The following is a 53,842-nucleotide window of genomic DNA, read 5'->3' on the forward strand; positions in this document are numbered from 1 at the left end:
TGGTGCTTGTTCTGGTGATCATGGCGAGCCTGTTTTTCTTGCTTGCCGACCAGGTTATCTCCTGGGTCGTTGGGCTGATGCTCTCGATCCGCTAGAGCGGGTTACGAACACTAGATACTAGGAGCGGCGACGCGGCATGGCCAAGCGCTGGTACATCGTTCAGGCTTACTCGAACTTCGAGCGCAAGGTGGCGGAAGATATTCGTCAGAAGGTTGCGCAGAAGAAGCTCGAGCATCTGTTTGAAGACGTAATCGTGCCGACCGAAAAGGTCGTCGAGATCCGTCGCGGCCGCAAGGTCGACGCCGAACGCAAGTTTTTCCCGGGTTATGTCCTGGTGAAGATGGATATGACCGATGAGGCATTCCATCTGATCAAGAATACCCCAAAGGTCACTGGTTTCCTCGGTTCGGACAACAAGCCGATGCCGATTTCCGAAAAGGAAGCCATGGGCATTCTGCAGCAGGTGCAGGAAGGCGTGGATCATCCCAAGCCATCCGTCTCGTTCGAAGTGGGCGAGAATGTGCGCGTGTCGGACGGTCCTTTTGCCAGCTTCAACGGCGTGGTGGAAGAGGTCGACGAAGAACGCAGCCGCCTCAAGGTGGAAGTTTCGATTTTTGGGCGTCCCACTCCGGTGGAGCTCGAATACGGTCAGGTCGAAAAGGTCTGACCAAACCATCCGGCTTTGGTCGGGTGAAAATCTGTGGGAGAGGGCGGTGGCTGCCAGCCTCCGGCAAACCCTTGCACCACAGCGTCAAATGGCCGGATGACACCGGCCGAATTTTGTAAGGACGATTATGGCAAAGAAAATCGTTGGCTACGTAAAGCTGCAGGTGCCCGCTGGCTCCGCAACGCCATCCCCACCAATCGGGCCGGCTCTCGGTCAGCGCGGTCTGAACATCATGGAATTCTGCAAGGCGTTCAATGCCGCCACGCAGGAAATGGAAAAGGGTTCGCCCATTCCAGTCGTGATCACCGCCTATGCCGACAAGAGCTTCACTTTCGAGATGAAGCAGCCGCCGGTTACCTACTTCATCAAGAAGGCCGTGAACCTGAAGTCGGGCAGCAAGCTGCCAGGCAAGGAATCGGCTGGTACGATCACTGTGGCTCAGCTGCGTGATATCGCCGAAAAGAAGATGAAGGATCTCAACGCCGACAATATCGACGCCGCTGTGTCGATGATCGCCGGCTCTGCCCGTTCCATGGGCATTCAGGTCGAGGGCTGATTGAATGGCACACGTCGGTAAGAAGATCACGAAGGCCCGCGAGGGCATCGACCGCAACAAGCTCTACAAGCTCGATGAAGCCGTGAAGATGGTCCGGGCTCGCGCCTCTGCCAAGTTCGACGAAACCATCGAGATCGCGATCAACCTCGGCGTTGATCCGCGTCACGCTGACCAGATGGTCCGTGGCGTTGTGAACCTGCCAAACGGCACCGGCAAGACCGTGCGCGTTGCAGTGTTCGCCAAGGATGCCAAGGCAGACGAGGCCCGCAAGGCTGGTGCCGACATCGTTGGTGCAGAAGACCTGATGGAACAGATCCTGGCTGGCAAGATCGATTTCGATCGTTGCATTGCTACTCCGGACATGATGCCTCTAGTTGGTCGCCTGGGTAAGATCCTGGGCCCACGTAACCTGATGCCAAACCCTAAGGTTGGTACGGTTACGCCAGACGTCGCCGGTGCCGTTAAGTCGGCTAAGGGCGGCGCTGTTGAATACCGCGTCGAAAAGGCCGGTATCCTGCACGCAGGCGTTGGCAAGGTTTCTTTCTCGGAAGAAGCGCTGCTCCAGAACATCAAGGCGTTCACCGACGCCGTTCTGAAGTCCAAGCCAGCTGGCGCCAAGGGCACCTATGTCAAGCGCGTTGCTGTTTCCTCGACTATGGGCCCTGGCGTCCATGTTGAGCCAGCTTCGGCTCTCTAATTTCAGGATTTGAGTGTGGGCGTGTCCCGCCACTTATTTGCTGACGGAGTGAAGACGCTCTAACAAGAATTCCGGACGGTTTCGGCCGCCCGGGTATTCAATAAAGCGGTGCTTTCGCATTGGTTTGTTGAATTAAGTCCTGTCCGAGACTGCCGGTGCTGATCAATCTGGGTCAGCTTAATGTCCACCGACGCCAGCATAGATGGGGTGAGACCACAATTTTCCTGCCTTGAATGGGGCAGGGTGATCGCGGTTCGAACCAGGCCAGTTGCCCTCGCGGGCAGCACGGTTGACAGGCATGTAACCGTTGCTCCTCTCCTTTCTTCGGAGAGTAGGGGGCAGCAATTGGCAATGGCCCGGCTGACTTGCGCCGGGCTTAATGTGGAGACTAGCAGTGGAAAGAGCGGAAAAGCGTGAGCTTGTCGCATCGCTTCAGTCAGCCCTTGGTGGCGCTGGATCGATCGTCCTCGCGCAGAATTCCGGTCTGACCGTAGCCAATCTGGAATCGCTTCGCCGTGAGGTGAAGGGTGCCGGTGGTTATGTGAAGATCGCAAAAAACCGTCTTGCCAAGCTTGCTCTTAAAGACACCGACCACGCGGACATCTCGGACCTGTTTATCGGTCCGATCGTCATCGCTTATGCGGCCGACCCCATGACTGCGCCGAAGATCGCGCAGAAGTTCGCTGACAAGAACGCAAAGTATGTCGTTCTTGGTGGCGTGATGGGCAAGACCGCTCTTGACGCGAATAGCGTCAAGGCGTTGTCGACCATGCCTTCGCTGGATGAACTGCGCGCAACGCTCGCCGGGATGCTCAAGCAGCCCGCAACGCGTATCGCGTCGGTCATCGTGGCGCCGGCTGGTGGTATTGCGCGCGTGTTGGCCGCTCATGCGGAAAAGAGCAACGAAGCAGCGTAACCCCATGGTCCCCATTGGGGGCCGGTTTGAACTGAACACCTTAAAAGAGAGATTTATCAAATGGCCGATCTCGCCAAAATTGTTGACGACCTGTCTGCCCTGACCGTTCTGGAAGCTTCCGAGCTGTCGAAGCTGCTGGAAGAAAAGTGGGGCGTTTCCGCCGCCGCTCCAGTTGCTGTTGCTGCCGCTGCTGGTGCTCCAGCTGCTGCCGCTGAAGAAAAGACTGAATTTGACGTGATCCTCGCCTCGTTCGGCGACAACAAGATCAACGTCATCAAGGAAGTCCGTGCGATCACCGGTCTGGGCCTGGGCGAAGCCAAGGCACTGGTCGAAGCTGCACCAAAGGCAATCAAAGAAGGCGCGTCGAAGGCTGAAGCCGAAGACATCCAGAAGAAGCTTGAAGCTGCTGGCGCCAAGGTCGAACTCAAGTAATTTCGACTTCTGTCTTGAAATTTGCGAGATGGCGCTTTATGTGCCATCTCGCATCCTCGTTTTTGCGGGATGATTCGCCGGACCGATTGGATGGGTCCCTGGCGCCAATTTGCGGAATATATGACGAATTTGATGTCTGAGGCACGCTGACGTCCACGGAACCTCATGGTTGTTGACCATGGGGGTTTTGACGTTTTCGCGCCGATCTCTCCTTGGCTTGGAGGGTGTGCAGGCATTGTTGAGCTGAGACTAACCGCCTTTAACAGGGCGCATTTTCTGATACCCGACGGCTGATTGTCGGGTCTTTGGAGATGTGCCTCCGAGACAATCGCTAGACAAAGGAGCCCTCATGGCTACCACGTTCAACGGCCGCCGCAAGGTACGCAAGTCCTTCGGATCCATTCGCGAAGTCACGGAGATGCCCAACCTGATCGAGGTCCAGAAGGCCTCCTATGATCAGTTTCTCCTCGTAGACGAGCCCAAGGGTGGCCGTCCCGATGAAGGGCTTCAATCCGTATTCCGTTCGGTTTTCCCGATCACCGATTTTTCGAACACTGCTTCGCTTGAATTCGTGAAGTACGAGTTCGAACAGCCGAAGTATGACATCGACGAGTGCCGTGCGCGCGACATCACGTTCGCTGCCCCACTCAAGGTGACGCTTCGCCTGATCGTGTTCGAAGTGGACGAAGAAACCGGTGCCCGCTCCGTCAAGGACATCAAGGAGCAGGACGTCTATATGGGCGACATGCCCTTCATGACGATGAACGGCACCTTTATCGTCAACGGCACCGAGCGCGTTATCGTCTCGCAGATGCACCGTTCGCCCGGCGTGTTCTTCGATCACGACAAGGGCAAGACCCACTCGTCCGGCAAGCTGCTGTTTGCTGGCCGTATCATTCCGTACCGCGGTAGCTGGCTCGATATCGAATTCGACGCCAAGGACGTGGTGTTCGCGCGTATCGACCGTCGTCGCAAGATCCCGGTCACGTCGCTGCTCAAGGCTCTCGGTATGGATACCGAAGAGATCCTGAGCACGTATTACAATACGCTGACCTACGAAAAGACGGCGACCGGTTGGCAGAAGCCATACGACGCCGAGAAGATGAAGAATGCCAAGCCATCGACGGACCTGATCGACGCCAAGACTGGCGACGTCGTCCACGAAGCTGGCAAGAAGCTCTCGGCCCGTCAGGCCAAGAAGCTGGCCGAAAACGGCCTGACGCACCTGCTGGCGGTCGATGAAGACCTCTATGGCATGTATGTCGCCGAAGACCTGATCAACATGAAGACTGGTGAAGTCTACATGGAAGCAGGCGACGAGCTCGACGAAAAGACCCTGACCAAGATGGTCGAGCTGGGCTTTGACGAGCTGCCTCTGCTCGACATCGATCACATCTCGATCGGGGGCTACATCCGCAACACGCTCGCCGTGGACAAGAACGAAACGCGTGAAGACGCGCTGTTCGACATCTACCGCGTGATGCGTCCTGGTGAGCCACCAACCGTCGACACTGCCGAAGCCATGTTCCAGTCGCTGTTCTTTGACAGCGAGCGCTATGACCTGTCTGCCGTTGGTCGCGTGAAGATGAACATGCGTCTCGAGCTCGACGCTCCAGACACCATGCGCACGCTGCGCAAGGAAGACATCGTTGAAGTCGTCCGCACGCTGGTCGATCTGCGCGATGGCCGTGGCGAAATCGACGACATCGACAACCTCGGCAACCGTCGCGTTCGCTCGGTTGGTGAGCTGATGGAAAACTCGTACCGCCTTGGCCTGCTCCGCATGGAACGCGCCATCAAGGAACGTATGAGCTCGGTCGAAATCGACACCGTGATGCCGCAGGACCTGATCAACGCAAAGCCGGCTGCTGCCGCTGTGCGCGAGTTCTTTGGTTCGTCGCAGCTGTCCCAGTTCATGGATCAGACGAATCCGCTGTCAGAAATCACCCACAAGCGTCGTCTTTCGGCGCTTGGGCCTGGTGGTCTGACACGCGAGCGTGCTGGCTTTGAAGTTCGTGACGTTCACCCAACCCACTACGGCCGTATCTGCCCGATTGAGACCCCAGAAGGTCCAAACATTGGTCTGATCAACTCGCTGTCGACATTCGCCCGCGTCAACAAGTACGGTTTCATCGAGACCCCGTACCGCAAGATCGTGGACGGCGTTCTGACCGAAGACGTCGTGTACCTCTCCGCTATGGAAGAGGCCAAGCACTACGTCGCTCAGGCTAACGTGCAGTTCAACAAGGACGGCACTCTGCAGGACGATCTGGTTGTTGCCCGCCACGCCGGCGACAACGGCCTGACGCCTAAGGAAAACGTCGACCTTATGGACGTTTCGCCAAAGCAGATGGTGTCGGTTGCGGCATCGCTGATCCCGTTCCTTGAGAACGACGACGCCAACCGTGCTCTGATGGGCTCGAACATGCAGCGTCAGGCTGTGCCGCTGCTGCGCGCTCATGCGCCGTTCGTTGGTACCGGCATGGAAGCTGTTGTGGCTCGCGACTCTGGCGCTGCTATCGTCGCCAAGCGCAAGGGCATCGTCGATCAGGTGGATGCGACCCGTATCGTTATTCGCGCAACGGAAGAAACCGATGCGTCGAAGTCGGGCGTCGACATCTACAACCTGATGAAGTTCCAGCGTTCGAACCAGTCGACCTGCATCAACCAGCGTCCGCTGGTGGTTGTTGGTGATCACGTCAACCAGGGCGACATCATCGCCGACGGTCCATCGACCGAACTGGGTGATCTGGCTCTGGGCCGTAACGTGCTCGTCGCGTTCATGCCCTGGAACGGTTACAACTTCGAAGACTCCATTCTGCTGAGCGAAAAGATCGCGATGCAGGACGTCTTCACCTCGATCCATATCGAGGAATATGAAGTGATGGCCCGCGACACCAAGCTTGGTCCAGAAGAAATCACGCGCGACATTCCGAACGTCTCGGAAGAAGCGCTGAAGAACCTCGACGAAGCCGGTATCGTGCACATCGGTGCTGAAGTGATGCCAGGCGACATTCTGGTCGGCAAGATCACCCCCAAGGGTGAATCGCCAATGACGCCAGAAGAAAAGCTGCTCCGCGCCATCTTCGGCGAGAAGGCATCTGACGTTCGCGATACCTCGCTCCGTGTTCCACCGGGCGATGCTGGTACTGTTGTTGAAGTGCGCGTGTTCAATCGCCACGGCATCGACAAGGACGAGCGCGCCATGGCTATCGAGCGCGAAGAAATCGAACGCCTCGCCAAGGACCGTGACGACGAACAGTCGATCCTCGACCGTAACGTCTATGCGCGTCTCAAGGAAATGCTGTTCGGCAAGGCTGCTACGGCGGGTCCAAAGGGCTATGTCGTCGGCACCAAGCTCAATGACCAGATGTTCGAGGCTCAGCCTCGTTCGAAGTGGTGGCAGTTCGCGGTTGATGACGACAAGGTCATGACCGAGATGGAAGCGCTTCATGCTCAGTATGAAGAGAGCCGCCGTCTGCTCGAACAGCGCTTCATCGACAAGGTGGACAAGCTGCAGCGTGGCGACGAATTGCCTCCTGGCGTGATGAAGATGGTCAAGGTCTTCATCGCTACCAAGCGCAAGATCCAGCCAGGCGACAAGATGGCCGGTCGTCACGGTAACAAGGGTGTGGTTTCCCGCATCGTTCCCGTCGAAGACATGCCTTACCTTGAAGACGGTACGTCCGTTGACATCGTGCTGAACCCGCTGGGCGTGCCTTCGCGCATGAACGTCGGCCAGATCCTCGAAACTCACCTGGGCTGGGCTTGCGCCGGCATGGGCAAGAAGATTGACGAGATGGTCCGTGCGTATCAGCGCAATGGCGATCTGAAGCCGCTGCGTCTTGAAGTTCAGGACCTGTTTGCTGGTGATGAATCCATCACCGACCTCGACGATGACGGTCTCGTGCGTCTCGGCGAACACCTCTCCAAGGGCGTGTCGATCGCGACCCCGGTGTTCGACGGTGCCAAGGAAGCCGATATCGTGGTGATGCTGGAACGGGCAGGGCTTAAGGCCTCCGGTCAGTCCACCGTGTTCGACGGTCGTTCCGGTGAGCAGTTTGATCGTCAGGTGACGGTTGGGTATATCTATATGCTCAAGCTCGACCACCTCGTGGACAACAAGATCCACGCCCGTTCGATCGGTCCTTACTCGCTGGTCACCCAGCAGCCACTCGGTGGTAAGGCCCAGTTCGGTGGTCAGCGCTTCGGCGAGATGGAAGTGTGGGCTCTCGAGGCCTATGGCGCGGCTTATACGCTCCAGGAAATGCTTACCATCAAGTCGGACGACGTTGCTGGCCGTACCAAGGTCTACGAGTCCATCGTGCGCGGCGACGATACGTTCGAGCCGGGCATCCCCGAGAGCTTCAACGTTCTGGTCAAGGAAATCCGTTCGCTCGGTCTCAATGTCGAACTCGACATGCGTGAGATCGAGGGTGACGGCTCCCAGGCCGAAGCGGAGCTCGCACCTCCTCAGGAAGCGGCGGAATAATCCGGCACTTCCTACCCCCATTCACTTCCTGAGGGAGCAGGGCGCAAGCCCGCTCCCGACGGAAAGAGGAGAGAATTGATGAACCATCATTCCCACGTCATGGACCCGTTCAACCCGGCTGTCCCGGTGCAGACCTTCGATCAGATGAAAATCTCGATCGCTTCGCCCGAGAAGATCCTCAGCTGGTCCTATGGCGAGATCAAAAAGCCAGAAACCATCAACTATCGTACGTTCAAGCCCGAACGCGATGGTCTGTTCTGCGCGCGTATCTTTGGCCCCGTAAAGGACTATGAGTGCCTGTGCGGCAAGTACAAGCGCATGAAGTTCAAGGGCGTCATCTGCGAGAAGTGCGGTGTTGAAGTCACCCTGAGCCGCGTTCGTCGCGAGCGCATGGGCCACATCGAATTGGCCGCTCCAGTTGCTCACATCTGGTTCCTGAAGTCGCTTCCATCGCGTATCGCGCTGCTGCTCGATATGACGCTGAAGGACATCGAACGCATCCTGTACTTCGAAAACTACGTTGTTCTCGATGCAGGCCTGACGCCCTTCACCCAGCACGAGCTGCTGACCGAAGAGCAGTTCCTCGATGCACAGGACGAATACGGTGCCGACAGCTTCACCGCCAAGATTGGCGCCGAGGCTATCCGTGACATCCTGCTGGCTCTCGATCTCGAAAAGATCGCGGCCGACCTGCGCGTGGAAATCGCCGAGTCGACCACCGAACTGAAGCCAAAGAAGCTGGCCAAGCGCCTCAAGATCGTCGAGCAGTTCATCGTTTCGGGCAACAAGCCTGAATGGATGATCATGACCGTCATTCCGGTTATCCCACCCGAGCTGCGCCCCCTGGTGCCGCTGGATGGTGGCCGCTTTGCCACGTCCGATCTGAACGACCTCTATCGTCGCGTGATCAACCGCAACAACCGCCTGAAGCGCCTGATCGAACTGCGCGCTCCAGACATCATCATCCGCAACGAAAAGCGCATGCTGCAGGAAGCTGTGGACGCGCTGTTCGACAACGGTCGCCGTGGCCGCACCATCACCGGTGCCAACAAGCGTCCGCTCAAGTCGCTGTCCGACATGCTCAAGGGCAAACAGGGCCGCTTCCGTCAGAACTTGCTCGGCAAGCGCGTCGACTATTCGGGTCGTTCGGTTATTACCGTGGGTCCGAACCTCAAGCTGCATCAGTGCGGTCTTCCAAAGAAGATGGCTCTCGAGCTGTTCAAGCCGTTCATCTACTCGCGCCTCGAAGCCAAGGGCTTCAGCTCGACGGTGAAGCAGGCCAAGAAGCTGGTCGAGAAGGAAAAGCCAGAAGTCTGGGATATCCTTGATGAAGTGATCCGCGAGCACCCGGTTCTACTGAACCGCGCTCCGACCCTTCACCGTCTGGGGATCCAGGCGTTCGAGCCAATCCTGATCGAAGGCAAGGCAATCCGTCTGCATCCGCTCGTCTGTTCGGCTTTCAACGCCGACTTCGACGGTGACCAGATGGCGGTGCACGTTCCACTGTCGCTTGAAGCGCAGCTGGAAGCCCGCGTTCTGATGATGTCGACCAACAACATTCTGCACCCAGCCAATGGTCAGCCGATCATTGTGCCGTCGCAGGATATTGTTCTGGGCCTCTACTATCTGTCGTTGATGAACGACAAGGAGCCCGGTGAAGGCATGGCGTTCAGTTCCTACGCGGAACTCGAGCACGCGCTCGACAACAAGATCGTCACGCTCCACACCAAGATCAAAGGCCGCGTCACGTCCTGGGACGAAAACGGCAAGGAAATCACCGAGATCGTTGAGACCACTCCAGGTCGCATGCTGATCGGTCAGATCCTGCCGAAGAACCCGGCTGTGCCATTTGCTACGGCAAACCAGCTGATGACCAAGAAGATGATCTCGAAGATGATCGACACGGTTTACCGTGGCTGCGGTCAGAAAGAGACCGTCATTTTCTGTGACCGCGTCATGCAGCTTGGCTTCAAGAATGCGTGCGATGCCGGCATCTCGTTCGGCAAGGACGACATGGTTATCCCAGCGTCCAAGTACACGATCGTGGAAGCTGCCCGTAAGCAGGTCGAAGAGTTCGAACAGCAGTACAATGACGGCCTGATCACTCAGGGCGAAAAGTACAACAAGGTTGTCGACGCCTGGGCCAAGTGTGGTGACAAGGTCGCCGAAGAGATGATGGACGCGATCCGCACCGTGCAGATCGACAAGGAGACCGGTCGTCAGAAGCCGATCAACTCCGTCTACATGATGTCTCACTCGGGTGCCCGTGGTTCGCCAGCCCAGATGAAGCAGCTTGCCGGTATGCGCGGCCTGATGGCTCGTCCGGATGGTTCGATCATCGAGACCCCGATTACGGCTAACTTCAAGGAAGGCCTCAACGTTCTCGAGTACTTCAACTCCACCCACGGTGCCCGTAAGGGTCTCGCGGATACGGCGCTGAAGACCGCGAACTCGGGTTACCTGACGCGCCGTCTCGTGGACGTGGCACAGGACGCGATCATCGTGTCGACCGACTGCGGCACCGAACGCGGCCTGACGATGGAACCCATCGTCGATGCCGGCCAGATCGTTGCTTCGATTGGTCAGCGCGTGCTCGGCCGTACCGCTGCGGATGACATTTTCCATCCGCTGACGGGCGACCTTATTGCTGCCAAGAACACGCTGCTGGAAGAAAAGCATATCGACGTCATCGAGGACGCCCGGATCCAGTCGATCCGTATCCGTTCGCCGCTGACCTGCGACATGCGCCAGGGCACCTGCGCGGCCTGCTATGGTCGTGACCTTGCTCGCGGTACTCCCGTGAACATGGGTGAAGCTGTGGGCGTTATCGCCGCACAGTCGATCGGTGAACCCGGTACCCAGTTGACCATGCGTACGTTCCACATTGGTGGCACGGCTCAGGTGGTTGACAGCTCGTTCCTCGAATCCGGTGCTGAAGGCAAGATCGCCATCCGCAACCCGAACGTGGTGGCTGTTGAAGGCGGCAAGCTGGTCGTCATGGCCCGTAACGTGTCGCTCGCAATTCTGGACGCTGAAGGCAAGGAACGCGCCACCCACAAGGTGACGTATGGCTCCAAGCTGCTGGTCAAGGAAGGTGAAAGCGTTCGTCGCGGTCAGCGTCTGGCTGAATGGGACCCCTACACCCGTCCAGTTCTGGCCGAGGTCGAGGGCGAGGTCGTGTTCGAAGATCTGGTCGATGGTGTCTCCGTTGCGGAAAACACCGACGAAGCGACCGGCTTCACCAAGCGCGTTATCATCGACTGGCGCACCAACCAGCGTGGCGAGGGCCTCAAGCCGGCTCTGGCGATCGCACGTGGCGGTGCAGTTCAGAAGGTGGAACGTGGTGGCGACGCCCGTTACCTGCTGTCTGTGGACGCCGTTATTGCGGTTGAGCCAGGCGAGAAAGTATCGCCCGGTGACGTGCTGGCGCGTATTCCTCTGGAAAGCGCCAAGACCAAGGACATCACGGGCGGTCTGCCGCGCGTGGCGGAACTGTTCGAAGCCCGTCGTCCGAAGGATCACGCCATCATCGCCGAGATCGATGGTACCATTCGCTTTGGTCGCGACTACAAGAACAAGCGCCGCGTCATCATCGAGCCACACGAAGAAGGTGCCGACCCAGTCGAGTATCTGATCCCCAAGGGCAAGCCATTCCACCTCCAGGAAGGCGATGCTATTGAAAAGGGTGAATATATCCTCGACGGCAACCCAGCGCCGCACGACATTCTGGCAATCAAGGGCGTGGAAGAGCTTGCTCGTTACCTCGTCAACGAAATCCAGGAAGTCTATCGTCTGCAGGGCGTGTTGATTAACGACAAGCACATCGAGGTGATCGTTCGCCAGATGCTGCAGAAGGTCGAGATCGTGGATCCAGGTGAAACCGGCCTGCTCAAGGATGAGCAGCTCGACAAGCTGGACTTTGACGAACTCAACGACGCGCTGATTGCCGATGGCAAGAAGCCCGCGACGGCTAACCCCGTTCTGCTCGGTATCACCAAGGCATCGCTGCAGACCCGTTCGTTCATCTCGGCTGCTTCGTTCCAGGAAACCACCCGCGTCCTCACGGAAGCGGCGATTTCCGGCAAGGCCGATCTGCTCGAAGGCCTGAAGGAAAACGTGATCGTCGGTCGTCTGATCCCAGCCGGAACTGGCGCAGGCATCTCCTCGGCCAAGCTGATCGCGACCAAGCGCGACGACCTGATCCTGGACGAACGTCGCCGTCAGGCGAACACGGTCCAGATCGCAGCACCTGCTGCCGAGTAAGGCTCGTTACAATATTGAATGATGGAAGGGGGCCGAAAGGCTCCCTTTCTTTTTGGTCTGTGCGCTTGGTTTGATCCCAATCATTGCTCGCTTGTGCAGGGCGATGTTAGTCAGACTTGGACCCCACCCAGCGAGAGATCAAGCGATGACATATAAGACAATCCTGGTTGCAAGTGACGGATCGGAACTGGCCAAGCGTGCTGTCGTTCAGGCAGGCGCCATCGCTAAGGCGCTGGGTGCATCGCTTTCGGTTGTCACGGTGTCATCGCCGCCACCGACTTTTGCTGCGGCCGAAATTGGCTGGAGTGTTCCTCCCAATGTGTTTGACCAGATCCACGCCGCCAATGATGCGGCCGCGTCCAAGATCTTCGCGCAGGCCAAGGTGGCATCCGGTATAGCGATCAGCAAAAGTGTGCATTTCCAAAACGCATCGCCGGCCGACGGCATTATCGAAACTGCCAAGCAGCTCGGGGCCGACCTGATCGTCATGGGATCGCATGGCCACTCCGGTCTCAACCGTTTGTTGCTGGGTAGCCAGGCTACCAAGGTGCTGGCGCATTCGACGGTTCCAGTTCTCATCGTCAAATAGGTGGACGTTCCGAGTACTGGTGCAAACAAGAAAGGGGCCGATATGGCCCCTTTGCAAATACGGCGATAAGTTTGGCGCTTAGTAGCCAATGTGTTCGGAAAACTGGTGCACGATCTGTTCCCAAAGGTCGAACTGGGACTCCAGATACTTGGCACTGACACCCTGGACGAGGTCCAGATCCATCTCGACGCACGCATCATCATCGCTATCAAGATAGGCTCGGCTGAAACGCTTGTTCCTGTTCCAGTCGTTTATATCTTCAAGGGAGGGCTTGTTGTCGAGGAAGCCGATATAGAAGTTGATATCTTCGCATCGTTTGTTCTTGGTGCAGTTCTGGAAGAAAATATGGTAGTCGAGGCCGTCCATATTTCCCGAAATCTGCGGGTCGCCGTTGCTTTGCTTGGTGAGTTCTGCCTTGCCATAGCCGCGCGCGATGCTGAGAATTTCGCCGGTATCGGAGCCGGTGAGCATCGTTTGGGCCTGCGAGGGAGCCGAGAGGGTCGCGGCAAGGGCGGCGCCTGCGATCATCGTGCTGAATTTCATTCTATTCTCCTTCCCGACGGGAGGTCGGCTGGTCATTGGTTGAGTGCCCCTCGGGTGTGATCCTACACATATAGAGAGTCGCGACCAGCGCTCACGTGCCAAATTGAAACAGGAGGGTAGGGGATAAGTTACTCCTCGCCCATGCATCAGCGTAAAGCTATTGCAAGCCTCTGCATGGCTACCTCGCGGCTTTTTCACGAAAGAATCCTTGACGCCCGGGCGAGTCGGTTCTAAACAGCGCCTACCTAAGCGGTCGGTCGTGAATGTCACACCGGGTCCCTGCCATCTTGTGCGGGAATCCAGGACACTCAAACACACTGTCGGGTAACTAGACGAAGCAAATCCTTGTGCGCATGACTGCCCGCGTTAAGCAGGTGGTCCGCTGCAATTAAGGCGCCGCCGTACTCTCTTGTAGAGGTCGGATGAGCGCCGTTTTGGTTTGCTTAGCTAGACCGCAATGAATTTTGGACGATGGAAAGAGCGAAATGCCCACCATTAATCAGCTGATCCGCAAACCACGCGCCAGCAAGCCAAAGCGGAACAAGGTTCCGGCCATGGAAGCTAACCCGCAGAAGCGCGGCGTATGCTCTCGTGTGTACACGACTACCCCTAAGAAGCCGAACTCGGCTCTGCGTAAGGTTGCCAAGGTTCGCCTGACCAACCAGCGCGAAGTGATTTCGTACATTCCAGGTGAAGGTCACAACCTGCAGGAGCACTCCGTGGTCCTGATCCGTGGCGGCCGCGTTCGCGACTTGCCGGGCGTTCGTTACCACGTGCTCCGCGGCGTTCTCGACACGCAGAGCGTCAAGGACCGCAAGCAACGCCGTTCGAAGTACGGCGCGAAGCGTCCGAAGTAAGGAGATCGAAATATGTCCCGTCGTCACCGCGCTGAAAAACGCGACGTTATTCCGGACGCTAAGTTCGGCGATCTGGTCCTTACCAAGTTCATGAACTCGCTCATGAAGGACGGCAAGAAGTCGGCTGCTGAAAACATCGTTTACGGTGCTTTCGACATCGTCGAAGCCAAGTCCAAGCAGGACCCAATCACGGTGTTCCACACCGCGCTCGACAACATCCGCCCAGCGGTTGAAGTTCGTTCGCGTCGTGTTGGCGGCGCCACCTACCAGGTTCCGGTTGAAGTCCGTGCTGATCGTCAGCAGGCTCTGGCCATTCGCTGGCTCATCGAGTCTGCCCGCAAGCGCGGCGAGAACACCATGCGTGAGCGCCTTTCGGGCGAGCTCATGGATGCTCTCAATGGCCGTGGCCAGGCTGTCAAGAAGCGCGAAGATACGCACCGTATGGCTGATGCCAACCGTGCCTTCTCGCACTACCGCTGGTAGTAGGAGCACCTCATGGCACGCGAAACAGCCATTAATCTCTATCGTAACTTCGGCATCATGGCTCACATCGATGCTGGCAAGACGACCACGACCGAGCGCATCCTGTACTATACGGGCAAGAACCATAAGATGGGCGAGACCCATGATGGTGCTTCGACCATGGACTGGATGGAGCAGGAGCAGGAACGCGGCATCACCATTACTTCGGCTGCTACGACGACGTCGTGGAAGTCGCGTGATGGCGTGCAGCACCGCTTCAACATCATCGACACCCCCGGCCACGTGGACTTCACTATTGAAGTTGAGCGTTCGCTGCGCGTGCTTGACGGTGCCGTTGCTCTGCTCGATGCCAACGCCGGCGTTGAGCCTCAGACGGAAACCGTCTGGCGCCAGGCTGACAAGTACCATGTTCCTCGTCTGATCTTCGTCAACAAGATGGACAAGATCGGTGCTGACTTCTACCGGTGCGTCGAAATGATCGGCTCGCGTCTGGGTGCCAAGGGCGTTCCAGTGCAGCTGCCAATCGGTGCCGAAACGGAATTCAAGGGCGTTGTCGATCTGATCGAAATGAACGCGCTGATCTGGCATAACGAAGAGCTGGGCGCTGCCTGGGACGTCGTTGAGATCCCTGAAGACCTCAAGGAAAAAGCAGCCAAGTACCGCGAAGCCATGATCGAAGCAGCCGTCGAGCTCGACGATGCAGCGATGGAAGCTTACCTCGGTGGCGAACTGCCAAACAACGACACCATTCGTCGTCTTCTGCGCCAGGGCGTGATCGACGCTAAGTTCTTCCTGGTCTATGCAGGCTCGGCGTTCAAGAACAAGGGCGTGCAGCCCCTGCTGGACGGCGTGATCGACTTCCTGCCGTCGCCAGTCGATGTTCCTGCTATCCAGGGTATCGATGCCAAGACCGAACAGCCAATCGAGCGTCATGCTGACGATAGCGAGCCGCTCTCGATGCTTGCGTTCAAGATCGCCAACGACCCGCACATGGGTTCGCTGACGTTCTGCCGCATCTACTCGGGTCACCTCGAGCAGGGCGCGATGCTGGAAAACACTGTGAAGGGCAAGCGCGAACGCGTTGGCCGCATGTTCCAGATGCACGCAAACAGCCGCGAGCAGATCACGGAAGCCTTTGCTGGCGACATCGTGGCTATCGTTGGTCTCAAGGACACCACCACCGGTGACACCCTGACGCCACAGAACTCGCAGGTTATCCTTGAGCGGATGATCTTCCCTGAGCCAGTTATCGATATTTCGGTTGAGCCGAAGTCGAAGGCTGACCAGGAAAAGATGGGTCTCGCTCTGAACCGTCTCGCTGCTGAAGATCCATCCTTCCGCGTCAAGACCGATGAAGAATCCGGCCAGACCATTATTTCGGGCATGGGCGAACTTCACCTCGACATTCTCGTCGACCGTATGCGTCGCGAGTTCAAGGTCGAGGCAAACATCGGTCAGCCGCAGGTGGCTTATCGTGAGACGATCACCAAGAAGGCCGATGTGGACTATACCCACAAGAAGCAGTCGGGTGGTTCGGGCCAGTTTGCTCGCGTCAAGCTCTCGGTTGAGCCGGGCGAATTGGGCAAGGGTCTCGAGTTCGTGAACGCCGTCGTCGGTGGTTCGGTGCCAAAGGAATATATCCCAGGCGTCGAAAAGGGCGTGAAGTCGGTCATGTCGGCCGGTCCGCTGATCGGGTTCCCGATCGTGGACGTTAAGGTGACGCTGACTGAAGGCGCTTACCACGATGTTGACTCGTCCGTGCTGGCATTCGAAATCGCTGGTCGTGCTGGTTTCAACGAAGCCCTCCGCAAGGCGGCTCCGAAGATCCTCGAGCCGATCATGAAGGTTGAAGTTGTCACCCCGGAAGACTACATGGGCGATGTCATCGGCGACCTCAATTCTCGGCGCGGGCAGATCCAGGGCACAGAAAGCCGTGGCATCCTCCAGGTCGTGAATGCCTTCGTACCTCTGGCGAACATGTTCGGCTACGTGAACTCCCTCCGCTCGATGAGCCAGGGCCGTGCACAGTACTCGATGTCGTTCGATCACTACGAGCAGGTCCCACAGGCCGTTGCCGACGAAGTCCAGGCCAAGTACGCCTAAACAAGAAACTGAAACTCAAGGTTGGCCGCAGGGCTAACGAATACGGAGAGAAGCGATGGGCAAGGAAAAGTTTTCCCGCAATAAGCCTCACTGCAACATCGGCACCATCGGTCACGTTGACCATGGCAAGACCTCGCTGACTGCAGCGATCACCAAGATCCTGGCCGAGACCGGCGGCGCGCAGTTCAAGGACTACGCATCGATCGACAGCGCGCCAGAAGAGAAGGCTCGCGGCATCACCATCAACACTTCGCACGTTGAGTACGAGACGGCTAACCGTCACTACGCACACGTCGATTGCCCAGGCCACGCCGACTATGTGAAGAACATGATCACCGGCGCTGCCCAGATGGACGGCGCGATCCTGGTCGTTTCGGCTGCTGACGGCCCAATGCCACAGACCCGTGAGCACATCCTGCTTGCTCGTCAGGTTGGCGTGCCAGCACTGGTCGTGTTCCTGAACAAGTGCGACATGGTTGACGATCCAGAGCTGCTGGAACTCGTTGAGCTGGAAGTTCGTGAACTTCTGTCCTCGTACGAATTCCCAGGCGACGACATCCCAATCATCAAGGGTTCGGCTCTCGCTGCTCTTGAAGATTCCGACAAGAAGCTCGGCCACGACGCCGTTCTGGAACTGATGGCCGCTGTTGATGCGTACATCCCACAGCCAGAGCGTCCAGTTGACCTGCCATTCCTGCTGCCAATCGAAGACGTGTTCTCGATCTCTGGCCGCGGTACTGTGGTCACCGGCCGCGTTGAGCGTGGTATCGTCAAGGTTGGCGAAGAAGTCGAAATCGTCGGCATCAAGGCAACTCAGAAGACCACCGTTACCGGTGTTGAAATGTTCCGCAAGCTGCTCGACTCGGGCCAGGCTGGCGACAACGTTGGCGCACTGATCCGCGGTATCGATCGTACTCAGGTTGAGCGCGGTCAGGTTCTCTGCAAGCCAGGCTCCGTGACTCCACACACCGACTTCGTTGCTGAGGCTTATATCCTCACCAAGGAAGAAGGCGGTCGTCACACTCCGTTCTTCGGCAACTACCGTCCGCAGTTCTACTTCCGTACCACGGACGTGACCGGCATCGTGACCCTGCCAGAAGGCACGGAAATGGTTATGCCTGGTGACAACATCAACATGAACGTTCAGCTCATTGTTCCGATCGCAATGGAAGAGAAGCTCCGCTTCGCTATCCGTGAAGGTGGCCGCACCGTCGGCGCCGGCGTCGTTGCGAAGATCCTGAAGTAAGCCTTATTGAGACATTCGCGGCGCGCGGATTTACGCGCGCCGCGATCCATTTTCGTCAGGATTTACAAGATGAACGGTCAGAATATTCGCATTCGCCTCAAGGCGTTTGACCATCGCGTTCTCGACGCTTCCACGCGTGAGATCGTGTCGACGGCCAAGCGTACGGGCGCGCAGGTTCGCGGTCCTATCCCGCTTCCGACGCGAATCGACAAATTTACCGTGAACCGCTCGCCACATATCGATAAGAAGGCGCGTGAGCAGTTCGAGATTCGCACCCACAAGCGTCTGTTGGACATCGTTGATCCAACCCCGCAGACCGTGGATGCACTGATGAAGCTTGATCTCGCAGCCGGCGTCGACGTCGAAATCAAGCTCTAAATATTGAGTTTTCCGCGCTTACCGCAAAAAGGGTCCTCTGAAACCATGACCCGGTACAGCGCCAAATAGAAGGTAATAACCGATGCGTTCTGGATTGATCGCACAGAAGCTGGGCATGACCCGCATTTTCGCTGAGGACGGCTCGCACGTTCCAGTGACAGTGCTGGGCCTGCAGAACTGCCAGGTGGTAGGCCAGCGGACCGCTGATAAGGACGGCTACGTCGCACTGCAGCTTGGCGCAGGCCAGGCCAAAGTGAAGAACACAACCAAGGCAGAGCGCGGCCAGTTCGCCGTTGCCAAGGTTGAGCCAAAGCGTCACGTCGCGGAATTCCGCGTTGATGAAGCCAACCTCATTGAGGTCGGCGCTACGCTTCAGGCTGACCACTTCCTCGAAGGCCAGCTGGTAGACGTTACCGGCACTTCGATTGGTAAGGGCTTTGCCGGCGGCATGAAGCGCTGGAACTTTGGCGGCCTGCGTGCATCGCACGGCGTGTCGGTTTCGCACCGTTCGATCGGTTCTACCGGTGGTCGTCAGGACCCAGGTAAGACCTTCAAGAATAAAAAGATGCCGGGCCACATGGGCGATCGTCGCATCACCACGCAGAACGTCAAGGTCGTTAAGACCGACGTGGAACGTGGTCTGATCCTGATCCAGGGTTCGGTTCCCGGCGCCAAGGGCGCTTGGATCATGATCAAGGATGCTGTGAAGAAGCCAGCCCCACAGGGCGCTGCTTTCCCAGGCTCGTTCAAGGCCGCCGCAGATGTCGCGGGGGAAGGTAAGTAAATGGAACTCAAGGTCACAACCCTCGACGGCAAGGCCGCTGGTACGATCCAGCTCGCCGATGACGTCTTCGGTCTGGAAGTCCGCCAGGACATCCTGCACCGCATGGTTCGTTATCAGCAGCTCAAGGCGATGGCTGGCACGCATGACGTGAAGCATCGTTCGGAAGGCTCGCGCACCGGCAAGAAGTTCGTGAAGCAGAAGGGCTCGGGCGGCGCTCGCCATGGCGATCGCAAGGCTCCACAGTTCCGTGGTGGTGGTCGTGCATTCGGCCCAACGCCTCGCAGCCACGCCATCGACCTTCCAAAGAAGGTTCGCGCACTGGCGCTGAAGCATGCTCTGTCGTCCAAGGCCAAGTCCGGCTCGCTGATCGTCATCGACAGCGTTGCCCAGAAGGAAGCCAAGACCGCTGGTCTGCTGGCAACTTTCGGCAAGCTGGAATGGACCAACGCGCTGATCATCGACGGTGCTGCAGTGGATCAGAACTTTGCTCTGTCCGCTCGTAACATCCCGCACATCGACGTGCTGCCTGTGCAGGGGATCAACGTTGTTTCGATCCTCAAGCGTGACAAGCTCGTCCTGACCAAGGCAGCGCTCGAAGCGCTGGAAGCGAGGTTCGCATGAACAAGCTCAGCGCTTACGACATCATCCGTAACCCCGTCGTGACTGAAAAGTCGACGATGGCTTCGGAAAATAACCAGGTCGTTTTCGACGTGGCGATTGATGCCAACAAGACCGATATCAAGGCCGCCGTCGAGCAGCTGTTTTCGGTTAAGGTCAAGGCAGTGAACACCCTGGTCCGCAAGGGCAAGGTGAAGCGCTTCCGCGGCAAGATTGGCACGCGCAACGACGTCAAGAAGGCTGTTGTGACCCTCGTCGACGGCCAGTCGATCGATATTTCGACCGGCCTCTAAGGGATAGAGACAAAAAATGGCTCTTAAAACTTACAATCCAACGTCCGAAGGCCGTCGTCAGCTCGTGACGACCGACCGTTCGGAACTCTGGAAGGGCAAGCCGGTCAAGACTTTGACCGAAGGCCTCTCCAAGTCGGGCGGTCGTAACAACCGCGGTCGTATTACTGTTTTCCATCGTGGTGGCGGTCATAAGCGCACCTATCGTTTGGTTGACTTCAAGCGCGTCAAGTTTGATGCGGTCGGTACTGTCGAACGGCTGGAATACGATCCCAACCGTACGGCCTGGATCGCCCTGATCAAGTACGAAGACGGCGAGCTGGCGTACATCGTCGCTCCACAGCGTCTGTCGGCTGGTGACAAGGTCATCTCGTCGATGAACACCGTCGACGTGAAGCCAGGCAACGCGATGCCGCTGGAACGCATGCCGGTCGGTACGATCGTGCATAACATCGAACTGAAGCCCCGCAAGGGTGGCCAGGTCGCTCGTTCGGCTGGTGCTTACGCCCAGTACGTCGGTCGCGACCAGGGTTGGGCGATCCTTCGCCTGAACTCGGGTGAGCAGCGTCGTGTGCATGGCACTTGCCTTGCAACCGTCGGTGCCGTGTCGAACCAGGATCACTCCAACACCTCGCTCGGCAAGGCCGGTCGTAGCCGTTGGTTGGGTCGCAAGCCCGTTAACCGCGGCGTGACCATGAACCCGATCGATCACCCACATGGTGGTGGTGAAGGCCGTACGTCTGGTGGCCGTCATCCGGTTACCCCATGGGGTAAGCCGACCAAGGGCAAGAAGACACGCAGCAACAAGGCAACGGACAAGTTCATCGTTCGCAGCCGTCACGTGAAGAAGGGCAGGTAAGCGATGACCCGTTCAATCTGGAAGGGGCCGTTTGTCGACGGCTACATGCTCAAGAAGGCCGAAAAGGCCCTCTCGTCTGGCCGCAACGATGTGGTCAAGATCTGGAGCCGCCGCTCGACCGTCCTGCCACAGTTCGTTGGTATCACCTTCGGCGTGCATAACGGCCACAAGCACATTCCGGTCAGCGTCACCGAAGACATGATCGGCCACAAGTTTGGCGAGTTCGCACCGACCCGTACCTACTACGGTCATGCGGCCGACAAGAAGGCCAAGAGGAAGTAAGATGGGCAAGCCAAAAACCCAGCGCGCGCTTGCGGACAACGAGGCCAAGGCTGTGCTGCGCATGCTGCGCATCAGCCCACAGAAGCTTAACCTTCTGGCTCAGTTGATCCGTGGCAAGAAGGTCGAGAAGGCTTTGGCCGAACTCGAATTCAGCCACAAGCGCATCTCCGGCCAGGTCAAGAAGGTGCTTGAGAGCGCCATCGCCAACGCCGAAAACAACCACGGTCTTGACACCGACGCTCTCGTCGTTGCTGAAGCCTTTGTTGGCAATTCGCTTGTTATGAAGCGCTTCATGGCTCGCGGTCGTGGTAAGTCGTCGCGCATCGAGAAGCCATTCTCGCATCTGACGATCATCGTCCGGCAAGTTGAGGAGGCCGCATAATGGGCCAGAAGATCAATCCAATCGGCTTCCGCCTCGGCATCAACCGTACGTGGGATAGCCGCTGGTACGCCAATAAGGGCGAGTATGGCACGCTGCTTCAGGAAGACCTGAAGATCCGCACCATGCTGCTTGAAGACCTCAAGGCCGCTGCGGTGTCCAAGATCGTCATCGAGCGTCCGCACCGCAAGTGCCGCGTGTCGATCCACACTGCCCGTCCAGGCATCGTGATCGGCAAGAAGGGCGCAGACATCGACAAGATCCGCGCCAAGGTGAAGAAGTTCACCGACAGCGAAGTGCACATCAACATCGTTGAAGTGCGCAAGCCGGAAACCGACGCGACGCTGGTTGCCCAGGGCATTGCCCAGCAGCTGGAACGCCGTGTGGCATTCCGTCGCGCCATGAAGCGTGCTGTGCAGACTGCGATCCGTATGGGCGCAGGCGGCATCCGCGTGAACGTTGGTGGTCGTCTTGGTGGTGCCGATATCGCCCGTACCGAATGGTACCGCGAAGGTCGCGTTCCGCTGCACACCCTGCGTGCAGACATCGACTACGGTACAGCTGAAGCCGCGACGACCTACGGCATCATCGGTATCAAGGTCTGGGTGTTCAAGGGCGAAGTGCTCGAGCACGATCCCACTGCACACGAGCGCCGCGCTACCGAAGGTAACGAAGGTGGTCAGCGCCAGGAACGCAGTGAACGTGGTCCCCGCCCAGATCGCGGCGATCGCGATCGCGAACGCGCATAAGAAGGTTAGTTCATTATGCTGCAACCAAAAAAGACTAAGTTCCGCAAGGCTCACAAGGGCCGTATCCATGGCGTTGCCAAGGGCGGTACCGAGCTGGCTTTCGGCCAGTATGCTTTGAAGGCGACTGAACCTGAGCGCGTCACCGCTCGCCAGATCGAAGCGGCTCGCCGCGCGATCACCCGCGAGATGAAGCGTCAGGGCCGTGTCTGGATCCGTATTTTCCCAGACGTGCCGGTTTCCAAGAAGCCAACTGAAGTGCGTATGGGTAAGGGTAAGGGCTCGGTTGAATACTGGGCAGCCCGCGTTAAGCCAGGCCGCATCGTATTCGAGATCGACGGCGTCCCCGAGGACGTTGCCAAGGAAGCTCTGCGTCTCGGCGCCATGAAGCTCCCGATCATGACGCGGGTTGTTACCCGCATTGCCGACTAAGGACGATGAGCATGAAAGCCAGTGATGTGCGGAGCAAGACCGCAGACGAACTGAAAGATCAGCTCGTCGACCTCAAGAAAGAACAGTTCAATCTGCGTTTCCAGCGCGCTACCCAGCAGTTGGAAAAGCCCGCTCAGGTGAAGCAGGTCCGCCGCGATATCGCGCGGATCAAGACGATCCTCGGCGAAAAGAACGCAGCGAAGTAAGGAGCCGCGACCATGCCAAAGCGCGTTTTGCAGGGGACTGTAGTCTCCGACGCCAATGATAAGACGGTCGTGGTGCGCGTTGAGCGCCGCTTCACGCATCCTGTGATGAAGAAGACTGTTCGCCGTTCCAAGAAGTACCATGCCCACGACGAAGCCAATCTGGCTAAGGTCGGGCAGGTGGTCTGGATCGAAGAATGTGCGCCAATCTCCAAGAACAAGCGTTGGACGCTCGTTCAGGGTGCGGCCCAGCAGGAAAGTGCAGCATCATGATCCAGATGCAGTCCAACCTCGACGTGGCGGACAATTCCGGCGCGAAGCGTGTCATGTGCATCAAGGTACTTGGCGGTTCGCACCGCAAGTACGCTTCGGTCGGTGACATCATCGTCGTCTCCGTGAAGGATGCTATTCCTCGCGGTCGCGTGAAGAAGGGCCAGGTCATGAAGGCCGTGGTCGTTCGTACCGCATTCGACATCCGTCGTCCCGATGGCACCGTCATCCGCTTCGACAAGAACGCCGCGGTTCTGATCAATAATCAGAAAGAACCAATCGGCACCCGTATCTTCGGACCAGTTCCACGCGAGCTTCGCGCCAAGAACCACATGAAGATCATTTCGCTCGCACCAGAGGTGCTGTAATGGCTGCCAAGATTAAGAAGGGCGACAAAGTTGTCGTCCTGGCTGGCAAGGACAAGGGCAAGACCGGTCAGGTTCTCTCTGTCATTCCGACCGAAACCAAGGCGCTCGTCCAGGGTATCAATCTGGTCCGTCGTCACACCAAGCAGACCGCGTCGACCGATGCTGGCATCTTCACTAAGGAAGCGCCAATTCACCTGTCGAACCTCGCGATCGCCGACAAGGATGGCAAGCCATCGCGCGTCGGTTTCCAGATCAAGGACGGCGTGAAGACGCGCGTCGCCAAGTCGACCGGAGATTCGATCGATGGCTGAGACAGCTTACGTTCCACGTCTTCGTACTGAGTACGAAGACAACATCCGCAAGGTTCTGCGGGAGCAGTTCTCCTACAAGAACGTCATGCAGCTGCCTAAGCTCGACAAGATCGTGCTGAACATGGGCGTTGGCGAAGCCGTCAACGACACCAAGAAGGTCAAGTCGGCTGCTGCAGAGCTGGAAAAGATCGCCGGCCAGAAGCCAGTGATCACCTATGCTCGCAAGTCGATTGCAGGCTTCAAGGTTCGTGAAGACATGCCGCTTGGCGTGAAGGTCACTCTGCGCAAGACTCGTATGTATGAGTTTCTTGACCGCCTGGTGAACATCGCACTGCCACGCGTTCGTGACTTCCGTGGGCTGAACCCCAATTCCTTCGACGGTCGTGGCAACTATGCCATGGGCATCAAGGAACACATCATTTTCCCCGAAATCAACTACGATCAGATCGATCAGGTTTGGGGCATGGACATCGTGATCGCTACGACCGCGCAGTCTGATGATGAAGCTCGCGCGTTGCTCAAGGCATTCAACTTCCCCTTCCGCACGTAAGCGGATAGGGAAGGGAAAAAGGATCAGGATATGGCAAAGACCAGCTCCATCGTTAAGAACAACAAGCGCGCTGCGCTCGCTAAGCAGTTTGCTGCCAAGCGCGCCGCTTTGAAGGCACAGACCAAGGATCAGTCGATCCCAATGGATGAGCGTTTCGCCGCCCAGCTTAAGCTGGCCGAGCTGCCACGCAATTCCGCCAAGGTTCGCGTGCGCAACCGTTGCGAAGTCTCGGGTCGTCCTCGTGGCTACTATCGCAAGCTGAAGCTGAGCCGTATCGCTCTGCGTCAGCTGGGTAACCTGGGTCTGATCCCAGGCCTCGTGAAGTCGAGCTGGTAAGGAGAACCGAAGATGAGCTTTTCCGATCCAATCGGCGACATGCTGACCCGTATCCGCAACGCCCAGATGCGTCGCAAGAATTCCGTCTCCACGCCAGCTTCGACCCTTCGTGGTCGCGTGCTGGACGTGCTCCAGTCCGAGGGTTTTATCCGCGGCTATTCGGAGACCAAGTTCGAGAACGGCGCCTCTGAATACGAAATCGAACTGAAGTATTCGGACAATGAAGGCGTAATTCGTACGATTGAGCGCGTTTCGCGTCCTGGTCGTCGTGTTTATGCTTCCGTAAAGAACATTCCTCAGGTAGCTAACGGCCTCGGTGTTTCGATCCTCTCCACCCCAAAGGGTGTGATGGCCGATCACGAAGCCAAAGCTGCTAATGTTGGTGGTGAGGTACTCTGCCGCGTATTCTAAGGCTTTTCAGCCTTAGAGTCTGGGGTAAGACGATTACTCAAGGATTATAGAATGTCACGTACTGGCAAGAAACCGGTTGCACCGGTGAGCGGCGTTACGGTTACGATCAATGGTCGTACCGTTTCCGCCAAGGGCCCGAAGGGCGAGTTGAGCATCGACTTGATGGATGTCATCAATGTCGAGCAGACCGACGACGGCCTGGTGGTTTCGCCCACCAACGACACTAAGTTTGCCCGCGCTGCATGGGGTACGACCCGTGCGCTGCTCCAGAACATCGTTACTGGTGTTTCGGCCGGCTTCGAAAAGAAGCTCGCCATCCAGGGCGTTGGTTATCGTGCAGCACTGCAGGGCAAGGACGTCAAGCTGTCGCTTGGTTTCAGCCATGAAGTGATCTATCAGGCCCCTCAGGGCATTACGCTGGCTGTCCCGGTTCCGACGGAAATCGTCATTACCGGTATCGACAAGCAGCAGGTTGGCCAGGTTGCGGCCGATATTCGCGCGTGGCGCAAGCCAGAGCCCTACAAGGGCAAGGGCGTTCGCTATGCTGGCGAGTACGTCTTCCGCAAAGAAGGCAAGAAGAAGTAAGGAGCGCCTGCAATGGCTATCAGTGCAAAAGGTGCGGAGCGCCGCAAGGCTCGTGTCCGCAAGGCGCTCAAGGCTCGTGCCTTCGGTCGTCCACGTCTGTCGGTTTTCCGTTCGGACAAGAATATCTACGCCCAAATCATCGACGACGCGACGGGTCGCACCATCGCTGCCGCTTCGACACTCGACAAGGACGTCAAGTCCGAGGTCAAGAATGGCGCAACCGCAGAAGCTGCAGCTACGATCGGCAAGCTGATCGCAGAGCGTGGTTCTAAGGCCGGCGTTGCCGAAGTGATCTTCGACCGTGGCGCATACATCTATCACGGCCGTGTGAAGGCCCTTGCAGACGCTGCCCGTGAGGGCGGCCTGCAGTTCTAGAACACGGCAAGGAAAGAGAATTATGAGCAGAGACGTTCAAGATCGCGATAGCGAATTCGTCGATCGCCTGGTCCACATCAACCGTGTGGCCAAGGTGGTCAAGGGCGGCCGTCGCTTCGGCTTCGCCGCACTCGTTGTTGTTGGCGACCAGAAGGGCCGCGTTGGCTTTGGTCACGGTAAGGCCCGTGAAGTTCCAGAAGCAATCCGCAAGGCTACCGAGGCAGCCAAGCGCACCATGATCCGTGTGCCACTGCGCGATGCGCGTACGTTGCACCATGACGTTGCTGGCCGCCACGGCGCCGGCAAGGTGATCCTGCGTGCAGCTGTCCCCGGTACCGGCATCATTGCTGGTGGCCCAATGCGTGCTGTGTTCGAGACCCTTGGCATCAACGATATCGTTGCCAAGTCTCAGGGCACTGCCAACCCATACAACATGGTGCGGGCAACTTTTGATGCGCTCAAGCGCGTCGATAGCCCTCGCTCGGTTGCGGCCCGCCGTGGTCTCAAGGTTTCGGAACTTCAGGCTCGCCGCGGCGAGACTGCGGTCGAAGCTTGATCCGGCTGAGGACGGAGAAACAAAATGGCTGAGAAGAAAACCCTGATCGTCGAGCAGTATGGTTCGCCCATTCGCCGCGATAAAGTGCAGCGCGCGACCCTTATCGGTCTCGGGCTCAACAAGATGAACAAGCAGCGCGAGCTGATCGATACGCCAGAAGTTCGTGGCATGATCAACAAGCTTCCGCACCTCGTCCGCGTTATCGGCGAGTAAGAGGGAGCACGTCATGACTCGTTTGAATGAACTTCGCGACAATCCCGGCGCCAACAAGGTCCGCATTCGTGTCGGCCGTGGTATTGGTTCGGGCAAGGGCAAGACCGGTGGTCGCGGCGGCAAGGGCCAGACTGCGCGCTCCGGCGTTGCAATCAACGGCTTTGAAGGCGGCCAGATGCCCCTTCACATGCGTATGCCAAAGCGCGGCTTCAATGCCCTGAACCCAGGCAACTGGAATGAAGTTCGCATTGACCGTCTTCAGGCCTACATCGATGCCGGCAAGCTCGACGCTAAGGCTGTGATCGACGCTGCTGCGCTGATCGCTGCCCGCGTGATCCGTCGTCCTAAGGACGGCGTGCGCCTGATCGGTTCGACCGGCTTCACCGCCAAGAATGTGACGTTCAACGTCAATTACGCTACGGCTGGTGCGACTGCTGCTATTGAAGCTGCAGGCGGCAAGCTCGATCTTATCCAGGCTAAGGCGCCTTGGAAGAAGACCCCATACGCCGGTTAATTCATTCGGCAAGGCGCACCCGGCTGTTGGCCGGGTGCGCTTTTTTGGTTTGTTGCGTTAGGGAAATAGATGCCTATGCTCCCGAAGCGCTCCGAGCGCACCTGGCATTGAAGCCATAGGGAGCGATACATGGCGTCCGCAGCCGAACAGCTGGCACGTAATCTTAATTTTTCGACCTTTTCCAAGGCGAAGGCTCTGCAGCAGCGCATCTGGTTCACACTGGGCGCGCTGCTCGTCTATCGTCTGGGCACGTTCATTCCGGTGCCGGGTATCGACCCGGATGCGTTCCGTGCGACTTTCGAACAGTCGCAGCAGGGCATTATCGGCATGTTCAACATGTTTGCCGGTGGCGCCGTCGAGCGCATGGCAATTTTTGCCCTCAACCTGATCCCGTACATTACCGCATCCATCGTGGTGCAGGTGGTGTCGACCGCGTCGCCGCGCCTCGAAGCCCTCAAGAAAGAGGGTGGGGAAGCCGGTCGTCGCAAGATGAACCAGTACACCCGCTATCTCGCCGTGGTGTTCTGCGCCGTCCAGGCTTACGGCATTGCCGTTGGCCTTGAGGCAAGCCAGGGTGTCGTTCTGAACCCAGGCTGGTTCTTCCGTATCTCGACCGTGATTACGCTGGTTGGCGGCACCATGTTCCTGATGTGGCTCGGTGAGCAGATCACCGCACGCGGCGTTGGCAACGGTATCTCGCTGATCATTTTCGCCGGTATCGTGGCGAACCTGCCGACCACTATCGCGCAGACCCTGGAACTGAGCCGTACTGGCGCAATCCCAGGTATTGCCGGTATCGGTATGCTGGTTCTGGCTCTGATCGTTATCGCCGTGATCGTGTTCTTCGAACGCGCTCAGCGACGCCTTTTGATCCAGTATCCAAAGCGTCAGGTTGGCAACAAGATGTTCCAGGGCGACAGCTCGCATCTGCCGCTCAAGCTGAACACCGCCGGCGTTATCCCGGTGATCTTTGGCTCGTCGCTGCTGCTGCTGCCAGCTACCATTGCGTCATTCGCGGCGCAGGGTAACGCTCCGGTTTGGCTGTCGACCATCACGGCCCTGTTGGGTCGCGGTCAGCCGCTCTATCTGGCGCTGTTTGCGTTCTTCATCATCTTCTTCGCCTTCTTCTATACGGCGATCGTGTTCAATCCGCAGGAAACTGCTGACAACCTGAAGCGCTCCGGCGGCTTTATTCCGGGCATTCGTCCGGGTGAGCGCACGGCGGCACATATCGACTATGTGTTGACGCGTATCACGGTTATCGGCGCCATCTACCTTGCGGTTGTCGCGTTGATCCCTGAAGTGCTGTTCAGCCAGTTGGCGATCAGTCAGTTCATCGGCGGTACATCACTGCTGATCATGGTGACGGTGACATTGGATACGGTTAGCCAGATCCAGAGCCATCTGATCGCCCAGCAATATGAGGGGCTCGTGAAGAAGTCCCGTCTTGGAGGAGGCAAGCGTCGATGAGGTTGATACTGCTCGGGCCGCCAGGTGCGGGGAAGGGGACCCAGGCCAAGATTCTAGTCGAAGCCTTCGGTATCCCTCAACTGTCCACTGGTGACATTCTGCGCTCTGCCATTGCGGCAAAGACCCCACTGGGTCTGGAAGCCAAGGCAATCGTGGATCGTGGCGACCTGGTATCTGATGCCATCGTCAACGGAATTGTCTCTGAACGTCTTGATGCTGAGGATTGCCAGCCTGGCTTTATCCTCGACGGCTTTCCGCGCACCATTGCGCAGGCCGAGGCACTGGACCAGATGCTGATCGAAAAGGGCGTCAAGCTCAACGCGGTCATCGAGATCAAGGCAAATGCCGACGAGCTGGTGCGCCGGGTTATCCAGCGCGCCAAGGAATCGGGCGGCGCTCGCGCCGATGACAATGAGGAAGTGCTGCGCAAGCGCCTCGGCGTCTACCAGGAGCAAACCGCTCCACTGGTCGCTTACTATTCCGAAGAGGGCCTGCTGAAGGCCGTCGACGGAATGGATCCAGTCGATCAGGTGACTGCGGCCATCAAGGCAGCAATCGCACACTGATTACGGATTGGGTTTCGCAGTTGACTCTGCGGCGCCGAATCCTTAAAGAACCGCGTCAGTCTCATGGATTATTGGGCTGGATTCGGTTTTCCACAAAGGTGGGGTCGAATTCCGGTCCCTTGTTGTTTTAGGGCGCCAGCCGTGATGGTTCGCGCTGAATGAAGGAGAGCAGACGTGGCTCGTATTGCTGGCGTCAATATCCCGACGAACAAGCGCGTAATCATCGCGCTTCAGTACATCCACGGGATCGGCGAAAAGTTCGCCAAGGATATCACTGAAAAGGTCGGTATTCCGGCCGAGCGTCGGGTCAACGAGCTGACCGACGCGGAAGTCATCCAGATCCGTGAAGCTATCGACCGCGATTACATCGTGGAAGGTGATCTTCGTCGTAACGTAGCGATGAACATCAAGCGTCTTATGGACCTGGGCAACTACCGTGGTCTGCGTCATCGTCGTGGCCTTCCGGTCCGCGGTCAGCGCACCCACACCAACGCCCGTACCCGTAAGGGGCCCGCTAAGCCAATCGCTGGCAAGAAGAAGTAAGAACCCGTTCTTTCGGGTTCTTCGATGTAGCTGCCGGGGCACTCTGCTAACGGCAGCGCTGATATCGTTTAGAGGAATTACATGGCTAAGACTGAAACGGCGCGCGTTAAGCGCAAGGAACGCAAGAACATCACTTCGGGCGTTGCCCACGTGAACGCTTCGTTCAACAACACCATGATCACCATTGCTGACATGCAGGGCAACACCATCTCGTGGTCCTCGTCGGGTGTCATGGGCTTCAAGGGCTCGCGTAAGTCGACCCCATATGCGGCTCAGGTCGCTGCTGAAGATGCTGCCAAGAAGGCGCAGGAACACGGCATGAAGACCCTTGAGGTCGAAGTTCGTGGCCCAGGTTCGGGTCGTGAATCTGCTCTCCGCGCTCTGCAGGCTGCTGGCTTCAACGTCACTTCGATCCGTGACGTGACCTCGATCCCGCACAATGGCTGCCGCCCACGCAAGCGGCGCCGCGTCTAATCTAGACCGATTGAAGAGCTCCCGGCCGATTGAATGGGCCGGGAGTCTTATTGCGTTTGCGGCGGAGCGGCTCGGGCTGGGGCCGCAATTTTGAAAGGACATAACCGTGACGATCCAGAGGAACTGGCAAGAACTGATCAAGCCGACCAAGCTGGAGATTGTTTCGGGCAGCGACAACGCGCGCGTGGCCTCGGTAGTTGCCGAGCCGCTTGAGCGCGGTTACGGGCTTACCCTTGGTAATGCTCTTCGTCGCGTGCTGCTGTCGTCGCTTCAGGGCGCGGCAGTTACCGCAATCCAGATTGACGGCATCCTGCATGAATTCTCGTCGCTTCCGGGCGTGCGGGAAGACATCACCGACCTCGTCCTCAACGTGAAAGAAATCGCGTTGAAGATGGGTGGCGAAGGTCCGAAGCGTCTGGCCCTCTCCAAGCAGGGCCCAGGTGCCGTTACTGCCGGCGACATCAAGGTCACCGGTGACATCGAAGTGCTGAACCCCGAGCTGGTGATCTGCCATCTCGACGACGGCGCCGAGATCAACATCGAATTCACCGTCGACACCGGCAAGGGTTACGTTCCTGCCGACAAGAACCGCCCCGAAGACGCGCCAATCGGTTTCATTCCGGTTGACTCCCTGTTTTCGCCAGTTCGTCGCGTTAGCTACAAGGTCGATGCTACCCGTGCAGGTGAAAGCCTGGACAAGGACAAGCTGACCCTGCAGGTCGAGACCAACGGCGCGCTGTCGCCTGAAGATGCCGTGGCGTTCGCTGCGCGTATTCTGCAGGATCAGCTGTCGGTGTTCGTGAACTTCGAAGAGCCCAGCAAGGAAAAGGCACAGGATGCCGTTCCAGAACTGGCCTTCAACCCGGCTCTGCTCAAGAAGGTCGACGAGCTCGAACTTTCCGTGCGCTCGGCCAACTGCCTCAAGAACGACAATATCGTCTACATCGGCGACCTTATCCAGAAGACGGAAGCCGAGATGCTGCGGACCCCGAACTTCGGCCGCAAGTCGCTCAATGAAATCAAGGAAGTCCTGGCACAAATGGGGCTTCATCTCGGGATGGACGTGGCCAATTGGCCGCCCGAGAACATCGATGACCTCGCAAAGCGCTACGAAGATCACTACTGATCCCGCGCTGCCAAGCTTTTAGGAGACTCCCATGCGCCACGGTAATTCCGGCCGCAAGCTCAACCGAACCGCCAGCCACCGTAAGGCTATGTTCGCCAATATGTCCGCCGCGCTGATCAAGCACGAGCAGATTGTTACCACGCTTCCAAAGGCGAAGGACCTGCGTCCGATCGTCGAGAAGCTGATCACCCTCGGCAAGCGCGGCGACCTGCATGCTCGTCGCCAGGCAATCGCTCAGATGCGCGATGAAGGCCAGGTGCAGAAGCTGTTTGCCGTTCTCGGCCCACGCTACAAGGAACGCCAGGGCGGTTACATCCGCATTATGAAGGCTGGTTTCCGCTATGGCGACAACGCGCCTATGGCTGTGATCGAATTCGTCGATCGCGACGTCAATGCAAAGGGCCTCGATAGCGGTCCAGTGCAGGTTCGTGAGGACGACGAGTACGAAGCAGCGTAAGCTTCAAACTCTTCGACCAATAATTTTGGGCAGCTGCGTTCACCGCAGCTGCCCTTTTCTTTGCGCGTAATTTGGCTGGGGTGAGTGACTCTTGTTTAACGCTGGTGGCTGGTTGTTAGTCACTGGTCGGCCTCGTTAAGCGACTTCGAAAAGTCCTCGCCCTATATCTGTGACGGCGTGCGGGGACAGGGTTTTGATCTATCTTTGGTACAATCGGGATGAGCCGTTGTTGTCAGGGCACCAGGTCACCTTGATTGCAGCATTCATCGCCTTCCTGATCGCTGGGTACTTTTTGCACAGTGGGCTGGAGAAGAGCCGCTGGCCGGTTGCGACGGCGCAGGTGCTGTCTGTCGACATACGTTGCGAGATGACCAGTACCGGATATTCCCGTCGTGCCAGCTCGAGGTCGGTGTTTGTGGGTTGTGATCAGGTCGCTCAGTTCAGGCGCGATAATGCTGACCGCAGGTGGACCATGCGCCGGATTTACCAGGGTGATGTGCGGGTCACGCGGGCGGGGCAATCGGTAACGATTTCGTTGCCCTTGTCCGAGAGCGATATCGGCTCGGTGCCAAAGGTAGGCATGACGTTTGAGATGATCCAGAACCCGGCCTCCAGCAGCGAGGTGTCATTTACTGACCGAGACCTCACAGAGGTACTTGTGGGTATGTTCGTCGGTGGATTTGGGGTGTTCATGTTGCTGCTGGCGTTCTTCTGGTTCTGATAGACAACTCGCCTGCGCTGGGCTTCATTCTGGTGCAAATCACTCTTGGATTCTTCCGATGCAGTCAGGTCTTGTTCTGGTCACCGGCGCAAATGGCTTTGTCGGTAAGTGGACCGTTCTGGAGTTGCTGCGGGCCGGTTTCAGCGTGCGGGGCACCGTGCGTTCGGAGAGCCGTGCCGAGGCCGTTCGAGCCGCGGTCAGGGCGCATGTGGGGGAGGAGGCTCTATCCCGGCTGACCTTCATCCGGCTCGACCTGATGCGCGACGACCGTTGGGCCGAGGCCATGGCGGGGATCGACGCCATCGTTCATGTTGCTGCGCATCTCGTGGACGAAGAACCCAAGGACATGCAGGTCGTCGTTGGTCCGGCTCTCGAGGGCACTGAGCGGGTTTTGCGCTTCGCTGTGACATCAGGTGTAAAGCGGATCGTCATGACCTCCTCTGTCGCCACAGTGGGCTATGGGCATGGTCTGGTGGCCGGTCGGCAGACCTACGCCGAGAATGACTTCACTGATCTCGATGGTATGTATTTCAGCTGGGCCTATTGCATCGGAAAGACCATGGCCGAGCAGACCGCTTGGGCCTATGCGCGCAATGAGGATCTGGCGCTGACGACGATCCATCCAGGCGCGATCCTCGGTCCAGCACTGGACGCCGATGTCAGCACATCGCTGCAGATGGTTTCGGGGGTGCTGGATGGCTCAGCACCAGTAATGCCCAGCAACGGGTTTTCTGTGGTCGATGTGCGCGATGTGGCCGCGATGCATGTCGCGGCGCTGCAGCAGCCGGAAACTGTCGGCCAGCGCTATCTGGCGGCCTCGGACTATATCCCATTCCCCCAGGTAGGCCGGATATTGGCCGAGGCCTATCCCGAGCGAAACATCACCCAGAAGACATTGCCTGACTGGATCATCAAGCTGCTCGCGCGCTTCGGCGGTCCTATGCGGCAGATCATCAACGATATCGGCAATGAAAAGCACTATTCGCGCGACAAGGGCGAGGCGTTGTTGGGGCGTCGCTTCATATCCGGCAAGGATGCCGTTCTGGCCACTGCAGCGAGTCTGATCCGGCTAGGGCTGTTGAAGCCGAAGGTCTAGTCCTGCCGCGTCAGTCCCCACGCCTCATAGAGCCCTTCTAGTTCGCTCTGGTTGTGGCAAAAGACATGCGGCACGCCTCTGCTGCGGGCGAAGTTTCTGATGCCTTCCGCGCGGTCGCGTGTTTTCCAGAGCCAGCCGAGCATGTGGAGGCGGATCGAGTCCTGATTGCCCTCCAGCCCGCCCGCGCGTCGTCGCTGAACTACCGAGCGCAACAGATAGCGTCGCAGCCGCACGGCAAGGCTTTCATCGAGCACGATCATGCCGGTGACGCGTTCCAGACGTGGAGCCATGACCTTGGAATAGCTTCCGTCCATGATCCACGCGTCGGTCGCGACGGCGGCGTCATGCAGCTCCTTGAACGCCTCGTCGCTGCGTTCTTCCCAATTGGTATTGGGCAGATGGCGAAATTGATCGAGATGGACGACGGGGATGCCAGTGCGCCGACCAATGGCTTCCGCCAGTGTGGATTTGCCGGAGTTGGTGAGGCCAAGCACCATGATGCGTTCGCCGAGATCGGCGAGAGGCGGGATAGTGTGCATTTCAGTTCCGATATGGTTTTGAGGATCGGGGTGGAAAAGCGGTAGGGTCAGACGAAAATCCCCGCCGGAGCGGGGATCGTTGTTTGGTAGAAAACCGAGTTATTCCGGCTGCTGGTCCTTGCCGGTGTAGACTTCATCGACCCAGAACTGGTCGCGGCGGTCGAAGCCGTTGAACGGGGTCAGCGAGGCCTGGGTGTATGCACCCATCAGGCCGAACTCGATCCAGTCGTCTTCATCGATATCGGCCGGCAGGGTGAACACCTGTGGCAGCACGTCATAGCTGTCGCAGGTTGGGCCCCAGATGGTGAATTCGGAGAACTCGGCATCATTGTCATGCACGCGTGGGCCGCGCCAGACGCGGACCGGCGGGGTGAAGTGCATGAACTTGACTTCCATCAGGCTGCCATAGGCGCCGTCATTAACATAGACCGACTGGCCGCCGCGCTGATGCTTTACGCGCAGCAGGAGCGAGGTCGAGGACGTGACGAGCGCACGGCCTGGCTCGATGATGAGTTCTGGCTTGCGCTTCTCGCCGAAGTGGTCGTTCACAGCGGTCGAGATGGTCTCGAAATAATAGTCCATCGGCGGCGCTTCGCTGGTCGGGTAGGGGGCTGGATAGCCGCCGCCGATATTGAGGCGCTTCAGTTCGATGCCGGCTTCATCGACGATGCGGGCTGCCGCAGCGATATGGCGCTCATAGGCATAAGCGTCTTCGCACTGGCTGCCGACGTGGAAGCAGAGGCTTGGTGTGTAGCCCATCCGCTCGACAGCGTTGACGATTTCAGCCGCGCCCTGTTCCATGACGCCGAACTTGATGCCGAAGTCATAGGACTTGAGCGCCTTGCCGGCCTTGAAACGGGTGGTTACTTCCACGTCGCGCGATGGCGACACGACAGCGGCCAGCTGGTCGAGCTGCTGGGGATGGTCGATGGTGAAGGAGCGAACGCCGAACTCTTCGTAAGCACGGGCGATTTCGCGCTTGTTCTTGATCGGGTTGTTGTAGTGCATGACGGCACCCGGTGCGTAATCACGCACAAGTTCCATTTCGGTATTGGAGGCCACGTCGAACGCCTTGAGGCCTTCCTTGTGCAGCTGAGCGATGATGTGGGGCGATGGGTTGCACTTGACCGCGTAGGTCAGCAGCCCGTCAAAGCCCTTCTTGAACACCTTTGTGGCCTTATGCAGCTCGCGTTCGGAGAACAGGAAAGCCGGAAAATCCGGCGATTCCGCCGCAATCAGGGCAGAGGTGTTCGGGTAAACGTGCTTCGGCTCGGTGGTCATCGACGACTGGCCTTTCGGGGCTGGGAAAGCGTGAAAACGAGCGCTGCATATAGGGCCGTGTGACCCCTGGCGCAAATGATTATTTGGCCTGCAAATACGACGGGGGCGTGACGCCTTTATCGTGACAGATTCCGGGCGTTTTGGTGGGGTTGGTCGTGGGCCCCGCAGTAGGTCTAACGCAGATGCCGGAGGTTGGTTCGATGTCGACACGCTCGCTGATCATTGCTGCCGCGGTCATTGCTACTCTGGCTATTGGCGGCACGCTGGCTTTTGCGCCGTTCAACGGGCCCAGTATCGCTCAGGTCGCAGCGCCCGCACCAGCAGCTGCACCGGACACAACCCGACAGGTGCCGACCAGCGAACAGCAAACCAAACTGAGCTTTGCGCCGGTGGTGAAAGCCGTGGCACCATCGGTGGTCAATGTCTACGCCACGCGCATCGAAGCGCAGTCCACGTCGCCCTTCGCCAATGATCCGTTCTTCCAGCGCTTTTTTGGGCAGGGGCAGTTTCAGTCGAGGCCGCGCGAATCCCAGTCGCTAGGGTCCGGCGTCATCACCGAGGCGAGCGGGGTTATCCTCACCAATCGCCACGTCATCGATGGCGCCACCGATGTTCGCATCGCCCTGTCGGACGGGCGCGAGTTTCCCGTCGATATCGTGCTTGAGGACGAGCAGACCGATCTCGCCGTGCTTCGGGTTCGCGATCCGGGCAAGGTGACGTTTCCGGCGATCACTTTCGCCGATTCCGATAGCCTTGAAGTGGGCGACCTCGTCTTGGCCATCGGTAATCCGTTTGGTGTCGGCCAAACCGTCACCAGTGGCATCGTGTCCGCATTGGCGCGGACCGGCGTAGAAAGCTCCAATTACGAGTTTTTCATCCAGACCGATGCGGCGATCAATCCAGGCAATTCGGGCGGCGCGCTCGTCGATCTCGACGGACACCTTGTTGGCATCAATACCGCGATCTATTCGCAGACCGGTGGATCGGTCGGCATCGGCTTTGCCATCCCGGCCAATATGGCCCGCCTGGTGGCAGATGCCGGCGTCACCGGCACGGCGATCATCCGTCCATGGTTCGGCGCCAAGATGCAGCCGGTAACGTCCGACATTGCCGCAGGCCTCGGGATGGATGCGCCGCATGGTGCGCTGATCACCGAGACAGCGCCAAACGGTCCGGCCGCTCGCGCGGGCTTTGCCGCTGGCGACGTGATCCTCTCGGTCGATGGGATTGCGGTCGATGATCCAAGCTCGTTCAATTTCCGCCTCGCCACCAAGCCTGTGGGGCAGGTAACCCAGCTCGTCCGTCTGCGCAGCGGGGCGTCTGAGACGGTCAATTTCACCGTTGAAGCTGCCCCTGTGCCCGCCGACGACGCGATCGCCACGATTTCCGGCAATTCAGCATTCGCCGGGACCAGCGTGCGCCAGATCGATCCAGCGCTCGCTGAGGCCAAGGGGCTGTCCTACGACGCCAAGGGCGTCATCGTCACCGATGTGGCACAGGGCTCGCCGGCAGCCCAGATGGGCCTCCGGGTGGACGACGTCATCATGTCGCTCAACAACACGGCGATGGATACGGCCAAGGTCTTTTCCGCTACCGCGTCGACCCGCACGCGCACATGGCAGGTCGTGCTGCAGCGCGGCGGACAGGTTATTCGCAGCATTGTCGGTGGATAGCGGCGCGGGGCAGAGCTGGAAGGCCGGCGTGAATGGGATAAGGTCCGGCTATGGGGATGGTCATCTACATTTTTTGCGCCGTTTTTGTGCTGATGGCGGCGGCATGGGCCATCTACGTACTGCCGACGCCCGGGCCGCTTTCGGCATGGGAACTGTCGGGGGCGATCTATCCGGCCATGCTGATGTTTGCAGGCGTGCTCGGCGTGCTGCTATCCTTCTGGCTGACTGCCAAAGTCACGCTGCTGGGTTTTCGTGTCGTTCGCCGCTGGAGACGGCGATAGCAATCGGCTAGAACTCGCTCCATGTCCGATCTATTCGCCGCCGACCCCTCCGAAACCGACCGCGCGCGACCGCTGGCCGATCAGTTGCGCCCACAGACGCTCGATGACGTGATCGGGCAAACCCATTTGCTCGGCCCGGATGGCACGCTGCGCCGCATGATCGCCTCTGGCCGTCTGGGGTCCCTCATCCTCTGGGGCCCACCTGGCACCGGCAAAACCACCGTTGCGCGGCTTCTTGCCGATCAGATCGGCTATCGCTTTGAGCAGATTTCCGCGGTGTTCTCCGGGGTGGCTGACCTCAAGAAGGTCTTCGACAAAGCGCGCTTCGAGCGCCTGTCTGGCCACAAGACGCTGCTGTTCGTCGACGAGATCCACCGCTTCAACCGCGCGCAGCAGGATGGCTTTCTCCCGGTGATGGAAGACGGCACGGTCGTGCTGGTCGGCGCGACCACTGAAAATCCGTCGTTCGAGCTCAATGCCGCTTTGCTGTCGCGCAGTCAGGTGCTGCGCTTTGAATCGCTTGGGCTGGAAGATCTCGAAAATCTGGTCACGCGTGCCGAGGCGCTGACGGGTGCTGCGCTGCCATTGGAGCCCGAGGCGCGGCAGACGCTGCTGACGCTGGCTGATGGCGACGGGCGGGCACTGCTGGGCCTCGTGGAGGAGGTTCTGGCGTCTGCCAAGCCGGGCGAGACCATGGACGCCGCCACCATGCTGACGGTGATCCAGCGCCGCGCGCCGATTTACGACAAGGCGCAGGACGGCCACTACAACCTGATTTCAGCGCTGCACAAGACGATCCGGGGCTCCGACCCGGATGCCGCGCTCTACTATTTCGCGCGTATGCTCGATGCCGGTGAAGATCCGCTGTTCTTGGCGCGCCGCTTGATCCGAATGGCGTCTGAAGATATCGGGCTAGCCGATCCGCAGGCCCTGCAGATGGCAGTGGCGGCCCGCGATTCCTATCAGATGCTCGGTTCGCCCGAGGGCGAACTGGCACTAGCGCAGGTGGTGGTCTATCTGGCGCTCGCGCCGAAATCTAACGCCGTCTACACGGCGTTCAAGGCGGCGATGAGCCTTGCGAAGGCGACTGGCTCGCCGATGCCGCCCATGGTCATCCTCAACGCCCCAACCAAGCTCATGAAGGGCTCGGGTTATGGCGATGGCTATATCTATGACCACGACACCCCCGAGGCCTTTTCGGGGCAGGAGTACTTTCCCGAAAAGCTGGGACGGCAAAAATTCTACGAGCCGGTCGAGCGTGGTTTCGAACGCGATCTCAAGAAGCGCGTCGAGTACTTCGAGCGGTTGCGCGCCGCCAAGCGCGAGCAGGACTAGCTAGAGCGACTGGTGCCAGACACCTGCCTTGCCCTCGCCAAAACCGTAGTCGTAGAGTTGCTGCAGCCATAGCTTGTCGCCCAACAGGCTCTCGGCTTCCGGATAGTCGCCGGGAATAGCAGTGAGCTGGAACGTCATGTCGCTGCGGCGCGCGATATTGGCCAGTTGTTCGAGATTGGCGCGGCCGAGATATTTCAACATGGTCGGCACGGCGCGCTGCAGCAGGTCGAGGCTGGCAAGCTTGGTGCTCGTGGCCGGTTGCGGATCGACCACGCCGTTGAAGATCACAAAGAGCTTGCGGTTGCCGTAGCTGGACCGCGGGCCGGCCGGCATGAGCAGGACCTGCTGGGTCACGCCGCCATCGACATGCAGCTCGCTGATCTGCTGCCCACCGGCTTGAGCGTCGATCAGGATGGGCGGAAACACGCCTGGCACTGCCGTCGACGCCAGAATGATCCGGTGCACGAGATCGAGCTTGTTGGGAATGTTGCTGATGGCGATGGCGCCAATGTCCCAGATCACCGGGCGCTGCGCATCCATATTGGTGGTGCCGACATAGAGGCGGCGGCCATCGCGGTGCCCGGCAGCAATCGCGTCAAGCGCCTGCTGGTCGATCAGCGAGCGGATCGCGGACAGCACGATTTTGTTGTCGAGGATCGACGGCGCGCCAAACAGTGCCGACACGAAATTGACGTTGAGACCCTTTTGCTGGGTAATGCTGGAGAACACCGTCCTGAGACGCTCGTCATATTGCGGGCCGATGAAGGCGAGGGGCGCGATCATGGCGCCAACGCTGATGCCGGTGACGACTTCAAATTCGGGGCGGGTGCCCTTGGCCGTCCAGCCTACGAGGAAGCCTGCGCCATAGGCGCCGTTGATGCCGCCGCCCGAAAGGGTCAGGTAGTCGACAACGCCGTCGTGGCCCGGCTTTACCTTGGCGTGAAGGGCGAGGAACGCATCGTCATCACCCCAGTAACGGATGGTTTGGTCTGCGGGGATAATCGCCTCAACTGCCAAGTTAGAGGCATGAGGAGCGCGTTTGAGCGTGGGGACACAGGCTATCAGAGCAAGTGACAATGCGACAACCGCACCAAAGCGGAACATGGTATTGGCCTGCACGACGACTCCCCTGAAATTTCGCCGCAACATATGGTAACTGAGGGTAACGCAAGCCTACCGCTCTAGGAATGTTGTCCGCATGGTTGATGAACTGTTGAAATGCAAACCCTCCTGATCGTCGGAATCGGCGGCGGCCTTGGCGCCGTGGCGCGTTATGGGGCAGGGCTGCTGGTTGGCCGTTTGTGGCCGATGGGATTTCCGCTGGCGACATTGCTGATCAATATCGTCGGCTCGGTGCTGATGGGCCTATTTATGGGCGCAATAGCGCGCCAGACCGGGCCGGGCGCCGAGAATCTTCGTTTGTTTGCAGCGGTCGGTATTTTGGGCGGCTTTACGACGTTTTCGGCCTTTTCGCTGGATGCTATTCGGCTGATTGAGCGTGGCGAACTGCTGCAGGCTGGCTTCTATGTGCTGTTGTCGGTTGTGGTTTGTCTCATTGGGCTTTATCTCGGGCTTTTGGTGACCCGAGGCGTGGCATGAGTGGCGTTCAACAGCGATTGGTGAAAGACGACGAAGACGGCATGCGTGTCGATCGCTGGTTTGCCACCCATTTCCCGCAATTGGGTTTTGGGCGGCTGCAAAAGCTGATCCGCAATGGCGAAGTGAAGGTCGACAAGGCCAAGGTGACGACGAGCACGCGCTTGTCGCCCGGCCAGACCGTACGCATCCCGCCGGTAGATGATCCCGGCACGCCCAAGCCCGTTCGTGTCAACGACGAAGACGCCGATTTCCTGCGTAGCCTCATTCTTTATGAGGATGACGACATCTACGTTTTCAACAAGCCGCATGGCCTTGCCGTGCAGGGCGGTAGCGGCACCAAGCGCCATCTCGACGGCATGCTGAAAAGCCTGCCCAACAGCAAGGGCGAGGCGCCACGTCTGGTGCACCGTCTCGATCGCGACACGTCGGGCTGTCTCGTCGTCGCCAAGACGCGTCAGGCCGCCAGCCATTTCGGCACGGTGTTCCGCTCGCGTTCGGCGCGCAAAATCTACTGGGCGATCGTCGCCGGAAACCCGCATCCACAGCAGGGCGAAATCTCTTGCTTTCTCGCGCGGCAGTCCACCGCCGATGGCGAACAGATGGTTGTCGTTAAGAACGGCACGCCCGGCGCGCAGCATTCGATGAGCTATTATTCGACCACGGACACGGCCAGCCGCCGCTTTGCCTGGGTGACGCTGAAGCCGGTGACCGGCCGCACGCACCAGCTGCGCGTGCATATGGCCCAGCTTGGCACGCCGATCATTGGCGATCCGCGCTACTTCAATATCGAGAATTGGCAGGGCGCACCGGGCCTGAGCGAGGGCCTGCACTTGCATGCGCGCCGTCTGGCGATCCCGCTGCGTAACGGCAAGCGTCTCGACATTTCGGCGCCATTGCCACCGCATATGCGGGCGAGCTTTGAAACGCTGGGCTTTGACGCGGACCGTTACGATGTGACGAACGATCCGGAGGACGGCGTATGAAACTTGTCGTCTTCGACATGGATGGCACGCTGATCGATACGCACGCGCTGATATCGGAACATATGGCTGCGACCTTTGCCGGGCGCGGCCTGCCGGTGCCAACGTCGACCGAATCGCGGCGCGTCATTGGCCTGTCGCTGCCCATGGCGATGGCCACGTTGGCCAAGACCGACGATCAGGTGCTGATCGACCAATTGGTCGATGACTACCGTGCTCATTATCGCGCCGCGCTTTTGACAGATGGCAATCGCGAAGGCCTGTTTCCGGGCGCGCTGGATGCCTTGAACGAACTGCGGGCCTTGCCGGATGTGATCCTGGGGATCGCGACGGGCAAGGGGCTGACCGGTGTGAACCGGATTTTGGGCCTCTATGGGCTGACCAAGGATTTCGTCACGCTGCAGACGCCTGACCACAATCCATCCAAGCCACATCCGGGCATGCTGGAGCGCGCGATGCGCGAGACCGGTGCTACGCCCGAGCAGACCGTGATGATCGGCGACACGACCTTCGATATCGAAATGGGCGTGGCCGCCGGGTGCAAAACCATCGGCGTGACCTGGGGCTATCATGAGCCGCGCGAGCTGATCGCGGTGGGTGCCGACACAATGATCGACCGCTACGACCAGCTCGTCGACGCGATCAACAAACTTCTGGACTAAAAGCCATGCGCGACCAGCTCGACGACATTCAGAAAAACCTCGACGCCGGCTATGGCCGCGCGCAGCACCTCAACAAGGTCGAACTGCCCAAGCGGTTCTACAAGGATGTGGGCGTGGCGCCGGTCGATGGCGGATTCGTCGTGACGCTGGATGGTCGTCAGGTTCGCACGCCCGGCCACAAGATCCCGGTGATCGTCCCGGCCGCCACGATTGCCACGGCGATGGCTGAGGAATGGGCGGCGCAGGAAGAGTTCATCAACCCTGCGACTATGCCGACCGTTCGTCTTGTCAATTCCGCCGTCGAGAGCGGCGAAGACATGGTGCCCGCCTTCCGCGAGGAGATTATAAAGTTCGCCAGTGGCGATCTGATGCTCTATCGCGCCGAGACGCCGCAGGAGCTGGTGTCCGAGCAGGAACTGGCCTGGGACAAGGCGTTGGTGACGCTGGCACGTCATTTTGGCGTGAGCTTCCAGCCGACCGTGGGGATTATCCACCAGTCGCAACCAAAGCCGACCCTGGATCGCCTGGCCGAAGTGCTCGAGACCGAAGGCCTGCTGACGCTCACCGCGCTTGTGTCCATCACCGGCCTGACGGGTTCGGGGCTTCTGGCAATCGGCCTGTGGCACAAACTGTTTTCGCCCGACCAGGTGTGGCACGCTGCCCATGTGGACGAGGACTATCAGATTGCCCAGTGGGGGCAGGACGAGGAAGCCGCTGATCGTCGCGCCATGCGTCGGGTTGAGTTCGACACCGCCGTCGCCGTGCTGGATGCACTGCGCAGCTAGGCCGGTTTGGCCGCCGTGGCGATAACCCAGGCGGCCGTCTCCGGCGAAATCTCCTGCAGCGGATCGAGCACGAAGGCGCGCTCATGCGCATAGGGGTGTGGCAGGTTCAGGCGCGGTGACCGGAGTTCGACCCGCTCATAGGCGATGATGTCGATATCGATCAGCCGCGGCCCCCAGACTTCGTCGCGCACGCGGCCCATGGCCAATTCTATACCAAGCACCACATCGAGCAGTTCCTGCGGTCCGAGACTGGTTTGCACCGCTATTGCCATATTGGCGAAGTCGGGTTGATCGGTCTTGCCCCAAGCCTTGGTGGTGAGCACTGTGGATTGCGCCTCCACCGAAATCTCAGGATGCGCGCCGATGCGGCGCACGGCTTCAGCCAATTGTTCCGACGGGCTGCCGATATTGGCGCCAAGGCTCAGCCAGGCACTGGCCATCAGGCAGTCGGGCGCTGGCGATGCAGCTCGATAGCGGCTTCGCCGCGGACCATGGCGATTGGTGCCTCTGGCTTACGGACGCGAATGATGATCCAGTTCACGTCCTGAAACGACTGGAAGATCGCGTCGACGATGTTCTGGGCCACCGCCTCGATGAGGTGCATGCGGCGCGTGTCGAACGCGGCCTTCACCACATCGTAGATGTCGGCATACGACACAGTGCGGCCGATGCTGTCGGTAAGGGCCGGGCCGGATAGATCGACACCACATTCGAGGTCGATGAAGAATCGCTGGCCCAGCGCTTTCTCCTCAAGCATCAGGCCATGATAGCCGTAAAAGCCTAGATCTTTCAGGATGATACGGTCGCCCGTGAATGGCATGGCCATGTGTTACCTCAGCTCAGGTGGTGGACCATACAGCGTCGCCTGCGCAACGCGAAGGGCATCGCGATTGGCGCGAACGTCATGGACCCGGAAGATATGACCGCCGTTAATATAGCCCAGAACGGTGGTGGCGATGGTGCCGGCAAGGCGTTCCTCGGCGGGTACATCAAGCAGCTTGCCGATCATCGACTTGCGAGACGTGCCGACCAGCAGTGGAAAATTCGGAGGCAAGGCGGCATGCATGTTGGATAACAGATGGTAGTTCTCCTGCAGTGTTTTGCCAAACCCGAAACCGGGGTCGAGAATGAGGCGATCCAGGCTAGTGCCAGCAGCCTGCGCGATGGCTACGCTACGCTCAAAATAGGCGAGCATGTCATCAGCCAGAGGCACGCTGTGATCGCGGTCGGCCTGCCAGTGCATAGCGATCACCGGAACGTCATGCAGGGCCGCTACCTCAGCCATTTCGGGCGCGCGTTGCAGGCCATGCACGTCGTTGATGATCACCGCGCCAGCCTGGATCGCCTGATCGGCCACTAGCGGTTTGTAGGTGTCGATCGAGATCGGCGTGGTGATGCCAGCGGCGATCAGCGCATCGATCACCGGCATGACGCGGTCGAGTTCCTGCTGCACGCCAACCACTTCAGCGCCCGGGCGGGTGCTTTCGCCCCCGATATCGATGATGTCAGTGCCCTCTGCGATCATCTGGTGGGCATGGGCCACGGCGGCGGCGACGAGATTGTGTTGCCCGCCATCCGAAAAGCTATCGGGCGTGACATTGAGAATCCCCATGACGAGCGGCCTCGGGCCGAGGATCAGCGGCGGCCGATTGGGCAGGGGGATCGAATGGCTGGTGTGCATGGTCAACTCGTGAGGCACGCGCTCGTCCTTGGACGAGCTCAGCCTGTGGTCTAGCGCCTTACGGTTTTCGCGCAAGTGCGAACTTGGCCGCCATGCCCAACAACGCGGGGAAGGAATTTCCTGTCGGCCTACATTATACGCAATTGCTGGCGTTGGCGCGGCCCGATGGGGCTGCTACATCCCCGCCAATGTCTCGCGTCATCCCTTTCATCAAACGCTTCGTTCCTGCGCTGGCTCCGGTCAGCTGGGGAGAGCGATTGCGCGCGTCGGTTGGGGCTGTGGTCGGCATTTTGGTGACGGGCATGGTTGCCAGATTGGCGTTGGGTGGATCATCCGATCTGCCACTGCTGATCGCGCCGATGGGCGCCTCGGCGGTGTTGTTGTTTGCGGTGCCGACAAGTCCGCTGGCGCAACCATGGTCGATCATTGGCGGCAATACGATTGCAGCGCTGATCGGAGTGACCTGTGCGCGCTATATCGGCGACGTGATGCTGGCCGCTGCGCTCGCAGCCGGATTGGCGATTGCCGTGATGATGGTGCTGCGGTGCCTCCATCCGCCAAGCGGGGCAGTGGCGCTGACGGCTGTTTTGGGTGGGCCCGCCATTCAGTCGGCCGGCTATGGCTTCGTCATCTGGCCGGTGCTGGTTAATTCGGTGCTTCTGCTATGCGCGGCGCTCCTGTTCAACAACCTGACCGGGCGACGCTATCCGCACCTGACGCCGGTAGCGGGTAATCGACACAAGACGGCCGATCCGCTGCCATCTGGGCGGCTGGGCGTGAGCAAGGACGACATCGCGGCGGTGCTCGCTCAGTATGATCTGGTGCTGCCGGTGGCCACCGATGAGCTGGAAGACATTCTGCATCGGGCCGAAGTGCGTGCCTATGATCGTCGGTCAGGCGGGATCGTCTGCGGACAAATCATGAGCCGGGATGTGCAGTCGGTTGGCCCGAAGACCAGCCTGCGCGAAGCCTTGCGCCACCTGCGCGAACATCACATCAAGGCGCTGCCCGTGGTGGATAACGATAACCGCGTGATCGGCATCCTGACGCAGACTGATCTGCTCGATAAGGCCGACTGGGGCATGGCTGAGGCAAAGCCCGGCCTGCGGGCGCGACTGCGCTCGGTCCGCAATTCTGAACTGCGGCTCAAGGGCAAGGTTGAGGACATCATGAGCGCGCCGGTTAAAGCCGCACGGCCCGAAACGGCGATTGCCGAAATCGTGCCCTTCATGGCGGATGCCGGGCTGCATCACCTGCCGGTGGTTGATGCGGAGGGGCATCTGGTCGGCATGGTCACGCAGTCCGACGTGATGGCGGCCATGTTTGCGGTGGCGTCGGACGCTTCCGCCTAGCGCCAGCCGCCACGCGATTCCAGCGATGACTTGAGGATCAGCGTCAGCACTGCCATCAGCGCCAGCGTCGAGGCGGCCGCAAAGGCGCCGGTAACGTTGAAGTCGTTGAACAGCTGGCTGATCTGGAGGGGCAGGGTGTTGGTCTTGCCGCGAATGGCGCCGGACACGACCGAAACCGCGCCAAATTCCCCCATGACGCGGGCATTGGTCAGGATCGCGCCATAAAGGATTGCCCAGCGAATATTGGGCAGAGTGACGAACCAGAACATCTGCCAGCCGTTGGCGCCGAGCGAGAGGGCGGCTTCCTCGTCCTCGGTGCCCTGCTGCTGCATTAGTGGGATCAGCTCACGCGCAACGAATGGCGCGGTGACGAAGAGGCTGACTAGGATGATCGCGGTGACGGTGAACATCAACTGGATGCCCGCGCCCTGCAACGTCGGGCCGAGCAGGCCCTGGCCGCCATAGAGGAACAGATAAACCACGCCAGCAACGATTGGGCTGACGGCGGCCGGCAACTCGATGATGGTGATCAGCACGTTGCGGCCGGGGAACTTGAACCGCGTCACCAGCCAGGCAAGACAAATGCCGACCACAATGTTGATCGGCACCACGACAAGCGCCGTCAGCACGGTAAGCCAGATGGCGTGCAGCGTGTTGGGCTCAAGGATATTGGCGAAATAGACGCCGACACCTTCGCGCAGCGCAAAGGCGAAGATCACCGCTAGCGGCACGACCAGCATCAGGATCGACAGGCCAAAGGCCAGCCCGATCAGTGTGCGTTCAGCGGTGGAGCGGGTGTGTTTGCGCGCGGTGGCAGACATCAGCGGCTCCGATCGGCGTAGCGGTTTTGCCAGGACTGCAGGGCGTTGGTCAGCAGCAACAGCAGGAAGGCGGAGAGCAGCAGGACAAAGGCCAAGGCGGCGGCCGCCTGGTAATTGTATTCGTCGAGGCGAATGTAGATCAGCAGCGAGACGATTTCGGTAAGGCCCGGCAGATTGCCGGCAATGAACACTACCGCGCCGAATTCGCCGAGCGAACGGGCGAAGGAAAGCACACAACCGGCCATGAAGGCGGGCATGATCGTGGGCCAGATGACGCGGGCAAAGGTCTGCCAGTTGGTGGCGCCCAGCGTGCGCGCGGCTTCTTCGAGGTCGACCTGAATTTCTTCGAGCACCGGCTGGACGGTGCGCACCACGAAGGGGATCGAGGTGAAGGTCATCGCAATGATGATGCCGATCTGGGTGTAGTTGACTTTGATGCCATTGGGTTCAAGGAACTGGCCGTACCAGCCGGTGCTGTGGAACAGCGTGACAAGCACGAGGCCGGCGACGGCCGTCGGCAGCGCGAAGGGCAAATCCACGAGTGCGTCGAGGATGCGCTTGCCGGGGAAGCTGTAGCGCGTGAGCACCCAGGCCAGCAGCAGCCCGAAGGCGCCATTGAAAATGGTGGCGATCAAGGCGGAGCTGAAGGTTATGCGATAGGCCGCCAGCGAACGCGGCGAGGCGACTATGCGCCAGAACTCGGCCCAGCCCATGCCGCCGACCTTGAGCAACATGGCCAGTAGCGGCAGCACGATGATGATGGTCAGGTAAAGCATGGAGACGCCAAGCGTCAGCCCGAAGCCGGGCAGCAAATGCTTGCTTCGTCTCGTCGCCATATCAGTCCTTCAAATAGCCAAGCGGCGTGGCTTTGGGCCACGCCGCGGAATTTAAGTCAGTAGTGCTTACTGATTGACGAAGACCTTGTCGAGCAGACCGCCGTCGGCGAAGTGCTCGGCGGAAACCTTGTCCCAGCCACCGAAGGCGTCTTCGATGGTCAGCAGGCGCACTTCGGGGAAATCGGCGGCGTGCTTGGCGGCGACGGTTTCGTCGTGGACGCGGTTGTAGTTGGAGGCGAGGACTTCCTGGCCTTCTGGTGTGTAGAGGTAGTCAAGGTAAGCCTTGGCGATTTCCTGGCTGCCACGAGCGTCGGCAACCTTGTCGACGACTGCGACGGGGAATTCGGCCAGCAGGCTCACGGCAGGCACCACGGCGTCGTACTTATCGGTACCGAGCTGGTGGCGGATGCCCTGAACTTCGGCTTCGAAGGTGATCAGGACGTCGCCCAGTTCGCGCTCGGTGAAGGCAGTGGTGGCAGCGCGGCCGCCGGTTTCAAACACTGGAACGTTGGCGAACACCTTGGTCAGGTACTCTTCGACCTTGGCTTCGTCGTTCGCGAACTCTTCATTGGCCCAGGCGCGGGCGGCCAGATAGGTGTAGCGCGCGTTGCCGGACGTCTTTGGGTTCGGGAAGATCACGCCGACGTCGTCGCGAGCCAGATCAGCCCAGCCGACGATGTTCTTCGGGTTACCGGCGCGGACCAGGAAAGCTGGCAGCGAGTAGTATGGCGATGCGTTGTTGGGGAACTCTTTGGCCCAATCGGCGGACACGAAACCGGCGTCAGCCAGCTTTTGGATGTCCGTCACCTGATTGAAGGTCACGACGTCAGCCTGTAGGCCTTCCAGGACAGCGCGGGCCTGAGCGGACGAGCCGGCATGGGATTGGTTGACGGTGATGGTCGAGCCACTCTCGGCGGCATAGGCTGGCACGAACTCGGCGTTGACGGCCTCGAACAGCTCGCGGGCGATGTCATAGGACACGTTCAGAATGTCAGTCGGCTGGGCGAAAGCCGGAGTGCTGCCAAGGGCAAGCGCCGTTGCGGCGATGGCGAAGAACTTGTTCATGTGACGCTGTGTTCCAACGAAAAAGGGACGTTGGACGATTTGATGCAATGGTGCTTGCACTCGCGTCTAGCGGTAAACGCTTGGATTGGATGAGTAATTTAGCATCGTGCCGTGAGGGGCAATCGTGTTGCCCAAACCGGCGCTGTGACGCGATATCGTTTCGGGCAAAGTGCCGGCCGCCCGAGGCGACCGGCGGATCATATCAGCGCGAAACGGCGCGCCCGATGACAATGATAATGCAGGCGCCGATGAAACCGGCGACGAGATAGCCGATCCAGCCACCGAACGAAATGCCGAGCAGGCCGAACGCCAGGCTGGCCAGAATTGCACCAACAATGCCCAGAATGACGTTCTTGAGCACGCCGCCGCCGGCATTCATGAAGATGCTCGCCAGCCACCCGGCCAGACCGCCGATGATGATTGCAGCAATCCAACCTACGCCATCAAAACCCATTTTTTCCCTCCTGAATGGACTCGCAACGCAGTGAGCGTGGCACAGGCGGGCTAGATTGCAAGGATCTGCCGGTTTCCCGCTTCAGAATGCCGATCACGTCTGAGCCGCGACATTTGCGCGCTTGAGCAGATTTTCTCGTAATTTGATGGGCCGACATGCACGGTATTGCCGCCAAATTAATGATTGAAGACAATACGTTAGCGAGATCGTGTCGCCCGATATGGGCGAGCGAGCGGCCCAGAAGGGCCACAGAATTCGTGCGTCAGGTTGAGTAGATGACTATCAGATCTATTGTCCCATTTCCTGTTGAAATGGAGTTCGTCAGATATGCGCTCGATAGTGCGGCTATCGTGGCAATGACGGATGTGAAGGGGCAAATAACCTTCGTTAATCGCAAGTTCTGCGAGATCAGCGGATACTCAAAGGAAGAATTGGTGGGTGGCAATCACCGTATGCTGCATTCGGGCGTGCACGACGAGCAGTTCTTTCGTGAGATGTATCGTGTCATTGCCAATGGCAATGTGTGGCACGGTGAGATCTGTAATCGCCGCAAGGACGGAACGCTGTACTGGGTTGATACGACTATCGTGCCTCATGTCGGCGCCAGCGGCAGAGTCGATAGTTATACCGCGATCCGTTTCGATATTACGGCGCGGCATCAGGCGCAAAGCGAGCTGCATCGCATCGTCAATGTTGATCCCATGACGGGTATCCCCAACCGAAGGCATTTCCAGCAGTATCTGGAAGAGGCGCTGCGCGCCGCCGGCTCGAAAGGCGAGGCGGTGTTTTTGGCGCTGCTCGACATCGATACCTTCAAGGAGATCAACGACTGGTTCGGCCACGATGTCGGCGATCGGCTGTTGCGCATTATCGGAGAGCGGCTCGGCACGCTGGGGCAGGCGGGCTACTTCGTTGCGCGTCTGGGTGGGGACGAGTTCGGCATAGTGTTGACCGGCAAGTCATCGGACCGGGCCCGGGCCATCATCAATCAGGTTCTGGCTATGGTCCGACAGCCGGCGCTGTTGGGTGACTTCACTCGGCGCTGCACCGCCAGCATTGGCGTGTCGGAATCTCCAGGCGACGGCGAAACGGCCGAGGAATTGTTTAAAAATGCCGATTTGGCGCTCTATCGGGCCAAAGATCTAGGACGCGACCGGGCCAGCTTCTTCGAGAACCGGCTGCGCGACGTTTCGCGGCAACGCAACGAGTTGGCCCAGACAATCGAGGATGGCCTCAATCGGGGACAATTTCTGCTCCACTACCAGCCCGTGGTGCCGGTAGCGCCAGGCGGAGTGGTCTCGCTTGAGGGCCTGCTGCGCTGGCGCCACCCCATCAAGGGAATGACATCCCCAGGGGAATTTCTGTCCGATTTGCATGATCCGGGCCTGTTTGCCGAGCTTGGCATGCTGGTGGTGGAACTGGCCGTGCAGGACATGGTGGCTATGATGGAGCAGGGGCTGCCTGTCGGGCGCGTCGCCATCAACGTGACCAATGCCGATTTTCGGTCAGATCAGTTCGCTAACAAGTTCTTCGAACTGATCGAGTCGGTGGGTCTGCCCCCGAGCAAGTTCTGCATGGAAGTGACCGAGGGTGTTTTCCTCGGGCGCGACTTCGCCGATATTGAGCGGCGCATTTGCCGATTGCATGAGGCCGGGGTTGAGGTGGCGCTGGATGACTTCGGGACTGGCTTTGCCAGCCTGTCGCATCTGCGGCGCATGCCGATCGACCGGGTAAAGATCGATCGGACCTTCGTTTCCAACCTGGCCCAGAGCAGTGCGGACCTCGCCATCGTGCGCGGGATCATCGATATCTCCCATGGCATGGGCATGGTGGTGACGGCAGAAGGCGTGGAGACGCGCGAGCAGTTCGAGATGTTGCGCGATCTGGGCTGCGACAGCATGCAGGGCTGGTATTTTGCCAAGGCGCAGGCGCGTGATCGGCTGCCCTACGTGCTGAAGAACCTGCCAAGTACACAGCGACTACCAGGCGAGGTCGCGCACCGTGCCGCCAGCTAAGGGGCGTGCGCGACCCCACACGCAGTGACCTTCATAGTATGAACCATGACATGAGAAAGGCGCCATTCTTGCGAGTGGCGCCTTCGATATTGATTCCGACTTGTCCGCTAAAGTCTTATTAGTTCAGCGATTTTACTGGTTCGGCGAACAGGTCGTATTCGTCGCTGTCCGTCACGAGGACGTCGACCATGTCCCCTGGCTTGATGCCTGTGGCGTTGGATACGATGACCTGACCGTCGATCTCTGGCGCGTCCCACTTGGAGCGGGCAATAGCCTTGTTCTGCTCGGGCTGCACGTCATCGACGATAACCTGGATGGTTCGGCCGACCTTTTTGGCCAACTGACCGGTCGACACGTTCTGGGCGACTTCCATCAGGCGCTCGAAACGATCCTGCATGATCTCGTCGGGCACGATGCCTTCGAGTTCATTGGCAGGCGCGCCGGTGACGGGCTCATACTTAAAGCAACCCGCGCGGTCGATTTCGGCCTCTTCGATGAAGTCGAGCATCATCTCGAAGTCTTCTTCGGTCTCGCCGGGGAAGCCGACGATGAAGTTGGAACGTACAGTCAGATCAGGCACTTGCTCGCGCCATTTCAGAATACGATTCAGCGTCTTGTCCTGGTGGGCTGGACGGCGCATGGCCTTGAGCACCTTCGGCGAAGCGTGCTGGAAGGGAATGTCGAGATAGGGCAGGACGAGGCCATCGGCCATCAGTTCCATGACCTGATCGACATGCGGGTAGGGGTAGACATAGTGCAGGCGCACCCAGGCGCCGAGCTGGCCGAGTTCCTTGGCGAGGTCATAGAACTTCGCCTTGACCGGACGGCCGCGGTAATTGCTCTCGGCATACTTAATGTCCACGCCGTAGGCGCTGGTGTCCTGAGAGATAACCAGCAGTTCCTTGACGCCCGAGCGGATCAGGCCTTCGGCCTCGCCCAGAATGCCGGCAGCAGGACGCGATGCGAGGTCGCCACGGATCTGCGGGATGATGCAGAACGAGCAGCGATTGTTGCAGCCTTCGGAAATCTTGAGATAGGCGTAATGGCGCGGCGTTAGCTTGAGGCCCTGTTCAGGCACAAGATCGACGAACTTGTTTGGCACCGGCGGCAGATGCTCGTGCACGGCGCTGACGACGTTCTCGTACTGGTGCGGGCCAGAAATGGCGAGCACCGACGGATGCGTCTTGCGGATCAGTTCTTCTTCGACACCCAGGCAGCCCGTTACGATCACGCGACCGTTTTCGTTGAGGGCTTCGCCGATGGCTTCGAGCGATTCCTGCTTGGCGGAATCGAGGAAACCACAGGTGTTGACGAGGACGATGTCGGCGCCGGCATAGTCGCGGCTGAACGAATAGCCCTGCGAACGCAGCGTGGACATAATCCGCTCGCTATCGACAAGGGCTTTGGGGCAGCCGAGGCTGACGAGGCCAATTTTTGGCGCTTGGCTCATGAGAGCATGAATTCCAATGTGGGAATGGTTGGCCGCGTCATACAGAAAGTTTGACGGTTACGCAATGTGACTGCCTCCCGCGCTGCGCGGGGCAGGTGTGTCGATTTTGGCGAACACGCAGTCTTGATTGTTTCAATCAGCGAACAGTGCGTCTGCACTTGGCCATGTTTTGTGAGACTGGCGTTTAGTTTAGTGGAAAAATCGGATGAGCTGCCGCGTGGCAGTATCCGTATTTCATTGCTCTAAAGGAGCCTCAATGTTCGATCGTCTCTCCGCCTACGCGCCGCAGGCCCTCGCAGTGCTCCGCATCGTCGCAGCCGTTTTGTTTTTTGCTCACGGCGTACAAAAAGTGCTCGGCTTTCCTGAAGGCATGTTGCCGCCTGTGGGCAGCATCTTCTGGTTTGCCGGCATCATTGAAATCGTCACCGGTATCCTGATCGCGATCGGGTTCTTTACCCGTCCGGCAGCGTTCCTCGCTTCCGGCACCATGGCTGTGGCCTACTGGCTGGCCCATGCGCCTGCCTCGCCACTGCCTGTCAGCAATGGTGGCGACGCTGCGATCCTGTTCTGCTTCCTGTTCCTCTATCTGGTGTTCGCCGGCCCAGGCGCCTGGAGCGTCAACAAGAAGTAAGCTTGTGATGTGAATGAAGAAGGCCGCCGGAACTGAGGTTCCGGCGGCCTTTTTTTGTTTTGGGGGGTGGGCCCAGATGTCAGGTCACATCCTTGGGCGTCGGCGTCCGCTTCGCGGTGCGGCGGGGTTTGAATACTTCGCCGGACGCGGTGGCAGGCGCGCGAACTGGTTCGCCGGCGGGCGGTACATATGGCGCTGGCTCGGTTGCCGGCGTGATGTATTCGTCGGCCTCGGCGTAATCGACGTCTTCGCCTTCTTCGGCCAGATCGCGAATGGCTTCGCGCACTTCATCGAGCAGCGAGGCCGAGTAGCGCGAGCGATTGACCGTATCGCCGCTCGATTCGTTGGATTTGAACCAGACCAGCAGCGCCTCGCAGAGAATGCGCAGGCCGACCAGTGACAACAGGCCAAACACCGCGATTTCCAGCAGGCCCCACAGGCCATTGCCGAAGCCGTAGCCGAAGGTGAAGAACAGATGGCTCACGGCCCAGAGCAGGATGCTGGCGAGGCCCAGCGCATAAAGAATCGGCACCAGCTTGGGTGACAGGATGGCGTCGAGCCGGAACAGCGTTTGGCGCGTAAACAGGCGCTTGAGATCATCAAGGGTCATTTCGTCCTCCAAGGGGCGATTCGAATGTTACGCAA

At 59.1% G+C, this 53,842-nt stretch carries 66 protein-coding genes (2 of these 66 only partly in view); 52 read left to right on the forward strand and 14 right to left on the reverse strand.

Annotated features, from left to right (window positions below; translation table 11 throughout):
- The 9 genes from secE to ABIE28_RS05950 form a co-directional block, all read left to right on the forward strand.
- Positions 1 to 95 carry the 3' portion of a preprotein translocase subunit SecE gene (secE, locus tag ABIE28_RS05910; RefSeq protein WP_354061017.1) on the forward strand. It extends 100 nt beyond the left edge of the window, so the window shows 95 of its 195 coding nt (coding positions 101-195); the start codon falls outside the window, past its left edge; the stop codon is at positions 93 to 95.
- 41 nt (positions 96 to 136) lie between these two features.
- Complete coding sequence (nusG, locus tag ABIE28_RS05915; protein WP_354061019.1) at positions 137 to 667, forward strand: transcription termination/antitermination protein NusG; 531 nt, start codon at positions 137 to 139, stop codon at positions 665 to 667.
- A 127-nt stretch (positions 668 to 794) separates the two neighbouring features.
- Positions 795 to 1,223 carry a 50S ribosomal protein L11 gene (gene rplK, locus ABIE28_RS05920; RefSeq protein WP_092184750.1) on the forward strand — a complete coding sequence of 143 codons (429 nt, stop codon included), beginning with the start codon at positions 795 to 797 and terminating at the stop codon, positions 1,221 to 1,223.
- 4 nt (positions 1,224 to 1,227) lie between these two features.
- The gene (gene rplA, locus ABIE28_RS05925; protein ID WP_354061021.1) at positions 1,228 to 1,920 is read left to right on the forward strand and encodes a 50S ribosomal protein L1; all 693 of its coding nucleotides are present in this window, start codon (positions 1,228 to 1,230) and stop codon (positions 1,918 to 1,920) included.
- A 394-nt stretch (positions 1,921 to 2,314) separates the two neighbouring features.
- A complete protein-coding gene (gene rplJ / locus ABIE28_RS05930; RefSeq protein ID WP_354061023.1) occupies positions 2,315 to 2,836 on the forward strand; it encodes a 50S ribosomal protein L10 in 522 nt (173 codons plus the stop codon).
- A gap of 60 nt (positions 2,837 to 2,896) precedes the next feature.
- Positions 2,897 to 3,268 carry a 50S ribosomal protein L7/L12 gene (gene rplL, locus ABIE28_RS05935; protein ID WP_354061025.1) on the forward strand — a complete coding sequence of 124 codons (372 nt, stop codon included), beginning with the start codon at positions 2,897 to 2,899 and terminating at the stop codon, positions 3,266 to 3,268.
- Positions 3,269 to 3,617: 349 nt separating this feature from the next.
- Complete coding sequence (gene rpoB, locus ABIE28_RS05940) at positions 3,618 to 7,760, forward strand: DNA-directed RNA polymerase subunit beta (protein WP_354061027.1); 4,143 nt, start codon at positions 3,618 to 3,620, stop codon at positions 7,758 to 7,760.
- A gap of 78 nt (positions 7,761 to 7,838) precedes the next feature.
- The gene (gene rpoC, locus ABIE28_RS05945; protein ID WP_354061029.1) at positions 7,839 to 12,023 is read left to right on the forward strand and encodes a DNA-directed RNA polymerase subunit beta'; all 4,185 of its coding nucleotides are present in this window, start codon (positions 7,839 to 7,841) and stop codon (positions 12,021 to 12,023) included.
- Positions 12,024 to 12,168: 145 nt separating this feature from the next.
- Positions 12,169 to 12,612, forward strand: a complete 444-nt coding sequence (locus ABIE28_RS05950; protein ID WP_354061031.1) for a universal stress protein — start codon at positions 12,169 to 12,171, stop codon at positions 12,610 to 12,612.
- Positions 12,613 to 12,690: 78 nt separating this feature from the next.
- Here the strand turns inward: ABIE28_RS05950 and ABIE28_RS05955 are convergent, their stop codons facing one another.
- Entirely contained in the window at positions 12,691 to 13,155 is a 465-nt protein-coding gene (locus ABIE28_RS05955; protein ID WP_354061033.1) for a YbjN domain-containing protein, read from the reverse strand.
- A 485-nt stretch (positions 13,156 to 13,640) separates the two neighbouring features.
- Between ABIE28_RS05955 and rpsL the strand changes: the two genes are divergently transcribed.
- The 33 genes from rpsL (at position 13,641) to ABIE28_RS06120 (ending at position 33,757) form a co-directional block, all read left to right on the forward strand.
- Positions 13,641 to 14,012: a 30S ribosomal protein S12 gene (rpsL, locus tag ABIE28_RS05960; protein WP_035080811.1), complete on the forward strand. Its 372-nt coding sequence runs from the start codon at positions 13,641 to 13,643 to the stop codon at positions 14,010 to 14,012.
- 12 nt (positions 14,013 to 14,024) lie between these two features.
- Positions 14,025 to 14,495 carry a 30S ribosomal protein S7 gene (gene rpsG, locus ABIE28_RS05965; RefSeq protein WP_354061036.1) on the forward strand — a complete coding sequence of 157 codons (471 nt, stop codon included), beginning with the start codon at positions 14,025 to 14,027 and terminating at the stop codon, positions 14,493 to 14,495.
- A 12-nt stretch (positions 14,496 to 14,507) separates the two neighbouring features.
- A complete protein-coding gene (gene fusA, locus ABIE28_RS05970) occupies positions 14,508 to 16,598 on the forward strand; it encodes an elongation factor G (protein WP_354061038.1) in 2,091 nt (696 codons plus the stop codon).
- 55 nt (positions 16,599 to 16,653) lie between these two features.
- Positions 16,654 to 17,844, forward strand: coding sequence for an elongation factor Tu (gene tuf / locus ABIE28_RS05975; RefSeq protein WP_354061040.1), 1,191 nt, complete (start codon positions 16,654 to 16,656; stop codon positions 17,842 to 17,844).
- Positions 17,845 to 17,913: 69 nt separating this feature from the next.
- On the forward strand, positions 17,914 to 18,222 hold the full coding sequence (gene rpsJ, locus ABIE28_RS05980; protein ID WP_035102617.1) for a 30S ribosomal protein S10: 309 nt from the start codon (positions 17,914 to 17,916) through the stop codon (positions 18,220 to 18,222).
- 82 nt (positions 18,223 to 18,304) lie between these two features.
- Positions 18,305 to 19,006: a 50S ribosomal protein L3 gene (gene rplC / locus ABIE28_RS05985; RefSeq protein WP_354061042.1), complete on the forward strand. Its 702-nt coding sequence runs from the start codon at positions 18,305 to 18,307 to the stop codon at positions 19,004 to 19,006.
- A complete protein-coding gene (gene rplD, locus ABIE28_RS05990; protein WP_354061044.1) occupies positions 19,007 to 19,627 on the forward strand; it encodes a 50S ribosomal protein L4 in 621 nt (206 codons plus the stop codon).
- On the forward strand, positions 19,624 to 19,917 hold the full coding sequence (locus tag ABIE28_RS05995) for a 50S ribosomal protein L23 (RefSeq protein ID WP_354061046.1): 294 nt from the start codon (positions 19,624 to 19,626) through the stop codon (positions 19,915 to 19,917). The genes rplD and ABIE28_RS05995 overlap by 4 nt, the downstream gene beginning before the upstream one ends.
- A 16-nt stretch (positions 19,918 to 19,933) precedes the next feature.
- A complete protein-coding gene (gene rplB, locus ABIE28_RS06000; RefSeq protein ID WP_354061048.1) occupies positions 19,934 to 20,773 on the forward strand; it encodes a 50S ribosomal protein L2 in 840 nt (279 codons plus the stop codon).
- A 3-nt stretch (positions 20,774 to 20,776) separates the two neighbouring features.
- Complete coding sequence (rpsS, locus tag ABIE28_RS06005) at positions 20,777 to 21,055, forward strand: 30S ribosomal protein S19 (RefSeq protein ID WP_354061050.1); 279 nt, start codon at positions 20,777 to 20,779, stop codon at positions 21,053 to 21,055.
- Between the two features lies 1 nt (position 21,056).
- Positions 21,057 to 21,437, forward strand: coding sequence for a 50S ribosomal protein L22 (gene rplV / locus ABIE28_RS06010; RefSeq protein WP_354061052.1), 381 nt, complete (start codon positions 21,057 to 21,059; stop codon positions 21,435 to 21,437).
- The gene (gene rpsC / locus ABIE28_RS06015; protein ID WP_354061054.1) at positions 21,437 to 22,183 is read left to right on the forward strand and encodes a 30S ribosomal protein S3; all 747 of its coding nucleotides are present in this window, start codon (positions 21,437 to 21,439) and stop codon (positions 22,181 to 22,183) included. The genes rplV and rpsC overlap by 1 nt, the downstream gene beginning before the upstream one ends.
- A 15-nt stretch (positions 22,184 to 22,198) precedes the next feature.
- On the forward strand, positions 22,199 to 22,612 hold the full coding sequence (rplP, locus tag ABIE28_RS06020) for a 50S ribosomal protein L16 (protein WP_146289254.1): 414 nt from the start codon (positions 22,199 to 22,201) through the stop codon (positions 22,610 to 22,612).
- An 11-nt stretch (positions 22,613 to 22,623) separates the two neighbouring features.
- Positions 22,624 to 22,818 (forward strand): 50S ribosomal protein L29, encoded by a 195-nt coding sequence (gene rpmC, locus ABIE28_RS06025; RefSeq protein WP_046141103.1) that lies wholly within the window; start codon positions 22,624 to 22,626, stop codon positions 22,816 to 22,818.
- A gap of 12 nt (positions 22,819 to 22,830) precedes the next feature.
- Complete coding sequence (gene rpsQ, locus ABIE28_RS06030) at positions 22,831 to 23,088, forward strand: 30S ribosomal protein S17 (RefSeq protein ID WP_354061057.1); 258 nt, start codon at positions 22,831 to 22,833, stop codon at positions 23,086 to 23,088.
- Entirely contained in the window at positions 23,085 to 23,453 is a 369-nt protein-coding gene (gene rplN, locus ABIE28_RS06035) for a 50S ribosomal protein L14 (protein WP_046138380.1), read from the forward strand. Before rpsQ ends, rplN begins: the two co-directional genes overlap by 4 nt.
- Positions 23,453 to 23,764 (forward strand): 50S ribosomal protein L24, encoded by a 312-nt coding sequence (gene rplX / locus ABIE28_RS06040; protein ID WP_035102637.1) that lies wholly within the window; start codon positions 23,453 to 23,455, stop codon positions 23,762 to 23,764. Before rplN ends, rplX begins: the two co-directional genes overlap by 1 nt.
- Positions 23,757 to 24,314, forward strand: a complete 558-nt coding sequence (gene rplE, locus ABIE28_RS06045; RefSeq protein WP_354061060.1) for a 50S ribosomal protein L5 — start codon at positions 23,757 to 23,759, stop codon at positions 24,312 to 24,314. Before rplX ends, rplE begins: the two co-directional genes overlap by 8 nt.
- 30 nt (positions 24,315 to 24,344) lie before the next feature.
- Positions 24,345 to 24,650 (forward strand): 30S ribosomal protein S14, encoded by a 306-nt coding sequence (rpsN, locus tag ABIE28_RS06050; protein ID WP_354061062.1) that lies wholly within the window; start codon positions 24,345 to 24,347, stop codon positions 24,648 to 24,650.
- Between the two features lie 12 nt (positions 24,651 to 24,662).
- Positions 24,663 to 25,061, forward strand: coding sequence for a 30S ribosomal protein S8 (gene rpsH, locus ABIE28_RS06055; RefSeq protein WP_201653384.1), 399 nt, complete (start codon positions 24,663 to 24,665; stop codon positions 25,059 to 25,061).
- 51 nt (positions 25,062 to 25,112) lie between these two features.
- Entirely contained in the window at positions 25,113 to 25,646 is a 534-nt protein-coding gene (gene rplF, locus ABIE28_RS06060; protein WP_354061064.1) for a 50S ribosomal protein L6, read from the forward strand.
- Between the two features lie 12 nt (positions 25,647 to 25,658).
- Complete coding sequence (rplR, locus tag ABIE28_RS06065) at positions 25,659 to 26,021, forward strand: 50S ribosomal protein L18 (RefSeq protein WP_354061066.1); 363 nt, start codon at positions 25,659 to 25,661, stop codon at positions 26,019 to 26,021.
- Between the two features lie 22 nt (positions 26,022 to 26,043).
- On the forward strand, positions 26,044 to 26,577 hold the full coding sequence (rpsE, locus tag ABIE28_RS06070) for a 30S ribosomal protein S5 (RefSeq protein ID WP_354061068.1): 534 nt from the start codon (positions 26,044 to 26,046) through the stop codon (positions 26,575 to 26,577).
- A 24-nt stretch (positions 26,578 to 26,601) separates the two neighbouring features.
- Positions 26,602 to 26,790: a 50S ribosomal protein L30 gene (gene rpmD, locus ABIE28_RS06075; protein WP_354061070.1), complete on the forward strand. Its 189-nt coding sequence runs from the start codon at positions 26,602 to 26,604 to the stop codon at positions 26,788 to 26,790.
- A gap of 13 nt (positions 26,791 to 26,803) precedes the next feature.
- Positions 26,804 to 27,304 carry a 50S ribosomal protein L15 gene (rplO, locus tag ABIE28_RS06080; protein ID WP_354061071.1) on the forward strand — a complete coding sequence of 167 codons (501 nt, stop codon included), beginning with the start codon at positions 26,804 to 26,806 and terminating at the stop codon, positions 27,302 to 27,304.
- 129 nt (positions 27,305 to 27,433) lie between these two features.
- The gene (gene secY / locus ABIE28_RS06085; protein ID WP_354061073.1) at positions 27,434 to 28,774 is read left to right on the forward strand and encodes a preprotein translocase subunit SecY; all 1,341 of its coding nucleotides are present in this window, start codon (positions 27,434 to 27,436) and stop codon (positions 28,772 to 28,774) included.
- Positions 28,771 to 29,340: an adenylate kinase gene (locus tag ABIE28_RS06090; protein ID WP_354061075.1), complete on the forward strand. Its 570-nt coding sequence runs from the start codon at positions 28,771 to 28,773 to the stop codon at positions 29,338 to 29,340. Before secY ends, ABIE28_RS06090 begins: the two co-directional genes overlap by 4 nt.
- A 174-nt stretch (positions 29,341 to 29,514) precedes the next feature.
- Entirely contained in the window at positions 29,515 to 29,883 is a 369-nt protein-coding gene (gene rpsM / locus ABIE28_RS06095) for a 30S ribosomal protein S13 (protein WP_354061077.1), read from the forward strand.
- Between the two features lie 81 nt (positions 29,884 to 29,964).
- Positions 29,965 to 30,357 carry a 30S ribosomal protein S11 gene (rpsK, locus tag ABIE28_RS06100; RefSeq protein WP_354061079.1) on the forward strand — a complete coding sequence of 131 codons (393 nt, stop codon included), beginning with the start codon at positions 29,965 to 29,967 and terminating at the stop codon, positions 30,355 to 30,357.
- Positions 30,358 to 30,457: 100 nt separating this feature from the next.
- Positions 30,458 to 31,483, forward strand: coding sequence for a DNA-directed RNA polymerase subunit alpha (locus ABIE28_RS06105; protein ID WP_354066412.1), 1,026 nt, complete (start codon positions 30,458 to 30,460; stop codon positions 31,481 to 31,483).
- Between the two features lie 31 nt (positions 31,484 to 31,514).
- Entirely contained in the window at positions 31,515 to 31,940 is a 426-nt protein-coding gene (rplQ, locus tag ABIE28_RS06110; RefSeq protein WP_354061081.1) for a 50S ribosomal protein L17, read from the forward strand.
- Between the two features lie 193 nt (positions 31,941 to 32,133).
- Entirely contained in the window at positions 32,134 to 32,661 is a 528-nt protein-coding gene (locus ABIE28_RS06115) for a hypothetical protein (protein WP_354061082.1), read from the forward strand.
- Positions 32,662 to 32,719: 58 nt separating this feature from the next.
- A complete protein-coding gene (locus tag ABIE28_RS06120) occupies positions 32,720 to 33,757 on the forward strand; it encodes an NAD-dependent epimerase/dehydratase family protein (protein WP_354061084.1) in 1,038 nt (345 codons plus the stop codon).
- On the opposite strand, the gene ABIE28_RS06125 is transcribed toward ABIE28_RS06120, so the two are convergent.
- Positions 33,754 to 34,296: an AAA family ATPase gene (locus ABIE28_RS06125; protein ID WP_354061086.1), complete on the reverse strand. Its 543-nt coding sequence runs from the start codon at positions 34,294 to 34,296 to the stop codon at positions 33,754 to 33,756. The two genes, ABIE28_RS06120 and ABIE28_RS06125, sit on opposite strands and share 4 nt — an antisense overlap.
- Positions 34,297 to 34,395: 99 nt before the next feature.
- On the reverse strand, positions 34,396 to 35,577 hold the full coding sequence (locus tag ABIE28_RS06130; RefSeq protein ID WP_354061088.1) for a type III PLP-dependent enzyme domain-containing protein: 1,182 nt from the start codon (positions 35,575 to 35,577) through the stop codon (positions 34,396 to 34,398).
- 200 nt (positions 35,578 to 35,777) lie between these two features.
- Between ABIE28_RS06130 and ABIE28_RS06135 the strand changes: the two genes are divergently transcribed.
- The 3 genes from ABIE28_RS06135 to ABIE28_RS06145 are packed head-to-tail and all read left to right on the forward strand — an operon-like array spanning position 35,778 to position 38,866.
- Entirely contained in the window at positions 35,778 to 37,250 is a 1,473-nt protein-coding gene (locus tag ABIE28_RS06135; protein WP_354061090.1) for a Do family serine endopeptidase, read from the forward strand.
- Between the two features lie 56 nt (positions 37,251 to 37,306).
- Positions 37,307 to 37,531, forward strand: a complete 225-nt coding sequence (locus ABIE28_RS06140) for a hypothetical protein (RefSeq protein ID WP_046138398.1) — start codon at positions 37,307 to 37,309, stop codon at positions 37,529 to 37,531.
- Between the two features lie 21 nt (positions 37,532 to 37,552).
- Complete coding sequence (locus tag ABIE28_RS06145; RefSeq protein ID WP_354061092.1) at positions 37,553 to 38,866, forward strand: replication-associated recombination protein A; 1,314 nt, start codon at positions 37,553 to 37,555, stop codon at positions 38,864 to 38,866.
- Here the strand turns inward: ABIE28_RS06145 and ABIE28_RS06150 are convergent, their stop codons facing one another.
- Positions 38,867 to 39,985 carry a patatin-like phospholipase family protein gene (locus ABIE28_RS06150; protein ID WP_354061094.1) on the reverse strand — a complete coding sequence of 373 codons (1,119 nt, stop codon included), beginning with the start codon at positions 39,983 to 39,985 and terminating at the stop codon, positions 38,867 to 38,869. It lies immediately after the preceding gene.
- 99 nt (positions 39,986 to 40,084) lie between these two features.
- Here ABIE28_RS06150 and crcB point away from each other — a divergent pair, with 99 nt between their 5' ends.
- Genes crcB through ABIE28_RS06170 form a run of 4 tightly spaced genes read left to right on the forward strand, consistent with a single transcriptional unit; the run spans position 40,085 to position 42,892 of the window.
- On the forward strand, positions 40,085 to 40,465 hold the full coding sequence (gene crcB / locus ABIE28_RS06155) for a fluoride efflux transporter CrcB (protein WP_354061096.1): 381 nt from the start codon (positions 40,085 to 40,087) through the stop codon (positions 40,463 to 40,465).
- Positions 40,462 to 41,448, forward strand: a complete 987-nt coding sequence (locus tag ABIE28_RS06160; RefSeq protein ID WP_354061098.1) for an RluA family pseudouridine synthase — start codon at positions 40,462 to 40,464, stop codon at positions 41,446 to 41,448. Before crcB ends, ABIE28_RS06160 begins: the two co-directional genes overlap by 4 nt.
- Positions 41,445 to 42,107: an HAD-IA family hydrolase gene (locus ABIE28_RS06165; protein WP_354061100.1), complete on the forward strand. Its 663-nt coding sequence runs from the start codon at positions 41,445 to 41,447 to the stop codon at positions 42,105 to 42,107. The genes ABIE28_RS06160 and ABIE28_RS06165 overlap by 4 nt, the downstream gene beginning before the upstream one ends.
- Before the next feature lie 5 nt (positions 42,108 to 42,112).
- On the forward strand, positions 42,113 to 42,892 hold the full coding sequence (locus ABIE28_RS06170; protein ID WP_354061102.1) for an ATP12 family chaperone protein: 780 nt from the start codon (positions 42,113 to 42,115) through the stop codon (positions 42,890 to 42,892).
- Here the strand turns inward: ABIE28_RS06170 and folK are convergent.
- From folK to folP, 3 genes are read right to left on the reverse strand one after another with little or no spacing between them, the layout of a single operon-like run.
- Positions 42,889 to 43,332: a 2-amino-4-hydroxy-6-hydroxymethyldihydropteridine diphosphokinase gene (gene folK / locus ABIE28_RS06175; protein WP_354061104.1), complete on the reverse strand. Its 444-nt coding sequence runs from the start codon at positions 43,330 to 43,332 to the stop codon at positions 42,889 to 42,891. The two genes, ABIE28_RS06170 and folK, sit on opposite strands and share 4 nt — an antisense overlap.
- Positions 43,332 to 43,718, reverse strand: coding sequence for a dihydroneopterin aldolase (gene folB / locus ABIE28_RS06180; protein ID WP_354061105.1), 387 nt, complete (start codon positions 43,716 to 43,718; stop codon positions 43,332 to 43,334). The genes folK and folB overlap by 1 nt, the downstream gene beginning before the upstream one ends.
- A 3-nt stretch (positions 43,719 to 43,721) precedes the next feature.
- The gene (gene folP / locus ABIE28_RS06185; RefSeq protein WP_354061107.1) at positions 43,722 to 44,573 is read right to left on the reverse strand and encodes a dihydropteroate synthase; all 852 of its coding nucleotides are present in this window, start codon (positions 44,571 to 44,573) and stop codon (positions 43,722 to 43,724) included.
- A 188-nt stretch (positions 44,574 to 44,761) separates the two neighbouring features.
- On the opposite strand from folP, the gene ABIE28_RS06190 reads away from it, so the two are divergent.
- Positions 44,762 to 45,925: an HPP family protein gene (locus tag ABIE28_RS06190; RefSeq protein ID WP_354061109.1), complete on the forward strand. Its 1,164-nt coding sequence runs from the start codon at positions 44,762 to 44,764 to the stop codon at positions 45,923 to 45,925.
- Here the strand turns inward: ABIE28_RS06190 and cysW are convergent.
- The 4 genes from cysW to ABIE28_RS06210 form a co-directional block, all read right to left on the reverse strand.
- Positions 45,922 to 46,746, reverse strand: coding sequence for a sulfate ABC transporter permease subunit CysW (gene cysW / locus ABIE28_RS06195; RefSeq protein WP_354061111.1), 825 nt, complete (start codon positions 46,744 to 46,746; stop codon positions 45,922 to 45,924). The two genes, ABIE28_RS06190 and cysW, sit on opposite strands and share 4 nt — an antisense overlap.
- Positions 46,746 to 47,582, reverse strand: coding sequence for a sulfate ABC transporter permease subunit CysT (gene cysT, locus ABIE28_RS06200; protein WP_354061113.1), 837 nt, complete (start codon positions 47,580 to 47,582; stop codon positions 46,746 to 46,748). Before cysT ends, cysW begins: the two co-directional genes overlap by 1 nt.
- A gap of 66 nt (positions 47,583 to 47,648) precedes the next feature.
- Positions 47,649 to 48,647, reverse strand: coding sequence for a thiosulfate ABC transporter substrate-binding protein CysP (gene cysP / locus ABIE28_RS06205; protein ID WP_354061115.1), 999 nt, complete (start codon positions 48,645 to 48,647; stop codon positions 47,649 to 47,651).
- Between the two features lie 202 nt (positions 48,648 to 48,849).
- Entirely contained in the window at positions 48,850 to 49,101 is a 252-nt protein-coding gene (locus tag ABIE28_RS06210) for a GlsB/YeaQ/YmgE family stress response membrane protein (protein ID WP_354061117.1), read from the reverse strand.
- A gap of 275 nt (positions 49,102 to 49,376) precedes the next feature.
- Between ABIE28_RS06210 and ABIE28_RS06215 the strand changes: the two genes are divergently transcribed.
- A complete protein-coding gene (locus ABIE28_RS06215) occupies positions 49,377 to 51,116 on the forward strand; it encodes a putative bifunctional diguanylate cyclase/phosphodiesterase (protein WP_354061118.1) in 1,740 nt (579 codons plus the stop codon).
- Positions 51,117 to 51,234: 118 nt separating this feature from the next.
- On the opposite strand, the gene rimO is transcribed toward ABIE28_RS06215, so the two are convergent.
- Positions 51,235 to 52,566 (reverse strand): 30S ribosomal protein S12 methylthiotransferase RimO, encoded by a 1,332-nt coding sequence (rimO, locus tag ABIE28_RS06220; RefSeq protein ID WP_354061120.1) that lies wholly within the window; start codon positions 52,564 to 52,566, stop codon positions 51,235 to 51,237.
- A gap of 256 nt (positions 52,567 to 52,822) precedes the next feature.
- On the opposite strand from rimO, the gene ABIE28_RS06225 reads away from it, so the two are divergent.
- Positions 52,823 to 53,197, forward strand: coding sequence for a DoxX family protein (locus ABIE28_RS06225; RefSeq protein ID WP_354061122.1), 375 nt, complete (start codon positions 52,823 to 52,825; stop codon positions 53,195 to 53,197).
- A 79-nt stretch (positions 53,198 to 53,276) separates the two neighbouring features.
- Here the strand turns inward: ABIE28_RS06225 and ABIE28_RS06230 are convergent, their stop codons facing one another.
- Together ABIE28_RS06230 and lipB are read right to left on the reverse strand one after the other, a co-directional pair.
- A complete protein-coding gene (locus tag ABIE28_RS06230) occupies positions 53,277 to 53,807 on the reverse strand; it encodes a DUF4282 domain-containing protein (RefSeq protein ID WP_354061123.1) in 531 nt (176 codons plus the stop codon).
- Between the two features lie 27 nt (positions 53,808 to 53,834).
- Positions 53,835 to 53,842 carry the 3' portion of a lipoyl(octanoyl) transferase LipB gene (gene lipB / locus ABIE28_RS06235; protein WP_502913363.1) on the reverse strand. Its footprint extends 757 nt past the window's final position, so only the last 8 of its 765 coding nucleotides appear in the window; its start codon lies off the right edge, out of view; it ends in the stop codon at positions 53,835 to 53,837.

Origin of the sequence: Devosia sp. 2618 (assembly GCF_040546815.1) — a bacterium.
Classification (GTDB): Bacteria; Pseudomonadota; Alphaproteobacteria; order Rhizobiales; family Devosiaceae; genus Devosia.

Bases quoted from the DNA above. Each gene is read 5' to 3' on its own strand.
- rplB (WP_354061048.1), top strand. From the start codon at position 19,934: ATGGCTCTTAAAACTTACAATCCAACGTCCGAAGGCCGTCGTCAGCTC.
- rplL (WP_354061025.1), top strand. From the start codon at position 2,897: ATGGCCGATCTCGCCAAAATTGTTGACGACCTGTCTGCCCTGACCGTT.
- rpoB (WP_354061027.1), top strand. From the start codon at position 3,618: ATGGCTACCACGTTCAACGGCCGCCGCAAGGTACGCAAGTCCTTCGGA.
- rpmD (WP_354061070.1), top strand. From the start codon at position 26,602: ATGGCTGAGAAGAAAACCCTGATCGTCGAGCAGTATGGTTCGCCCATT.
- ABIE28_RS05950 (WP_354061031.1), top strand. From the start codon at position 12,169: ATGACATATAAGACAATCCTGGTTGCAAGTGACGGATCGGAACTGGCC.
- rplE (WP_354061060.1), top strand. From the start codon at position 23,757: ATGGCTGAGACAGCTTACGTTCCACGTCTTCGTACTGAGTACGAAGAC.
- ABIE28_RS06160 (WP_354061098.1), top strand. From the start codon at position 40,462: ATGAGTGGCGTTCAACAGCGATTGGTGAAAGACGACGAAGACGGCATG.
- rplF (WP_354061064.1), top strand. From the start codon at position 25,113: ATGTCACGTACTGGCAAGAAACCGGTTGCACCGGTGAGCGGCGTTACG.
- rpsC (WP_354061054.1), top strand. From the start codon at position 21,437: ATGGGCCAGAAGATCAATCCAATCGGCTTCCGCCTCGGCATCAACCGT.
- cysW (WP_354061111.1), bottom strand. From the start codon at position 46,746: ATGTCTGCCACCGCGCGCAAACACACCCGCTCCACCGCTGAACGCACA.
- ABIE28_RS06135 (WP_354061090.1), top strand. From the start codon at position 35,778: ATGTCGACACGCTCGCTGATCATTGCTGCCGCGGTCATTGCTACTCTG.
- ABIE28_RS06170 (WP_354061102.1), top strand. From the start codon at position 42,113: ATGCGCGACCAGCTCGACGACATTCAGAAAAACCTCGACGCCGGCTAT.
- rplQ (WP_354061081.1), top strand. From the start codon at position 31,515: ATGCGCCACGGTAATTCCGGCCGCAAGCTCAACCGAACCGCCAGCCAC.
- rplX (WP_035102637.1), top strand. From the start codon at position 23,453: ATGGCTGCCAAGATTAAGAAGGGCGACAAAGTTGTCGTCCTGGCTGGC.
- rpmC (WP_046141103.1), top strand. From the start codon at position 22,624: ATGAAAGCCAGTGATGTGCGGAGCAAGACCGCAGACGAACTGAAAGAT.
- rpsH (WP_201653384.1), top strand. From the start codon at position 24,663: ATGAGCTTTTCCGATCCAATCGGCGACATGCTGACCCGTATCCGCAAC.
- ABIE28_RS06215 (WP_354061118.1), top strand. From the start codon at position 49,377: ATGACTATCAGATCTATTGTCCCATTTCCTGTTGAAATGGAGTTCGTC.
- crcB (WP_354061096.1), top strand. From the start codon at position 40,085: ATGCAAACCCTCCTGATCGTCGGAATCGGCGGCGGCCTTGGCGCCGTG.
- rpsJ (WP_035102617.1), top strand. From the start codon at position 17,914: ATGAACGGTCAGAATATTCGCATTCGCCTCAAGGCGTTTGACCATCGC.
- rpsE (WP_354061068.1), top strand. From the start codon at position 26,044: ATGAGCAGAGACGTTCAAGATCGCGATAGCGAATTCGTCGATCGCCTG.
- rpsQ (WP_354061057.1), top strand. From the start codon at position 22,831: ATGCCAAAGCGCGTTTTGCAGGGGACTGTAGTCTCCGACGCCAATGAT.
- ABIE28_RS06225 (WP_354061122.1), top strand. From the start codon at position 52,823: ATGTTCGATCGTCTCTCCGCCTACGCGCCGCAGGCCCTCGCAGTGCTC.
- folB (WP_354061105.1), bottom strand. From the start codon at position 43,718: ATGGCCATGCCATTCACGGGCGACCGTATCATCCTGAAAGATCTAGGC.
- rpoC (WP_354061029.1), top strand. From the start codon at position 7,839: ATGAACCATCATTCCCACGTCATGGACCCGTTCAACCCGGCTGTCCCG.
- ABIE28_RS06125 (WP_354061086.1), bottom strand. From the start codon at position 34,296: ATGCACACTATCCCGCCTCTCGCCGATCTCGGCGAACGCATCATGGTG.
- fusA (WP_354061038.1), top strand. From the start codon at position 14,508: ATGGCACGCGAAACAGCCATTAATCTCTATCGTAACTTCGGCATCATG.
- rplA (WP_354061021.1), top strand. From the start codon at position 1,228: ATGGCACACGTCGGTAAGAAGATCACGAAGGCCCGCGAGGGCATCGAC.
- tuf (WP_354061040.1), top strand. From the start codon at position 16,654: ATGGGCAAGGAAAAGTTTTCCCGCAATAAGCCTCACTGCAACATCGGC.
- rplR (WP_354061066.1), top strand. From the start codon at position 25,659: ATGGCTATCAGTGCAAAAGGTGCGGAGCGCCGCAAGGCTCGTGTCCGC.
- ABIE28_RS06120 (WP_354061084.1), top strand. From the start codon at position 32,720: ATGCAGTCAGGTCTTGTTCTGGTCACCGGCGCAAATGGCTTTGTCGGT.
- rimO (WP_354061120.1), bottom strand. From the start codon at position 52,566: ATGAGCCAAGCGCCAAAAATTGGCCTCGTCAGCCTCGGCTGCCCCAAA.
- rpsN (WP_354061062.1), top strand. From the start codon at position 24,345: ATGGCAAAGACCAGCTCCATCGTTAAGAACAACAAGCGCGCTGCGCTC.
- cysT (WP_354061113.1), bottom strand. From the start codon at position 47,582: ATGGCGACGAGACGAAGCAAGCATTTGCTGCCCGGCTTCGGGCTGACG.
- rplO (WP_354061071.1), top strand. From the start codon at position 26,804: ATGACTCGTTTGAATGAACTTCGCGACAATCCCGGCGCCAACAAGGTC.
- rpsS (WP_354061050.1), top strand. From the start codon at position 20,777: ATGACCCGTTCAATCTGGAAGGGGCCGTTTGTCGACGGCTACATGCTC.
- rplD (WP_354061044.1), top strand. From the start codon at position 19,007: ATGGAACTCAAGGTCACAACCCTCGACGGCAAGGCCGCTGGTACGATC.
- secY (WP_354061073.1), top strand. From the start codon at position 27,434: ATGGCGTCCGCAGCCGAACAGCTGGCACGTAATCTTAATTTTTCGACC.
- rplC (WP_354061042.1), top strand. From the start codon at position 18,305: ATGCGTTCTGGATTGATCGCACAGAAGCTGGGCATGACCCGCATTTTC.
- rpsG (WP_354061036.1), top strand. From the start codon at position 14,025: ATGTCCCGTCGTCACCGCGCTGAAAAACGCGACGTTATTCCGGACGCT.
- cysP (WP_354061115.1), bottom strand. From the start codon at position 48,647: ATGAACAAGTTCTTCGCCATCGCCGCAACGGCGCTTGCCCTTGGCAGC.
- rpsK (WP_354061079.1), top strand. From the start codon at position 29,965: ATGGCTAAGACTGAAACGGCGCGCGTTAAGCGCAAGGAACGCAAGAAC.
- ABIE28_RS05995 (WP_354061046.1), top strand. From the start codon at position 19,624: ATGAACAAGCTCAGCGCTTACGACATCATCCGTAACCCCGTCGTGACT.
- ABIE28_RS05955 (WP_354061033.1), bottom strand. From the start codon at position 13,155: ATGAAATTCAGCACGATGATCGCAGGCGCCGCCCTTGCCGCGACCCTC.
- rpsL (WP_035080811.1), top strand. From the start codon at position 13,641: ATGCCCACCATTAATCAGCTGATCCGCAAACCACGCGCCAGCAAGCCA.
- ABIE28_RS06145 (WP_354061092.1), top strand. From the start codon at position 37,553: ATGTCCGATCTATTCGCCGCCGACCCCTCCGAAACCGACCGCGCGCGA.
- ABIE28_RS06165 (WP_354061100.1), top strand. From the start codon at position 41,445: ATGAAACTTGTCGTCTTCGACATGGATGGCACGCTGATCGATACGCAC.
- rplK (WP_092184750.1), top strand. From the start codon at position 795: ATGGCAAAGAAAATCGTTGGCTACGTAAAGCTGCAGGTGCCCGCTGGC.
- rplV (WP_354061052.1), top strand. From the start codon at position 21,057: ATGGGCAAGCCAAAAACCCAGCGCGCGCTTGCGGACAACGAGGCCAAG.
- folP (WP_354061107.1), bottom strand. From the start codon at position 44,573: ATGCACACCAGCCATTCGATCCCCCTGCCCAATCGGCCGCCGCTGATC.
- rplN (WP_046138380.1), top strand. From the start codon at position 23,085: ATGATCCAGATGCAGTCCAACCTCGACGTGGCGGACAATTCCGGCGCG.
- ABIE28_RS06210 (WP_354061117.1), bottom strand. From the start codon at position 49,101: ATGGGTTTTGATGGCGTAGGTTGGATTGCTGCAATCATCATCGGCGGT.
- ABIE28_RS06190 (WP_354061109.1), top strand. From the start codon at position 44,762: ATGTCTCGCGTCATCCCTTTCATCAAACGCTTCGTTCCTGCGCTGGCT.
- rplP (WP_146289254.1), top strand. From the start codon at position 22,199: ATGCTGCAACCAAAAAAGACTAAGTTCCGCAAGGCTCACAAGGGCCGT.
- ABIE28_RS06230 (WP_354061123.1), bottom strand. From the start codon at position 53,807: ATGACCCTTGATGATCTCAAGCGCCTGTTTACGCGCCAAACGCTGTTC.
- nusG (WP_354061019.1), top strand. From the start codon at position 137: ATGGCCAAGCGCTGGTACATCGTTCAGGCTTACTCGAACTTCGAGCGC.
- ABIE28_RS06090 (WP_354061075.1), top strand. From the start codon at position 28,771: ATGAGGTTGATACTGCTCGGGCCGCCAGGTGCGGGGAAGGGGACCCAG.
- ABIE28_RS06130 (WP_354061088.1), bottom strand. From the start codon at position 35,577: ATGACCACCGAGCCGAAGCACGTTTACCCGAACACCTCTGCCCTGATT.
- folK (WP_354061104.1), bottom strand. From the start codon at position 43,332: ATGGCCAGTGCCTGGCTGAGCCTTGGCGCCAATATCGGCAGCCCGTCG.
- ABIE28_RS06140 (WP_046138398.1), top strand. From the start codon at position 37,307: ATGGTCATCTACATTTTTTGCGCCGTTTTTGTGCTGATGGCGGCGGCA.